The organism is Algibacter luteus, from assembly GCF_900141715.1.
GTDB classification, from domain to species: Bacteria; Bacteroidota; Bacteroidia; order Flavobacteriales; family Flavobacteriaceae; genus Arenitalea; species Arenitalea lutea.
Genome location: NZ_FQYK01000001.1, coordinates 288,358 through 346,028, shown reverse-complemented (window position 1 = coordinate 346,028; position 57,671 = coordinate 288,358). Strand labels below are relative to the sequence as shown.

General features: G+C 33.5%; 34 protein-coding genes (1 of these 34 running past the window's edge). 33 read left to right on the top strand and 1 reads right to left on the bottom strand.

The genetic code is table 11. The features are described 5' to 3' along the window. Positions 1 to 10: 10 nt before the first annotated feature. Positions 11 to 1,012 carry a GntR family transcriptional regulator gene (locus BUA46_RS01260; protein ID WP_019388479.1) on the top strand — a complete coding sequence of 334 codons (1,002 nt, stop codon included), beginning with the start codon at positions 11 to 13 and terminating at the stop codon, positions 1,010 to 1,012. A 61-nt stretch (positions 1,013 to 1,073) separates the two neighbouring features. On the opposite strand, the gene BUA46_RS01255 is transcribed toward BUA46_RS01260, so the two are convergent. After that, positions 1,074 to 2,150, bottom strand: coding sequence for a substrate-binding domain-containing protein (locus BUA46_RS01255; RefSeq protein ID WP_019388480.1), 1,077 nt, complete (start codon positions 2,148 to 2,150; stop codon positions 1,074 to 1,076). A gap of 190 nt (positions 2,151 to 2,340) precedes the next feature. On the opposite strand from BUA46_RS01255, the gene BUA46_RS01250 reads away from it, so the two are divergent. From BUA46_RS01250 to BUA46_RS01100, 32 genes are all read left to right on the top strand, one after another. After that, positions 2,341 to 3,168, top strand: a complete 828-nt coding sequence (locus BUA46_RS01250) for an SDR family oxidoreductase (protein WP_019388481.1) — start codon at positions 2,341 to 2,343, stop codon at positions 3,166 to 3,168. An 18-nt stretch (positions 3,169 to 3,186) separates the two neighbouring features. After that, on the top strand, positions 3,187 to 4,161 hold the full coding sequence (locus tag BUA46_RS01245; RefSeq protein ID WP_019388482.1) for a Gfo/Idh/MocA family protein: 975 nt from the start codon (positions 3,187 to 3,189) through the stop codon (positions 4,159 to 4,161). Position 4,162: 1 nt separating this feature from the next. Beyond that, complete coding sequence (gene uxuA, locus BUA46_RS01240) at positions 4,163 to 5,338, top strand: mannonate dehydratase (RefSeq protein WP_019388483.1); 1,176 nt, start codon at positions 4,163 to 4,165, stop codon at positions 5,336 to 5,338. A gap of 19 nt (positions 5,339 to 5,357) precedes the next feature. Next, positions 5,358 to 6,200, top strand: a complete 843-nt coding sequence (kduI, locus tag BUA46_RS01235) for a 5-dehydro-4-deoxy-D-glucuronate isomerase (RefSeq protein WP_019388484.1) — start codon at positions 5,358 to 5,360, stop codon at positions 6,198 to 6,200. A gap of 3 nt (positions 6,201 to 6,203) precedes the next feature. Beyond that, positions 6,204 to 6,998 (top strand): gluconate 5-dehydrogenase, encoded by a 795-nt coding sequence (locus tag BUA46_RS01230; RefSeq protein ID WP_026010128.1) that lies wholly within the window; start codon positions 6,204 to 6,206, stop codon positions 6,996 to 6,998. A gap of 1 nt (position 6,999) precedes the next feature. Further along, on the top strand, positions 7,000 to 8,175 hold the full coding sequence (locus tag BUA46_RS01225; RefSeq protein ID WP_019388486.1) for a BT3233 family polysaccharide utilization protein: 1,176 nt from the start codon (positions 7,000 to 7,002) through the stop codon (positions 8,173 to 8,175). A 7-nt stretch (positions 8,176 to 8,182) separates the two neighbouring features. Beyond that, entirely contained in the window at positions 8,183 to 9,595 is a 1,413-nt protein-coding gene (gene uxaC, locus BUA46_RS14990) for a glucuronate isomerase (protein WP_035106549.1), read from the top strand. Between the two features lie 12 nt (positions 9,596 to 9,607). Then, a complete protein-coding gene (locus BUA46_RS14985; RefSeq protein ID WP_035106544.1) occupies positions 9,608 to 10,579 on the top strand; it encodes a TRAP transporter substrate-binding protein in 972 nt (323 codons plus the stop codon). Between the two features lie 2 nt (positions 10,580 to 10,581). Further along, entirely contained in the window at positions 10,582 to 11,073 is a 492-nt protein-coding gene (locus tag BUA46_RS01215) for a TRAP transporter small permease (RefSeq protein WP_019388489.1), read from the top strand. Positions 11,074 to 11,075: 2 nt separating this feature from the next. Next, complete coding sequence (locus tag BUA46_RS01210; protein WP_178313103.1) at positions 11,076 to 12,380, top strand: TRAP transporter large permease; 1,305 nt, start codon at positions 11,076 to 11,078, stop codon at positions 12,378 to 12,380. Positions 12,381 to 12,446: 66 nt separating this feature from the next. Continuing rightward, entirely contained in the window at positions 12,447 to 13,448 is a 1,002-nt protein-coding gene (locus tag BUA46_RS01205; protein ID WP_081496198.1) for a hypothetical protein, read from the top strand. Between the two features lie 121 nt (positions 13,449 to 13,569). Beyond that, positions 13,570 to 17,571 carry a hybrid sensor histidine kinase/response regulator transcription factor gene (locus BUA46_RS01200; protein ID WP_237714675.1) on the top strand — a complete coding sequence of 1,334 codons (4,002 nt, stop codon included), beginning with the start codon at positions 13,570 to 13,572 and terminating at the stop codon, positions 17,569 to 17,571. 339 nt (positions 17,572 to 17,910) lie between these two features. Next, complete coding sequence (locus tag BUA46_RS01195) at positions 17,911 to 20,940, top strand: SusC/RagA family TonB-linked outer membrane protein (protein ID WP_019388493.1); 3,030 nt, start codon at positions 17,911 to 17,913, stop codon at positions 20,938 to 20,940. Positions 20,941 to 20,964: 24 nt separating this feature from the next. Next, entirely contained in the window at positions 20,965 to 22,482 is a 1,518-nt protein-coding gene (locus BUA46_RS01190) for a RagB/SusD family nutrient uptake outer membrane protein (protein WP_019388494.1), read from the top strand. A gap of 213 nt (positions 22,483 to 22,695) precedes the next feature. Beyond that, entirely contained in the window at positions 22,696 to 23,868 is a 1,173-nt protein-coding gene (locus tag BUA46_RS01185; RefSeq protein WP_019388495.1) for a glycoside hydrolase family 88 protein, read from the top strand. 49 nt (positions 23,869 to 23,917) lie between these two features. After that, on the top strand, positions 23,918 to 26,338 hold the full coding sequence (locus BUA46_RS01180) for a glycoside hydrolase family 2 protein (RefSeq protein ID WP_019388496.1): 2,421 nt from the start codon (positions 23,918 to 23,920) through the stop codon (positions 26,336 to 26,338). A gap of 1 nt (position 26,339) precedes the next feature. Continuing rightward, on the top strand, positions 26,340 to 27,515 hold the full coding sequence (locus BUA46_RS01175; RefSeq protein WP_019388497.1) for an alginate lyase family protein: 1,176 nt from the start codon (positions 26,340 to 26,342) through the stop codon (positions 27,513 to 27,515). Positions 27,516 to 27,836: 321 nt separating this feature from the next. Then, the gene (locus BUA46_RS01170; protein ID WP_019388498.1) at positions 27,837 to 30,968 is read left to right on the top strand and encodes a SusC/RagA family TonB-linked outer membrane protein; all 3,132 of its coding nucleotides are present in this window, start codon (positions 27,837 to 27,839) and stop codon (positions 30,966 to 30,968) included. Positions 30,969 to 30,980: 12 nt separating this feature from the next. Continuing rightward, positions 30,981 to 32,891, top strand: a complete 1,911-nt coding sequence (locus BUA46_RS01165; RefSeq protein WP_019388499.1) for a RagB/SusD family nutrient uptake outer membrane protein — start codon at positions 30,981 to 30,983, stop codon at positions 32,889 to 32,891. A gap of 38 nt (positions 32,892 to 32,929) precedes the next feature. Next, positions 32,930 to 35,953 carry a SusC/RagA family TonB-linked outer membrane protein gene (locus tag BUA46_RS01160; RefSeq protein WP_162129541.1) on the top strand — a complete coding sequence of 1,008 codons (3,024 nt, stop codon included), beginning with the start codon at positions 32,930 to 32,932 and terminating at the stop codon, positions 35,951 to 35,953. Positions 35,954 to 35,980: 27 nt separating this feature from the next. After that, positions 35,981 to 37,708 (top strand): RagB/SusD family nutrient uptake outer membrane protein, encoded by a 1,728-nt coding sequence (locus BUA46_RS01155; protein ID WP_019388501.1) that lies wholly within the window; start codon positions 35,981 to 35,983, stop codon positions 37,706 to 37,708. A gap of 41 nt (positions 37,709 to 37,749) precedes the next feature. After that, positions 37,750 to 38,916 carry a DUF5627 domain-containing protein gene (locus BUA46_RS01150; protein ID WP_019388502.1) on the top strand — a complete coding sequence of 389 codons (1,167 nt, stop codon included), beginning with the start codon at positions 37,750 to 37,752 and terminating at the stop codon, positions 38,914 to 38,916. A gap of 260 nt (positions 38,917 to 39,176) precedes the next feature. Further along, the gene (locus BUA46_RS01145; RefSeq protein ID WP_019388503.1) at positions 39,177 to 40,565 is read left to right on the top strand and encodes a 3-keto-disaccharide hydrolase; all 1,389 of its coding nucleotides are present in this window, start codon (positions 39,177 to 39,179) and stop codon (positions 40,563 to 40,565) included. Next, positions 40,558 to 41,910 carry a Gfo/Idh/MocA family protein gene (locus tag BUA46_RS01140; RefSeq protein WP_019388504.1) on the top strand — a complete coding sequence of 451 codons (1,353 nt, stop codon included), beginning with the start codon at positions 40,558 to 40,560 and terminating at the stop codon, positions 41,908 to 41,910. The genes BUA46_RS01145 and BUA46_RS01140 overlap by 8 nt, the downstream gene beginning before the upstream one ends. A gap of 3 nt (positions 41,911 to 41,913) precedes the next feature. Further along, complete coding sequence (locus tag BUA46_RS01135; RefSeq protein WP_019388505.1) at positions 41,914 to 43,107, top strand: Gfo/Idh/MocA family protein; 1,194 nt, start codon at positions 41,914 to 41,916, stop codon at positions 43,105 to 43,107. 190 nt (positions 43,108 to 43,297) lie between these two features. After that, positions 43,298 to 46,825, top strand: a complete 3,528-nt coding sequence (locus BUA46_RS01130; RefSeq protein WP_026010131.1) for a sulfatase-like hydrolase/transferase — start codon at positions 43,298 to 43,300, stop codon at positions 46,823 to 46,825. Positions 46,826 to 46,910: 85 nt separating this feature from the next. After that, a complete protein-coding gene (locus tag BUA46_RS01125) occupies positions 46,911 to 49,019 on the top strand; it encodes a BNR-4 repeat-containing protein (protein ID WP_019388507.1) in 2,109 nt (702 codons plus the stop codon). 11 nt (positions 49,020 to 49,030) lie between these two features. Continuing rightward, on the top strand, positions 49,031 to 50,884 hold the full coding sequence (locus tag BUA46_RS01120; protein WP_019388508.1) for a DUF5060 domain-containing protein: 1,854 nt from the start codon (positions 49,031 to 49,033) through the stop codon (positions 50,882 to 50,884). Between the two features lie 226 nt (positions 50,885 to 51,110). Next, complete coding sequence (locus BUA46_RS01115; protein ID WP_019388509.1) at positions 51,111 to 52,454, top strand: family 43 glycosylhydrolase; 1,344 nt, start codon at positions 51,111 to 51,113, stop codon at positions 52,452 to 52,454. Beyond that, the gene (locus BUA46_RS01110) at positions 52,454 to 54,718 is read left to right on the top strand and encodes a glycoside hydrolase family 3 N-terminal domain-containing protein (RefSeq protein ID WP_019388510.1); all 2,265 of its coding nucleotides are present in this window, start codon (positions 52,454 to 52,456) and stop codon (positions 54,716 to 54,718) included. The genes BUA46_RS01115 and BUA46_RS01110 overlap by 1 nt, the downstream gene beginning before the upstream one ends. A 6-nt stretch (positions 54,719 to 54,724) precedes the next feature. Continuing rightward, complete coding sequence (locus BUA46_RS01105; RefSeq protein ID WP_019388511.1) at positions 54,725 to 55,858, top strand: glycoside hydrolase family 88/105 protein; 1,134 nt, start codon at positions 54,725 to 54,727, stop codon at positions 55,856 to 55,858. 65 nt (positions 55,859 to 55,923) lie between these two features. Next, positions 55,924 to 57,671: the 5' portion of a sulfatase family protein gene (locus BUA46_RS01100; protein ID WP_019388512.1), read on the top strand. Its footprint extends 13 nt past the window's final position; 1,748 of the gene's 1,761 nt are visible here — the first part of the coding sequence; its start codon is at positions 55,924 to 55,926; the stop codon falls past the right edge of the window.

Below are 57,671 nucleotides of genomic sequence, written 5' to 3'. Positions count from 1 at the left end.
TTCAACAAGCATGGTTCAAGAAATAATTAAATTAAAAAATATTGGTAGCAACGATATACCTAAATATAAAAAAGTATTTAATGCGTTTAAAGAATCGATAGAGACTAATGTTTTTAAACCTGGTGATAGTATTCCTTCTATAAATGAATTTAGTAAAGACTATAAAATATCTCGAGATACCGTATTCAAAGCTTATAAGCTTCTTAAAGATGAGGGGTTTATTAAATCTACTCCCAACAAGGGTTACTACATCACAGATAATAAAATTAAGGTACTTTTATTAATAAGCACGTTTAAGGCTTATAAAGAAGTGTTGTATCATTCATTTATGCAAAACTTACCGAGCAATGTAATAGTAGATTTGCAGTTTCATCATTTTAGTGTAAAGAATTTTAAGTCGATGCTAGATGCCCAGAATGGTAAATATTATAAATACATTGTGATGGGTTTTGATCATCCTGAAGTTAAGAAAGCCATTAATAAAATTGATGAAAATCAGTTGTTATTAATAGATTGGGATTTGCATTCTAAAAAAACAAGTAATTTTATTTTACAAGATTTTGGACAAGGATTTTACAACTGTTTAGAAGAGGCATTACCTTTATTTAAAAAATATAAGTCGGTTAAATTTATCTATCCAGAATTCACATATCATCCATGGGAAAGTGTCGTTTTTTTTAAAAAATTCTGCAAAACAAATAACCTTGAATTTGATGTCATTAAAAATTCGAAGTTGTTCACAGTTAATGAAAATACTGCCTATATAAGTGTAAACGATAGAATGCTCTATAAATTATTAGACCAATGTTTGGATGCTAATTTTGAGTTAGGAAAAGATGTAGGAGTACTTTCGTATAACGAAACACCTATAAAAAGATTTACATATAAGGGTATTTCTGTGGTCTCAGTAGATTTTCAAGAATTTGGCGCCAAAGCTGCAGAGTTTATTACAAGTGATGCACCAATGCAAACCTATTTGCCCACAAAACTCATATTAAGGGAGTCATTATAATTTGGGCGTGATAAAAAAAACATATCAGTAATATCGTGGCTAATATTAATTTATATGTATTCTAGTTTACATTTTCAAAAACGAATTTGTTTCTTTCATTATAATCTACATTTTCTTTAGTCAAAATATCGATAGGAAGATATATTTTGTTATTTAATAAACTTTTTTTGTTTTTTAAATAGTCAGTTAATAAACGAACCGATTCATAACCTTGTTCAAATGGTTTTTGAGAAATCAAGAACGACACAGAATCGTTTTTTAAACATTCAATATTTTGAGGCGTATTATCAAATCCAATCAATTTAAGATTTTTTAGATAATTTGTGCTTATACAATCCACCACAATATAAATTCTACTCGATGGTACAAAGATACCTTCAATTTCGGGGTGTTGTTTTAAGTATAGGTTTATTTTTTCTCTGGTCTCCAAAGAGTTATTTAAATTCTCTATTTTTAGTGTTTGGGTTTTAGAATGTATGTCATTTTTCAAGAAAAAATCATTAAAACCTTTTATTCTATTAGATACTGCATTGTTTTTAGTGATATTATGCCTTGCCTGAATAATTAAAAAAGTAGAATGTTTAGGTATGCTTAAATGCATGAGCTTGCCTGCAATATACCCAGCCATATAAGAGTCTTGACCAACAAATGCTTCGTTATTAAAGCCATCAATATCAATATTTAAAAATAAATAGGGAATGTTAAGAGATTCTAATTTACTAACAATTAGTTTTGTCTCTTTTGAAAAATTGGGAACCATGATAACAGCAGTTGGCTTTGTTTTTAACAATTCATGGAATGTGTTTAAATACGAATTGGGATCATATTGATTAAAAGTAAAATTTTTGACCTTTACTCCAAAGCTTTTAACGTCATCTGCACCTTTTAAAATGCCTAAATATGGAGATTTCCAAAATAAATCGGAATCATTATGTTCAGGTATTAATGCGGCAATGAAATGTTTATTCTTCATAGCAAGAGCACTGGCGACTGGATTCACACTAAAATTGTGATACTCAAGAATTTTTTCAATTCTAGCCTGTGTTTTTTTTGAAACCCCCCCGCGGTTGTGTATAACTCTGTCTACCGTTCCTTCAGAGACTTTAGCTTCTTTTGCGATATCCTTAATTGTAATCATATAATTCTATTCATCTATTTATGTCCTTTTGGAATTGAAAACATAATTTGTAATAAAGCTATTTTTAGGCAATTTAATAAAAATATATTCATTTTGTGTGCGCACACAATTATTTTTTTATATATTTGTGTGTGCGTACACGAAAAGTTATGCCTAATAATTAGTATTGATAAAAATAAGATAATTAAAAATGAATAAAACAATCGTTTTAACAGGGGCAGGAGGCGTGCTTTGTGGAACATTAGCCAAAGCATTGGCTAAAGAAGGGAACAATATAGCGGTATTAGATTTAAGAAAAGAAGCAGCGGATGCTATTGCAGATGAAATAAATGCAGCAGGAGGAAAAGCAATTGGAGTTGCTGCTAATGTACTCGAAAAGGAATCTTTACAACAGGCTAAAAAAGAAGTGAATGGTGCTTTTGGATTATGCGATATTTTAATAAATGGAGCCGGAGGAAACCATCCATTAGGTACAACAAGTAATCCATTTTTACAGGCAGAAGATTTAGTTAATAAAACGGAAGGTTTTAAAACGTTTTTTGATTTGGATCCATCAGGGATACAATTCGTATTTAATTTAAATTTCATTGGAACCCTTTTGCCTACACAAATTTTTGCTGAAGATATGGTAGGTAGGGAAGGATGCAGCATTCTAAATATATCCTCTATGAATGCTTTTACGCCATTAACAAAAATACCTGCATATAGTGGTGCAAAAGCAGCAGTTTCAAATTTCACACAGTGGCTTGCAGTTCATTTTTCAAAAGTAGGCATTCGTGTAAATGCGTTAGCTCCAGGTTTTTTCTTAACCGATCAGAATAGAGCATTATTAACAAATAGCGATGGGAGTTTGACGCCAAGAGGTAATCAAATTATAGAGCAAACACCAATGGGAAAATTTGGTGAGCCCGAGCATTTAGTGGGTACAACCTTGTGGTTATGTAGTGAAGGTGCTTCATTTATTACAGGCGTCGTGATACCTATTGATGGAGGTTTTAGTGCTTACAGTGGTGTTTAATTAAATAGAGTCAAAAACGTGGGAAGTAATTCTGTAGTTTGGGGAATAATTGGTTGCGGAGATGTAGCTGAGGTTAAAAGTGGCCCTGCATTTCAGAAATGCGAGCAATCAGAATTATTTGCAGTAATGCGCAGAAACGGAGATTTAGCAAAAGACTTTGCGAATAGGCATAATGTGCCACATTGGTTTGATGATGCAGATAAATTATTAGAACAACCAGATGTTAATGCTGTATATATTGCCACACCACCATCCACACATTTAAATTATGCATTAAAAGCGTTAAAAGTAGGTAAAGATGTGTATTTAGAAAAACCAATGGTTTTATCTAAAGAAGAAGCGTTACAACTAAAAACAGCTGTAAATAATAGTAATCAAAAACTAGTAGTAGCACATTACCGTAGGTTTTTACCAATGTATATTAAGGTTAAAGAATTACTCGATGCTAACACCATTGGCGAGGTTAAATTTGTAGATTTAAGATTTCTACAACCTTTCGATTTTAATTCAAGAGCAACTTGGAGGTTAGATGAGGAAGTCTCAGGAGGTGGTTATTTTCATGATATAGCACCTCACCAATTAGATTTAATGTATCATTTTTTTGGAAACTACACGCAAGCCAAAGGCATTGCGGTAAATCAATCGGGTATTAATAAGGTTGATGATACAGTAAATGGATTAATAAATTTTAAAAGTGGTGTGCAGTTTAGAGGTATGTGGTCGTTCGCAATCCCAAAATATTTAGAGGAAGATTGTTGCACAATTTATGGCGAAGAAGGTACCATAGAGTTGTCGTTTTATAAGGAGCAACTCAAGCTTAAATCAAAGAATACAAATAGAGAATTTAATTTTAAAAACCCTGTAAATATTCAACAACCAATGATCCAAGAAACGGTTAATTATTTCTTAGGAAAACGAAGTAATCCATGTCCTGTTGAAGACGGTGTATTGGTAATAGATATAATGGAAGCATTTACAAAAGATAATTTATAAAATGGAACAAACATGGAGATGGTACGGGCCAAATGATCCTGTAACTTTATCAGATATTAAACAAGCTGGCGCAACAGGAGTTGTTTCTGCTTTACACCATATTCCTAACGGAGAAGTGTGGACTATAGATGAAATTCAAAAGCGAAAATCAATTATTGAAAAAGCTGGATTAACCTGGAGTGTCGTAGAGAGTATTCCTGTTCATGAGAATATAAAAACGCGTTCAGGACAATTTGAAACCTATATCGAAAGGTATAAACAAAGTATAGAAAATTTAGCAAAATGCGGTGTTAACATAGTTTGCTATAATTTTATGCCTGTTTTAGATTGGACTAGAACCGACTTGGGTTTTGAGGTTGAAGATGGCTCAAAAGCATTGCGTTTTGATGTCATTGCTTTCGCTGCTTTCGAATTATTTTTATTAAAAAGACCAGGAGCGGAAAGCAGTTATACCGAAGCACAACAAAAAGCCGCAAAAATTTATTTAGAACAACTTTCTGAGGAAGCTAAAATACAATTAGTGAACAATATAATTGCTGGTTTGCCAGGAGCAGAAGAAGGCTACACTTTAGAGCAATTTCAGACTATTTTAGATACTTATAAAGATATTGACGCTCAAACACTAAGAGATAATTTAGTGGCATTTTTAAAAGAAATTATACCCATAGCTTCTAAAAACAATGTTTTGATGTGTATTCATCCAGACGATCCACCGTATCCAATTCTCGGGTTGCCAAGGGTTGTTAGTACAGAAGCCGATTACGCGTATTTATTTGATAATGTTCCAGACAGAGCTAATGGTATTACTTTTTGTACAGGTTCGTTAGGAGTTAGAGCAGATAATGATTTAGTCAACATATTTAATCGTTTTGCAGATCGCGTACATTTCTTGCATTTAAGAAGTACAAAAAGAGATGCCGATGGTAATTTTTACGAGGCAAACCACTTAGAAGGCGATGTAGATATGTATAGTGTTGTAAAAGCAGTGTTAGTTGAAGAAAAAAGACGTAAAGCAGAAGCTTATTCAGATTTTGCAATTCCAGTAAGACCAGATCATGGACACCAAATGCTAGACGATTTGCATAAAAAAACAAACCCTGGATATTCGGGTATTGGAAGACTACGTGGTTTAGCAGAATTAAGAGGCTTAGAATTTGGATTAAAACAAACGATATAATAATAAAAGCATAAAAACAATGAAAACCTATTACGAAACAAGATATGCATCAAGTCCACAAGGCGTAAAAAGCTATGATACTGAGCAATTAAGAGAGGAGTTTTTAATTGATAATTTAATGCAGGAAGACAAAATTGTATTAGTGTATTCCCATTATGATAGATTTATCTCTGGCAGTGCAGTACCAACTAAAACTGCATTAAAATTAGAAGCTATAGACCCTTTAAAAGCTGAGTATTTTTTAGAAAGAAGGGAATTAGGAATTATTAATATAGGAGCCGCTGGTGCCGTTAATGTTGATGGTGTTGAATATGTTTTAGAACATAGAGAGGCTTTATATATAGGACAAGGGAATAAAGAAGTCACTTTTTCTAGCAAGTCTGCCTCAAATCCTGCATTATTTTATATTAATTCTACACCTGCAAACAAAGCATATCCTAATAAAAAAATTGGAATAAACGATGTTGAGGTTATTGAATTAGGCGCTGCTGAAACGGCAAATGCCCGTACTTTAAGAAAGTATATCGTAAACAGTGTTGTTGATGTTTGCCAATTACAAATGGGAATGACAACTTTAAAATCAGGAAGCTCTTGGAATACCATGCCAGCTCATGTCCATGACAGACGCATGGAAGTTTATTTTTATTTTGAAGTTCCGGAGGATCAAGCTGTATGTCATTTTATGGGACAGCCACAGGAAACACGTCATATCTGGATGGGTAATAATCAAGCAGTAATTTCACCACCATGGTCAATTCACTCAGGTTCAGGAACAAGTAGTTATTCGTTTATATGGGGAATGGCAGGTGAAAATTTAGATTATGGCGATATGGATGTTGCTAAAATAACCGAATTAAGATAAGTTATGAGTATGTCATTATTTGATGTAAAAGGCAAGAATGCCTTAGTCACAGGAAGTACACACGGTTTAGGAATGGCAATGGCCAGAGGACTGGGATTAGCTGGAGCTACAATTATTGTAAACGGCAATTCTTCACAAGAAAAAATCGATAAAGCTGTAGCTGAATATAAAAGTGAAGGCATTAACGCCGTTGGCTACAAATTTAATGTTGCTGATGAAGAACAAGTTATTTCTGCTATCTTAAAAATAGAAGCTGAAATAGGACAAATAGATATTTTAATTAACAACGCTGGTATAATTAAAAGAACGCCGCTTATTGAAATGGAAGTTGCCGATTTTAAACAGGTAATCGATATTGATTTAGTAAGTCCTTTTATAGTTTCAAAACATGTTGTAAAAGGTATGATTGCTAGAAAAGCGGGTAAAGTAATTAATATCTGTTCTATGATGAGTGAATTGGGTAGAAATAGCGTAGGTGCTTATGCTGCAGCCAAAGGCGGATTAAAAATGCTAACCCAGAATATGGCCACAGAATGGGCAAAACACAATATTCAAGTTAATGGTATTGGCCCAGGATATTTTGCCACATCTCAAACCGCACCAATTCGTGTTGACGGACACCCTTTTAATGATTTTATTATTAATAGAACACCTGCAGCAAAGTGGGGAGACCCAAACGATTTAGCTGGTGCAGCCATATTTTTGTCATCGAAAGCTAGCGATTTTGTAAATGGTCATATCCTTTATGTAGATGGTGGAATATTAGCAACCATAGGTAATCCTTCAAACGAAGATTAATATGAAAAGTCCATTATTTGCTATTTTATTCTTGTTTTGTCTTATTGTAAGTTGTAGTCCAAAAACGGGTCTAATTATAACAATAAAAAACAATTTAGATATAGATCGTAATTTTGAAACTGTAGAAATTAATAAGGGAGACATTAAACTTAAGGAAGGTGAAACTTTTGAAAGTTTAAGTATTAAGGATATAAAAACAAATGAAGTTTTAGTATCTCAATTTGTAGATAATGACCAAGATGGAAAAGCTGATGTTTTATTATTTCAGCCGGAAGTAAATGCCAATTCAGAGAGGCAGTTTGAGCTCTTAGTGGCTGATGCATCTGCAAAACCAGAAGTTATTGAATATTGTTACTCTAGGTTTGTGCCAGAACGTACAGATGATTACGCTTGGGAAAATAATAAAGTTGGTTTTAGAACTTTTGGTCCTACAGCACAAAAAATGATTGAAGATAATGTAAAAGGAGGTACACTTTCTAGTGGTATTGATGCTTGGTTAAAAAGAGTGGAATACCCAATAATTAATAGCTGGTACAAAAAAGCAGAAAATGAAAAAGGTGCTTACCATAAAGACAGTGGAGAAGGACTTGATAATTTTCACGTCGGTGTGAGTCGCGGTGTAGGCGGAATTGCCGTAAAAATTGATACGACGTATTACATTTCTAAAAACTTCACAAACTGGAAAACAATTACAACTGGCCCAATAAGAACCAGCTTTGTATTAGAGTATGCTGATTGGGATGCCAACGGACAAACCATTACCGAAACGAAACACATCTCATTAGATTATGGAAGTAACTTAACAAGATTCGAAATTGAAATTACTGGTACTGATGCGATTTATACGGGTTTAACACTGCACGAGAAAGATGGAATGCCAACACAGAATGAAGCTTCTGGTTGGATTTCGTATTGGCAACCTCATGATGATTCCGAGCTTGGAACAGCCATTGTAGTTCCAAATAAAAACATGCTTTCAAGTGAATTATTTGATACTCCAGTGAAAGATTGGAGCAATTTATATGCACAAGTAAAAGTAAATAATGGAAGCGCTTTGTATTATGCTGGCTTTGGTTGGAAGAAAGCAGATGAATTTACTACCAAAGAAGCATGGGAAAATTATTTAGAAACTTTTGCACTAAAAATCAATAACCCATTAGTTGTTACAATCAACTAGATTTATTATGAAAACATCAAACTTCATAACTGATAATTTTATTTTACAATCCGAAATTGCTAAAACTTTGTATCATGACTATGCCAAAGATTTACCAATTATAGATTACCATAATCATTTATCACCACAATTAATTGCAGAGGATAAACCTATTAGAAATATTACTGATGCTTGGTTAAATGGCGACCATTACAAGTGGAGGGCTATGCGTGCTAATGGTATTGACGAAATTTACATTACAGGTTCTGCAACTTCAAAGAAAGAAAAATTTTTAAAATGGGCAGAAACGGTTCCTTATACCTTAAGAAACCCATTGTTTCATTGGACGCACTTAGAGTTAAAGCGATATTTCAACATAGATGATATATTACAACCTAGTTCTGCAGAATCTATATATGAAAGTGCGAATTTAATTTTAGAAAATAAAACACCAGCACAATTACTAGAAGACTTGAAAGTAGAAGTAGTGTGCACTACCGACGACCCAGTGGACGATTTGTTATATCATCAACAGATTGCTAATGGCGATTTTTATACCAAAGTTTTACCAACGTTTAGAGCAGATGCGTTGTTTTTTATAAACAAAGAAACATTTTCAAATTATCTGATTAAACTTTCTAAGGCAAGTGCTATAAAAATAAATAGCTTCGATGCATTTTTGGATGCTATTGATAAACGTATAGTATTTTTTAATGAACAAGGTTGTAGATTATCTGATTTTGGCGTTGGAGAGGAATTAAGAATTGTAGATGCTTTAAAGGATGATGTTGATGAGATTTTTTCTAAGAAGTTATCTGGTGAAGTACTAGTTCAACATGAAGTAGATCAATTTAGATCTTTTCTTTTTGTTTATTTAGGAAAGAAATATCATGAATTTGATTGGGTACAACAATATCATTTAGGACCAATTCGTAATAACAATAGTAGGTTGTTAAACCAAATTGGACTTGATGCAGGGGTAGATTCTATTGGCGATTTTCCAATGGCTGAGTTTATGTCAAATCTTTTTAATAAACTAGAGTCTACGAATCAACTTGCTAAAACCATTACCTATAATTTAAACCCTTCTCAGAATGAAGTTTTTGCTACTATGATGGGGAATTTTCAAAATTCTGATTATCCAGGAAAAATGCAATGGGGTTCTGGTTGGTGGTTTTTAGACCAGAAAGATGGCATGGAAAAGCAATTAAATTGCTTATCTAACATGGGGCTATTAAGTCGTTTTGTTGGTATGCTCACAGATAGCCGCAGTTTTTTGTCGTTTCCAAGACATGAATATTTCAGACGAATTCTATGCAATCTATTAGCCGAAGATGTAAAACAAGGCCTTATACCTAATGATATAGAATTCCTTGGTAAAATGGTTCAAGATATTTGTTACTACAATGCCAAAAATTATTTTGGATTTAAATTGAATTGAAAAAAATATAAGATGAAAAAAATACTTCTAGTGTGTATCCTTCTTACAGCCTTTATGTCCTGTAAAAAAGATGGAAAAACCCAAACACTTTATTTGGCACATACCTTACCTCAAACACATCCAGTTCATAAAGGGATTGTAGAATTCAAAAAAGCACTTAACAAAAAGTCTGGTGGTACTATGGATGTTAAGATTTTTCCAGACGGACAGTTAGGTTCAGAACGAGAAGTACTCGAGCTTTTGCAAATTGGTAGCGTTGCTATTACTAAAGTTAGTGCAGCAACATTATCAAACTTTGTACCCGAATATCATGTGTTAGGGATACCATACTTATTTAGAGATAAAGACCATCAATTTGAAGTTTTAGAAGGCGAAGTAGGGAAATCTATTTTAGAGAAAGGAAGTAAGTTTTGGTTAAGAGGATTAGGGTATTACGATGCAGGTAGCCGTAGTTTTTATACGTCAACAAAGCCTATTAGAACACCAGACGATCTTAAAGGCTTAAAGATTCGAGTAATGAATAACCAAATGGCAATTAATATGGTGAATGCGTTAGGAGGCTCTGCTACACCAATGGCATATGGCGAGTTATATACGGCTATACAACAAGGTGTTGTAGATGGAGCTGAAAACAATCCGCCTTCATTTGTATCCTCAAATCACTACGAAGTAAGTAAGTATTATACTTTAGATCAGCATTCTTCTGTGCCTGATGTTTTGTTGATAGGAACAAAATATTGGGATAAACTATCCGAAGAAGAAAAGCAATGGGTTCAAGAAGCTGCAGATGAGTCATCGCAAGCTCAGAAAAAATTTTGGAATGATTCTGTAGAGGAATCTATGGCAATTGCGAAAAAAGCAGGAGTAGAGATTATTATTCCAGAGAAATCACTTTTTCAAGAAAAATCTAAATCGGTTTTAGAGGCGTTTTTGAAAGAACACCCTGAAATGACTGATTTAATTAATAAGATAAAAAACCAATAATTATGAAGCTAGCAGATTTAATTTTCGATAAAGCGTGCAGAACCATGGAGATTTTTCTGATATCTATATTTGGGCTATTAGTTATAGATGTATTGGGCCAGGTGTTTTCAAGGTATATTTTAAACACCTCTTTTGCTTTTACAGAAGAGTTAGCAAGATTTTCTCTAATATGGCTTTCTATTTTAGGAGCAGCATATTTAAGTGCGAAGCGACAACACTTATCCATGGATTTTTTATATCAAAAATTTTCAGATAAAAATAAAAAAAGGGCCTTAGTTTTTATAGAGATATGTATTTTTCTATTTGCGCTAATAGTTATGGTTATAGGTGGTTTTAATTTGGTTTATACCACCCTGCATTTAGAGCAATTATCGGGTACTTTAAGAATACCTTTGGGTTACATCTATGCCATTCTACCAATAAGTGGACTATTAATGATGTGGTTCTCCATTTACCATTTAGCAAAAATCAATACTAATAAAATAACTGAATAAAGATGAGTATAGAAGTAATAAGTATCATCGTTTTGTTTGCAAGCTTTTTTGTTTTATTAATGCTAAAAGTTCCTGTAGCTTATAGTATTGGTATTTCAACAACTATAAGTTTATTGCTAAATATTGATAAATTACCAGGATTAACAACCATTGCGCAACGTATGACGACAGGTATTGATAGTTTTGCGTTACTGGCTATTCCATTTTTTGTTTTAGCAGGCGAGATTATGAAACGAGGCGGAATTGCAAATCGGTTAATAAACTTTGCAAAATCTCTGGTTGCGAGTCTTCCAGGAGGTTTAGCCTATGTAAATGTTTTGGCTTCAATGTTATTTGGTGCCATTTCAGGTTCTGCTATTGCAGCTACCTCAGCCATTGGAAGTATTATGACAGATAGAATGGAAGAAGAAGGCTATCCCAGAGAATTTAGTGCATCAGTAAATATAACGTCATCAACTACAGGTCTGTTAATTCCCCCAAGTAACATCTTAATAGTATATGCCTTGGCTAGTGGCGGTACAGCATCTGTGGCGGCTTTATTTATAGCGGGTTATTTACCAGGCATATTATTAGGGGTGGCTATTATGAGCTATATTGCTTTTGTGGCAATTACGCGAAAATTTTCAAAAGGTAGTCGTACGCCTCTAGGTTTAATTTGGACCTATTTTAGAAAAGCATTTTTTAGTCTATTACTATTAGTTATTGTTGTTGGAGGTATCGTAGCAGGTATTTTTACAGCTACGGAAGCGTCTGCTATTGCTGTTTTATATGCCGCTGTATTAGCTTTAATTTATGGTGATGTAAAAACTAAAGATTTTCCAGAAATTTTATTAACCAGTGCAAAAACTACTGCGGTGGTTATGTTTTTAATTTGTACATCCATGGCTATGTCATGGTTGTTCTCTTTTGAAGGCATCCCAGAGTTAATAAGTGGGTTTTTACTAGAACAATTCAGTAATAAAATCGTGATATTTTTAGTTATTAATTTGGTGCTATTAATAATTGGAACATTTATGGATATGACGCCAGCGGTATTAATTTTCACACCTATATTCTTACCAGTAGTTGTGGCATTAGGAATGCATCCTGTACATTTTGGAATTGTTTTGGTCCTTAATTTATGTATAGGTTTGTGTACACCACCAGTTGGAACCATCCTTTTTGTAGGTAGTGGCATTGCCAATGTCTCGGTTTCACAAGTAGTCAAGCCATTATTGCCCTTTTTATTAATTATGGTTATTGTTTTGCTTTTGATCACATATATTCCAGAAATTTCTATGTTTTTACCAAGATTATTTGATTTGTAAGAGCGTTTTGTGATATATCCATAGCATCAATATGATAAATATGCATTAGCCTTTAGAAAGATGTTTATGAATTTTACATTTAGAGTATTCAGAGTTCTTTTTTTGGTATTTGGGATAAGCACATTAACATATGGGCAAAGTGGTCCAGAAATTCTCTTAAATGAGAAGATTGCTGAGAAAAACTACTTTCCAGATTTTAGCTTTGCAGGCTACCATAATGGAGAAGCAGATATTCCAAAGGCAGTTGGTAAAATTGTTTACGCCATTGATTACGGTGTGATTCCTAAAGATGGATTGGACGATTCCAAAGCTTTACTAAAAGCTATTTATAAAGCTTCTGAAATTGAAGGAAGTGTCACTTTGCAGCTACCAGGAGGACGTTTAATTTTAAGTGATATTTTATATTTAGAACGTAGCCTTTTTGTTTTCCGCGTTGCAGGAACTGGAGCGAATGGTACAGAAATATATTGCCCAAGGTCTTTAATGTATGCTGAAAATCCTGCAGTATTAAAAGAGCTCCGAGAATATTTGTTAGAATTTGATAAAAAACAAATAGAAAAGGAAAATATTATTGATTTACCTTTCACTCAATATGCCTGGGCTGGAGGTTTTATTTGGACTAAAGTACAAGGTGTAAGCGTAAAATCCTATCTCCAAAAATATGAGGAACCTTACAATGTGGTAGCAAAAGTTTCAAAAGGAAAAAGAGGAACATTTAGTTTTAAAGCTTCAGAAGCTAAAGAATTAAAAGTTGGCGACGTTCTGGAATTACAGCTTTTTAATAAAGATGGTGAAGAAGGTGATATTATTGATGATTTATACATAAATAGAGATGTTAAAATTGGTTCTCATCATTGGAAACCCTCACATGGAGCTTATAGTACTTTTTGGAACACTAATTTAAAAGTACTAGGAAGTCTTAATAAAAGTGATTCAGTTTTATTAAATGGTATGAATGATGGACCTTATGCTAGAGTAATTGGTGTGAGCGGAAATATTAATTTTAGAGCTATCTATGCACCTGACGCATATATAGAATATGTAAATAAGTCTTTAAATTCTATTTGAATCTTTATTACTTTTACTTTAATTACAAATGCCTGTAAATTAAATGTATAGACTATTTGTTTTATATTTTGTTTTTTGCTTTACTTCTGTTTGCTTTTCCCAAGCAAATACGTATCAATTTGTGCATTTGTCAAATACCAATGGTTTATCACAAAGCTCAGTAATTGCAATTCATCAAGATAATTTAGGTCAAATTTGGATTGGTACCAGAGATGGGTTAAACAAATATGATGGTACTAAATTCACTATTTACAGAAATGAAGTTTATAACCCAAACTCTATAAGCAACAATGATATACTTTCCATAAAGCAGGATTCTGAGGGTTTTATTTGGATAGGAACACATAATGGGCTCAATAAATTTAATCCAAGAACTAATGCGTTTACTCGTTATTTTCACAATCAAAACGATTCCTCTATAAGTAATAATACTGTTTGGACTATCGAAGAATTATCAAATGGTGAAATTTGGTTAGGAACCTCTAACGGATTAAGTATTTATAATAAAAAAACAAATACGTTTAAAAGTTTTCTGCAGAGTAAGAATGGCAATGAAGATAATGCTGTTTTATCTATTTATGAAATGCCTAATAAAAATGTTTTTGTAGGTACAACCAAAGGTTTAAGTGAATTAATTAATAGAGATATTTATAATTTAAAGTTTAAAACAATTCCTAATACGGAACAATTAAATATTCAAGATTTAGTTGAAAGCCCCAATAAAACATTATTAATTGCTACAAAAACTAAAAGTGTTTTAGAATTTAATCTTAAAACGAAAAGTATTTCTAATTATTTAAATGATAATGAATTCGAAGATGGTGATGAAAATGTTAGACAGTTGTTATTTGAAAATAATCAAAAATTGTGGGTAGGCACCTATAATGGTCTTAAAATAGTTGATGAAAACAAGAATATTACGTTGTTAAGAGCCGATATAAATAATCCAAAAAGTTTAAGTAAAAGTTCGATTAAAACTTTATATAAAGATAAAAAAGGATCAATTTGGATTGGTACCTATTATGGTGGTGTAAATATTTGGGATGATTCGAATATTAATTTTTTGAATATTACCCAAAGTCAGATTGGTAAGGGTTTGAGTTATGATGTAGTAAGTTCTATAGAAACGTCTAATGAGTTACTTTTCTTTGGAACGGAAGGAGGAGGGATAACAATTTTCAATAAAAAAACAAAAACCTATACATACATCAACAAAGAAAGCACTAAATTTTTATTTGATAATAATATAAAATCTTTATTTCTTTCAAAAAATAAGCTTTGGATTGGAACTTTTTATAAGGGAGTTCAAGTTTATAACCTTAGTACGAAAAACTTTGATTCTGTAATCCTATCGTCAAAATTAAAAGATTACTTAAATGATGTTGGTGTTTATTCCATTAAGCAAGACAATAATCAGAATATGTGGTTTGGTACGTTTGGTAAAGGACTAGTTAAATATAATCTTATAACAAAAGAATTTGTCGTCTTTAGTTTTTCTAATAATTCTCACAATTCACTATCAAATAATTTAATCAGAACAGTAACTATAGATTCTAACAACAATATTTGGGTTGGTAGTGAAAAAGGATTGAATAAAATAGATGTTAATGGCCATATTAAAACATACTTTTATGATATGAACCTTCAATATGGGGATGATATATTATCAATTTTTGAGAGTTCAAGTAAAGATATTTGGTTAGGCACAAAAGCAAAGGGATTATTTAAACTTCAGGATTCGAATTTTATACCTATTGACTTATCAGATAATCACAACAGGGTTTCATCTGTACATAGTATTTTAGAAGATAATAACCGTTTATTATGGATAAGTACTAATCAAGGAGTAGTAAGGTTTAATACACAGAAGAATGACATTAAAATTTATAATCAAAAGGATGGACTTATAAGTAATGAGTTTAATGATAATGCCGGCCTCAAAATAGGTGGGTCTCAATTTTATTTTGGAGGACCCTCAGGAATAACCTATTTTAATTCTAATAGTTTAACAACAAATAAATATACTCCTCGAGTAATATTAACCGATTTTACCATAAAGAACAAAATTATTCAGGTTGATGATGAAAATTTAATTCTAAAAAAGACATTGCCTTTTACGGAAGCAGTCGAATTATCGTATAATCAAGGTAATTTCAGTATTTATTTTTCAATACCAAATTTTATAAATTCAAATAACAATACTTATAAATACCGATTAAAAGGTTTAGAAGAAGAGTGGAATTTAACCTCAAATAATATAGCATCTTATACTATTCAAAACTCAGGTTATTATGTGTTTCAAGTTACTGGTGCAAACAGTGATGGTATTTGGAATGAGACTATTACTGAATTAAAGATAGAGGTGGCGCCTGCTCCGTGGCGAAGTTGGTGGGCAATCTTAATATATGGGATGCTTATTTCCGGAATTTTATATTTTTTAATACATATATCTAAATCTAAATCTAAATTAAAGCACGAGCTTGAATTAGAGCTTATTGAAACAGATAGAGCTAAAGAAGTTAATAAAACTAAATTAGAATTCTTCACTAATATTTCACACGAATTTAGAACACCATTAGCGTTAATTTTAGGCCCACTTAATCAAATTATTCATGATTATAAAGGTAGCAATAAGATGTATAAGAAATTATTGGTTGTGCAAAGTAGTGCAAATCACCTATTACATCTAATAAACCGTTTAATGGATTTTAGAAAATTCGAAAAAAATCTTTATAAGCTTGAAGCAGCCGAAGGAAATATAATTAAATTTCTAAAAGAGATTTATTTCTCGTTTACTGAATATGCAAAGTCAGGTAACTACGAATTTAATTTTAATACAGAGGAAGATGAGATACTTTTGTTTTACGATCGCTACAAACTTGAACGTGTGTTTTATAATTTAATATCAAATGCGTTTAGATATACCCCTAAAAATGGAAAAATCGCTATCAGCGTTACAAAAGATATTGAAAGTATAATTATCCAAGTTGAAGATACTGGTGTTGGTATAGCTGAAGAATATCGAGATAAAATTTTTGAACGTTTTTTTGAAGTATCGCTTAATAATAAACCAGATAATAATTATGATAAAGGAACAGGCATTGGCTTGTCAATAGCTAAGAGTATAGTTGATTTACATAAAGGAGAACTCTACGTTAAAAATAATGATAATAATCAAGGGTCAATTTTTGTTGTAAAACTCCTTTTGGGACGTAAACATTTAACTGATGAGGAGATTATTAAAGATTTTAAGTTTAGTGATGATATTTGTCAATATGTAAAACAAATCGATGAGTCTATAGCTAATCTTGAAGATGAAATTCCGAGAACACCAGATAAAGAAAAGTTAACCATACTTGTAGTAGAAGATAATAAACCTCTTAGAAGGTTTATGCTGAGTTTATTAAACGAGAATTATAATATTCTCGAGGCTGCCAATGGAAGAGCAGCATTTAAAATAGCTAAGAAAGAAATACCAGATTTAATAATCAGTGATGTTGTTATGCCAATAATGGCTGGAACAGAATTGTGCTCGGCAATTAAAGGTGAACTAAAAACAAGCCATATTCCAATAATCTTACTAACTTCAAGAACATCATTAATTTATAAATTAGAAGGTTTAGAGAGTGGAGCCGATGATTATATCAGTAAACCTTTTGATATTAAAGAGTTTAAAACGCGTGTAAAAAATTTATTGGAAAATACAGTAAGGTTGAAAAAGAAATTTTCATCTACTGATATATTTGATTCGAATGAAGTTGTAATTACCTCTGTAGACGAAAAACTCTATAGAAGTGCAATTAAGATAGTTGAAAATAATATTGGAAATGAAGATTTTGATATACCTTATTTTTGTTCAGAACTAGGAGTGAGTAGAACCATGTTATTCACAAAAGTAAAAGCATGGTCAAACTTCACTCCGAATGAATTTATTCAGCATTTTAGAATGAAGCGTGCTGCTCTATTATTAGAGCAAGGTAAAATCAATATCGCTGAAGTAAGTTATATGGTTGGGTTTAAAAATCCTAAGTATTTTAGCACTTGTTTTAATAAGAAATTTGGCCAGACTCCAACTGAATATGCTAATAAGTTTTCAGAAAATATTAATATTTCAAATGAATAATTAATTTGTTTTTAACTTTAGCTATTTAATAACAATTTTAAACATCCCATTCTAAAAGTTCAAATCGGATTATTTGTCTAGCGAATAATTTCTCGAAAATTAATTATTTGATTTTAAATCTTTTTATGTATATTTGGTCAACCAATTTGGAAAACCAGTTTTATTTTTCAAATATTCATGGTTCATGAAATTAGTATTTGTACAATTTTATACCAATTTTGAATTTTTAAAACTTACTATTAATCTAACTTTATAACTTATAAAAAATCAAAGAATACATGGAAATTAAAAATGGAAACTATTAAAACTAAAATTTAAAATTAACTCAAAATTAAACTAATGAAAAAAACTAAAAGCTTAAAAAACACAATCCTATTAATAATAGGTTTTTGTTTTGCATTTAATGTTAATGCACAGCAAAAAACTATAACGGGTACTGTAACTGCAGAGGCAGATGGAATGACTTTACCGGGCGTAAATGTTATTGTTAAAGGAACTAGTAATGGTACATCTACAGATTTTGATGGTAACTATACAATTAATGTAAATGATAATGATGCTGCATTAGTATTTAGTTACATAGGTTACAAAACTAAAGAAGTTGCTATTGGTAATTCTAATGCTCTAAATGTCGTATTAGTTGAAGATTTAGCTGCATTAGACGAAGTGGTAGTTGTAGGTTATGGTGCTCGTAAAAAGAGTGATATAACTGGTTCTGTATCTTCTGTGAAATCTGAAGAATTAAATGCATTTCCTGTTCTAGATGCTGCACAGGCGTTGCAAGGACGAGCAGCAGGTGTTGTTGTTCAATCTAATAATGGAGGTGAACCAGGAGCACCAATCAATATTAAAATCAGAGGTAATACATCTATTAATGCTAGTAGTGCACCACTAATTGTTGTAGATGGATTTGTGGGTGCGTCAATGCCACAGCCAAACGACATAGAATCTATGGAAGTATTAAAAGATGCATCAGCAACAGCAATATATGGTTCTAGAGGTTCAAATGGAGTTGTTTTAGTAACGACCAAGAAGGGTAGAAAAGGCAAATTATCGGTTGAATTTAATTCTAATTATTCTGTTCAAAACACAGCAAACGAACTTGATTTGTTAAACGCTGATGAATTTGCGAGCTACCAGACTGCAATAAACCCTGGGTATGTTCAAGGTCCTGCAAATACAGACTGGCAAGACTTATTATATAGAACGGGTAGTACACAGAATCATCAATTTTCTTTTTCAGGAGGAAGTGATAATGTAAATTTTTATACTTCAGCTACTTATTTTAAGCAAGAAGGTGTTGTTATAAATTCTGAATTTGAAAGAATATCTTTTTTATCAAATGTTGATGCACAAGTAACAGAAAAATTGAAATTAGGTATGAATCTATTTGGTAGTAGAGGAACTAAAGCTGGTGTTCCTACACAATCAACTGGTGAAACTGCAAATGGAGGTGGAGATGATGTCATTTCATTAATGTTTAGATTTGCACCAGATCAACCAATACAAGATGCTAACGGCGTAAATACAATAAATTCTGTAGGTGATAATGTTGATAACCCTTATGCTATTGCTACTGAAGGGGTAAACGAAACGAAAACAGATAATTATAGAGCAAATTTATATGCCAATTATGATATCTTTGAAGATCTTGCTTTTAAAACGACTTTTGGTTTTAGTACAGCTAATGGAAACGCGGGTGTGTTTAGACCATCTACTTTAGTAGTTACAGCTGGATCTGGCGTAGGAGGAAGAGCTACAATTGAAAATTTCAAAAGAACAACTGTATTAAGCGAGAATTACTTAACTTATAATAAAGAAATAGGCAAAGGAAATTTAACATTATTAGGAGGTTATTCTTATCAAAAAACATCTACGGATAGATTTTCAGCAGGTGCTCAAGGGTTTACTTCTGATTCTTTTTCTTTTTATAATTTACAGTCTGGTTCAACTCAATTAATACCTACATCATCTTACTCTGAAACAGAAATACAATCTCAATTTGGTAGACTGAATTTTGACTATGATGACAAATATTTACTTACAGCTACAGTAAGACGAGATGGAGCTTCTAACTTTGCTGAAAATGAAAAGTATGCTATTTTTCCATCAGGAGCGATAGGTTGGAAAATATCAAATGAAGAGTTTTTAAAAGATCATGATAAAATTTCGAATTTGAAATTAAGAGCTAGTTACGGTGTAACTGGTAATCAAGCTATTGCGGCTTACCAATCTTTAGCAAGCTTCGGTTCAGTTTTTACACCTATTAATGGTACAACGGTAATTAACGTAACACCAAATCAAGTTGCTAATCCAGATTTAAAATGGGAATCTTCATACCAAACAAATATTGGTTTAGATTTAGGATTATTCAATAATAAAATCTCACTTTCATTGGATTATTATAATATAGATACCAAAGATTTAATAATCGAAGATTCTAGTCAGCCACAATATTTAGGTTTTTTAACTGCAGCTAGTTTAAGAAATGTAGGTGAAGTAAATAACAAAGGATTTGAAATATCTTTAAATACAAGAAATATAAGTAACGAAAATTTTAGTTGGACAACAGATTTTAACTGGTCTACAAACAAAAATGAGTTTGTTACCTTATTAAATGGTCAAGATATATTCCAAGATGCTTCACCAGGGTATTTTAATATACCACGTACACATATTTTAAGAGAAGGTGAAGCAGTGGGCGTTTTTTGGGGATTTGAATACCAAGGTGTTTACCAAGGCGGTGCGTTACCAGCAGGAACAGCTACCTTATCAGGAGCTGTAGCAGGTGATCAATTATTTACTGACATAGATGGTGATGGTAGTATCACACCAGGAGATGATCAAAAAATAATAGGAGATCCTAATCCAGATTGGACATTTGGTTTTACCAACAACTTTTCTTATAAAAACTTTGATTTAAATATCTTTTTTCAAGGTTCTCAAGGAGGAGATGTTATGAATCTAACAAATGTACAGTTGTTTAATGGAGATTCGAATGCTACCAGAGATATATTAAACTCATGGACTCCTACGAACACAGATACTAATATTCCACGAGCTGCACTCAGAGGAAAACAGATTAGTTCTCGTTTTGTAGAAGATGGAAGTTATATTAGATTAAAAAATATAGCTTTAGGTTATAATTTGCCTTCAAATATCACTGACAAGCTAGGGATGGATAATGTTCGATTATCTATAAGTGCACAGAATTTATTAACTTTTACCGATTATTCTGGTTTAGATCCAGAAGTGAGTTACGGCGTTGTTGGTCAGGGAAGTTCTGCAAGTAATACAACTAATGGTTTTGATTTTGGAAATTACCCAACTGTCAAATCTGTGAACTTCAGTGTTAATCTAAAATTTTAATCAATAAATACAAAAACATATATAATGAAAACATATAAATATTTATTCTTATTGGTAGGGTTATCAATATTAGGATGTTCGGATTTGGAAGAAGAGCCTATAGGTTTGTTAGCTCCAGATGGGTTTTTTAAGACCACAAATGATATACAAACGGCGGCAAATGCAGCTTTCGGGCATATGACTCATGAAGATTTTTGGGGTAGAAAAATGTCTTTAACTCTTATGTTACGTGGTGATATGGTTGCCATTGGTGATCCAACTACGTCGTCAAGAAGAATTGATCATGATGTCTTTACCGTTCAAGCAGATAATGGAATGATTGACGGTTATTGGCTTAGAGTTTATCAAATGATAGCTGCTGCTAATCAAGCTATTGCAGGGGCGGAAGATGTGGGAGCAGCTGATGAAATAAAAAACCCAGTTACGGCTCAAGCTTATTTTGCAAGAGCTTTTGCTTATTTCCATTTAGTAAGACAATTTGGAGATATACCCTATATAACTGAACCAGTAAAAGATTTGGCTGCAGCAAGTGCTATAAGCAAAACGCCAGCTGCTGAGGTTTATGCAAATATTATTGCCGATTTACAGTTTGCAAAAACATGGTTGCCAAATACACAGGTAGCTCGATCAATACCTGCTAAATCAGCAGCACATTCTTATTTAGCTTTGGTGTATCTAACCATGGGAGATTTCCCAAACGCCTATGCAGAAGCTAAAGGAGTTATTGATAATGAGGGAACGTATAATTTAGGCTTAGAACCAGATTTTCAGGATTTATTTGATTCGTCGAAATCAAATAGTTCTAAAGAACCTATATTTTTATTAGATTTTATTGGGGCCAGTAATGGTGATGATGGAAGAGATTATCAAGCAGCATTAACAGGTCTTAGAGATGACGAGCAGTACGGTCTTGGAGGTGGTTGGTCTGTTGGTGTTCCTTCTCTTGAAGTTTATAATAGATGGGATGGTAGAGATTATAGAAAAGCAGTTAGTTTAGATACAACAGGAGTTTTTAACGGGGTAACTCAACCTTATACTGTATTTAAAGAAAGTGGTGCTGGTAGAGGTGTGAATAGACCGCATATTGCAAAATATACACGCGCTATTGGAACAACAGCTACAGGAAATGGCAGAGGTTCTGAAACAAATTATATGATGATGCGTTATGCAGAGGTGCTGTTAATAGCGGCAGAAGCGTTGAACGAAACTTCACCAGGTTCATCTGAAGCTGAAGGTTATGTAAATAGAGTAAGAGCTAGAGCTAGAAGTGGTAATGGATCTATGTTTCCAGCAGATGTTTCCGGATTGTCACAAGATGATTTTAGAACAATGGTTTTAGAAGAACGTAAGTGGGAACTTGCCTTTGAGTTTAAAAGATGGTATGATATTGCTAGAAGAAGAATGGGTGCACAAGTGTTTAGTGATTCAGGATTAGAAGGAGCAAAGCCAAATTTTGATGCTACCCGAGATTATTTATTCCCGTTACTTTCTGATGAGTTAGCAAGAAATCCTAACTTATTGCCTCAAAATCCAGGGTATTAGAAAATAGTTAATTGATAAATTTATCGATTATTACAATTATAAAATTGGGTTTACAACTTTTAAGTCGTAAACCCAATTTTATTTAATAGCGGTAAATTAAGTGCTTTGTTAATTATAATGGCACAATGATGTACAATTTTGCACCCTTTTTTGTATTTCTGTTTTTGAAAATTGAAATACATTTGAGAGTGCTAACATAATTTGAATTTTATTATGAAAATAAACTCCTTTAAACTATTCTTTATATCATTAAGTTTTTTAGTTTCTTGTAATACCGAAAAAAAAGAAGAATTTCATGCACATGCTGAATTAGAAAAAAGATACCAAAAACTATTAGATTACCCATTGGATTCCTTAGCGTTTCCAAGAAGTTATTCGCATGAATCCAAACAAATAAAAAAAGTACCTTCAAAAGATTGGACTAGTGGATTTTTCGCGGGAAATCTTTGGCAAATTTATGAGTTAACTGGAAATGAAGCCTATAAAGAACGAGCACAACTATGGACAGTATTTATAGAAAAAGAAAAGTTTAATGATCGAACGCACGATATGGGATTTAAAGTCTTTAATAGTTTTGGTCAAGGTTTAAAATTTGAAGATAATCAAGCTTACAAAGATGTTATTGTTAAAAGTGCACAAATATTAAGTTCTCGTTTTAATGAAAAGATAGGAAGTATTCGTTCTTGGGATTTTAATAGAGATAAATGGCAATTTCCTGTAATCATAGATAATATGATGAACTTAGAACTACTTTTTGAAGCCACTATAATTTCAGGCGATAGTACGTATCATAAAATAGCAGTAACCCATGCCAATACAACTTTGAAGAATCATTTCAGACCTAATGGTAGCACCTGGCATGTTTTAGATTACGATACCATTGCTCATCAACCAAGATTAAAAGTAACACATCAAGGTGTTGCTGATAATTCTTCTTGGGCACGTGGTCAAGGTTGGGCTATTTATGGTTATACAATGGCTTACAGATATACAAAAGATGAAAAATATCTTAACAGAGCAAAGGCAACTGCTGCTTTCTTTTTAAATCATAAAAATTTACCTGAAGACGGCATTCCGTATTGGGATTTTGATGCGCCAAACATTCCAAATGAATCAAGAGATGTTTCAGCAGGTGCTATTGTAGCATCAGCATTAATAGAATTATATCGTTACACTAATGATGAAACATATATTAATTACAGTAAAAAATTCTTAAAAAATGTTCAAACCGCAGATTACATTTTATCTTCAGATATTGATATTCCCTTTATTCTAGATCATAGTTTTGGAGATTGGTCTAAAAGATCGGAAATGAACGAACCTATAGTTTACGGAGATTACTATTTTTTAGAAGCATTATTAAGATTGAATGCACTTGAAAATTAGGAATAGACAAACTGCAAAATATAATTAGCCACTAACTTTTCAAAAAAACATGAAATTCAAAATATTTAAAATAGCAATCGCTTTTATACTTTGCTTATTTATTTCGTCTTGTCAAAATAATGTTGATAACAGTGAAAATTCAGAACGAATTGAAACAAACATTAATGAGAATTGGTTGTATTCAGAAAACAATACAAAAAATGTCTCTGATGCACTAAAAGCTGAAAATTGGCAAAAAACAAACTTACCACATTCTTGGAATAGCCTAGATGCAACAGATGTAATTCCGGGATATCGCAGAAGTGGAAGTTGGTATAAAAAAACGATAAATATTGCTCAAATAAATTCAAATAAAATTTACCAATTGTATTTTGAAGGCATAAATATAACTTCAGAAATTTTTGTAAACGGAAACAAAGTTGGATCGCATATTGGCGGTTATATTGGTTTTACTGTTGATATTTCTGGAGCAATCAAAAACGGAGATAACGAAATTCTTGTAAGAGCAGATAATAGTTACGATCCAGAAATTATACCATCACAAAAAAGTGATTTCTTCATTTTTGGAGGCATTACAAGAGATGTTTGGCTGCAAACAAAACCAAAAACACATTTATCAAACTTAAAATATACAACTCCAAAAGTATCCATTGAAAGTGCATCCTTAGAGGGTACAGTAGATGTTATTAACGGAAACGAATCCTCAATAATAAAAGTAACATTAAAAGATAATCAGGGAAAAGCTATTGCTGAGGATGAATTTACTGTTGTAAATAATTCAGCTAAAATAACCTTTGATGCTATTCAAAATCCAAAATTATGGGATACTGATAACCCTAATTTATATACTATTGAAGTCGCTTTACTTGATAATAACAAAACAATTTTAGATCAAATTTCAGATAAAGTAGGCTTTAGATGGTTTGAATTTAAAGATTACGGTGCGTTTTATCTTAACGGTAAAAGACTCTTATTGCGAGGTACGCATCGTCATGAAGAACATGCTGGTGTTGGTGCAGCGATGAGTAACGAACAACATAGGGCAGACATGGAACTTATTAAAGACATGGGAGCTAATTTTGTACGTTTAGCACATTATCCTCAAGACCCAGAAGTTTACAAGGCTTGTGATGAACTAGGTCTTTTAGTTTGGGACGAATTACCTTGGTGTAGAGGAGGCCTTGGAAATGATGCTTGGAAAACCAATACTAAAACCATGCTGAAGGAAATCATAAATCAAAATTATAATCACCCCAGTATTATTTTATGGTCCTTAGGTAATGAAATTTATTGGCTACCAGATTTTGAAAATGGCGATAATCGAGAAAAAATAAATGAATTTTTAGAGGAGCTCAATACCTATGCTCATGAGTTAGATCCAACTAGAAAAACGGCTATCAGAAAATATTATGAAGGCGCACATATTGTGGATGTTTTTTCACCTTCAATTTGGTCTGGTTGGTATTCAGGTAGCTATAAAAGTTATCAAAAAGCAATAAATCAATACAAAGCCGAATATCCACACTTTTTACATGCCGAGTATGGTGGTTCAAGTCATGTAGGGAGACATACCGAAAACCCAATTACAGGAGAAGGTCAAATTCAATCTGATGGTTGGGAAGAAGCCATCGTACAAACCGATGTGGCAAATATTGCTCAAATAGGCGATTGGAGCGAGAATTATATTGTGGATTTATTCGATTGGCACTTACGAATCTCTGAAAACGATTCTACTTTTGTAGGTAATGTACAATGGGCTTTTAAAGATTTTGGCACCCCATTACGACCAGAAAATGCCATTCCTTATATGAATCAAAAAGGTCTAGTGGATAGAAGCGGAAAACCAAAGGATGCCTTTTATGTTTTTAAAAGCTATTGGAGTGATGACCCGTTTACATATATAGAGTCTCATACATGGACAGAGCGTCAAGGTCCAAAAGGAAAATCAAGAGATATTAGTATATATAGTAATTGCCCAGAGGTTGAATTGTTTTTAAATGGGAAAAGTTTAGGCGTGAAACAAAGAGATACCAAAGCATTTCCAGCGGCAGGATTAAATTGGACAATTAATTTTAACGAAGGTATAAACAAACTCGTTTCCATCGGAAAAACTAAAAATGGTAAAGAAGTAAAAGATAAGTTAGATATTAATTACAGATTTACAAAAAACGAAAAGGCTACAGCTTTAAAACTTGATTATAAGTTATTGGAAAATAATAGATATTTAGTTACCGCAACAGCTCTAGATAAAAATGGTTTAAGATGTTTAGATTATGAAGAGCGTGTTTATTTTCAATGTTTAAATGGGGGAAAAGCCATAATAAGTCAAGGCACACCAACAGGAAGCGAAGTGATTGAAATGGCAAATGGCGAAGCATCCATAGAAGTTGAAAGATTTTCAGATGAAGAACAATTACAAGTTATGGTTCTCAATCAAAGTTTTAAGGGGACCTATTTAAATATAAATTAGTATGAGTTTGAAATTTAACCTTATCTTTTCGATCTTTTTATTACTGATTCTTACATCATGTAATAAACAGCAATCAGATTTTGAAGTCGTTGAAAATTTGGTTGAGAAAGAGGTTTTAGTAAAAGCTCAGGAATATCTAACATTCCAACCTATAACTATAACCAATTTTGTTTCTGAAAGGAGTGCAGGTACAAAGCACGACTTTTATTCTGAAGGTGATTATTGGTGGCCAAATCCAAAACATCCAGATAGCGCATATATTAGGAAAGATGGTTTGAGCAATCCAGATAATTTTGTTGCGCATAGAAAATCAATGATAAGGTTAAGTCAAATTTCAGGAGCCTTGGCCTCTGCTTACCTTATTACAAAAGATGAGACTTATCTTAAAAGTTTAATGCCGCATTTTCAAGCTTGGTTTGTAAATGAGACCACTAAAATGAATCCACATTTGTTATATGCACAGGCCATAAAAGGTAGAGTTACAGGTCGTGGTATTGGAATTATTGATACCATTCATTTAATTGAAGTAGCCCTAGCTGTTGGAGTTCTTGAAGAAGCTAATCTTTATTCAGAAGCTGAAATCGAAAAAATAAAAAATTGGTTTTCGCAATATTTAACATGGCTAACAACCCATAAGTTTGGTATAGACGAACGTGATAATGGTAATAATCATAGTACATGTTGGGCGATGCAGGTAGCGGCATTTGCAAAACTTACCAACAGAGAAATAGAATTAGATTTTTGTAGAAACTTTTTTAAAAATGATTTGCTACCAAATCAAATGGCGCAAGATGGGAGCTTTCCAAAAGAATTGGCAAGAACCAAGCCTTACGGATATTCTTTATTTAATTTGGATGCCATGTCTAGCTTGGCACAATTGATATCTACAAAACAAGCTAACTTTTTTGAGTATGAAGCAAAAGATGAAAAAAGCTTGAAACTTGCATTACAGTTTTTGTATCCTTATATAAAGGACAAAGCAAAATGGCCTTATCAAAAAGATGTGATGTATTGGGACGATTGGCCAACAAAGCAACCATCTTTCCTTTTTGGAGGACTTAGTTTAAATAACGAAGCTTATATAAAAACATGGTCTAAACTTCCAGAAATTCCAAATAAAGCGGAAATACTTCGTAATATGCCAGTTCGATATCCATTGTTATGGATAATGGAATAACTTCTTATTCTATTTAATGTTTAAGATTATAACTCAGCTTGAATTTTGATCTGTCATAAAATCTTTGGCACGAATTAAATACATTACTTATTAAAGAATAAGTTTATAAAGAATTCTCTAAAATTTTATTTATTAAATATGATGAATATCATATTTCAATGGATATTAAGTTAAAATTCACACCATACAGTATAGTGCAGGATAGTTAAAATAGTATTATGTTGTAAAATTGTTAACATATTATTATGACTTTATTTTATCCTTTATTCTTTTAAGTCATTCTAACTAAATAAAACTATAATATTTTAAACTTAAACTTAAATGAAACAAAAATTAAAAAGACATTTTCCTGTTTCTGGGTTTGTATTAATGCTTGCTCTGGTCTTATCCGGTTTTACAGGTTTTAATCTAGAGGCTCAAAATCGGGTTTCTGGTGTTGTTAAAGATGTAGGGGGAATACCTATACCCGGTGTAAGTGTAATTCAGAAAGGAACGACACGAGGTGCCTCTACAGATTTTGATGGAAACTATTCCCTTGAATTTGCTTTAGGAGATAAAATTTTACAGTTTTCTTACATAGGTTACAAAACTGTAGAAATTAATGCTACCGGTAAAACAACTATTAATGTTACTTTAGAAGAGGATATAGCAACCTTAGATGAAGTAGTGATTATAGGATATGGTACTCAGAAAAAAGAGAGCGTTGTAGCTGCTATTACTCAGGTGAAAGGTGAGGATTTAATGGAAAGAACAGCTGGTATAGCCAATGTTGAAGAAGCATTACAAGGAAATTTACCAGGTGTTACTGCCATACAGGGTAGTGGTGTTCCTGGTCAAGATAACACAAGGATTTTTATTCGTGGTCGAAGTTCATGGAATGGTAATGGCGATCCGCTTGTGCTTGTAGATGGTGTTAAGAGGTCGATGAGCGATATAGATATGAATGATATTGAAAACCTATCGGTACTTAAAGATGCTTCTGCTACGGCAGTTTTTGGTGTAGAAGGTGCTAACGGGGTAATATTAATTACCACTAAACGAGGTCAAGTAGGAAAAGCACAACTGTCGCTAAGCGTGAATACAACCATTAAAACGGTTTCTCAATTACCAGAAAAATTAGATTCTTATGATGGTTTAAGAGAAGCAAATAGTGCTATTTTAAGGGGCATAGCTCAAGCTCCTAATACATGGAGGAATTATACGCCATTGGCTATTGTAGATAGATACCGTAATCCTTCCAGTTTGGAAGAAAGTTATATTTATCCTAATGTTGATTGGCAAGATGAATTGTTAAAAGATTATGCACAAGATTATAGAGTTAACTTCTCTGTACGTGGTGGTGATAAAACGGCTAAATATTTTGGTAGTTTGGCTTATCAAACTGTAAGTGATATTTTTGATGGAGGTAAATACGATAATGGAAGAGGCTATTTAGGTGAGTATCGATATGATAGATTTAACTTTAGATCTAATATCGATTTTAATATTACAAATACTACAGAGTTATCTGTTAATCTTGCTGGTTTTTTAGGTATTAGAGAGAATCCTGGTTCAATAGGTAATGTAACTAATGGACTTTACTTAATAGCGCCAAGTCTTTATCCGCCAGTATATCCAGATGGGTTGTATGGAAACCCCTTTAGTTATTTTAATGTATATGTGAACCCTGTTCAGACTTTACAAGCTCAGGGTTATGACACTTTTAGAGAATTTCAAGTGAATACAGATTTTTTACTAAAACAAAAATTAGACTTTATAACTGAAGGCTTGTCTTTTCAAGGACGTTTTTCTTTAGATAACTCTCAAAGAAGTAGGCAAGATTTAAATGATGGAGGTGTAATTTTTAGAGTTTACAATGGTGATGAAGAGAGTCTTCTTATTCCAGATACGAATACCAGATTTGGTTATGTTCAACCACCTTGGACGTTAGGTACTTCTGAAGTAGAGAATGACCAACGAGAACGTCAATTGGTGTACGATTTTTCATTAAATTACAACAGGACTTTTGCTGAAAAGCATAACCTGACCGCTTTATTCTTAGTTAGAAGGCAGGAGCGTGCAAAAGGTAGTGTTTTTCCAATATACCGTGAAGATTGGGTAGGAAGGGTGACTTATAATTACGATTCAAGATACTTTTTAGATATTAACGGTGCTTACAATGGCTCTGAAAAATTTGGCCCAGGATTTCGTTTCGACTTATTCCCATCTGTTGCAGCAGGTTGGACAGTATCTAACGAAGCCTTTATGGAAAAAGCAGATTGGTTAAATTTGCTAAAATTTAGAGGGTCTTACGGTATTGTTGGTGATGATAATTTTGGTGGTAGATTTCAATATCTTTCCAGATGGGAGTCTGGTGCATCTGCATTTTTAGTGCCAAGTTCATATCAAGGTGGTACAGGAAGATCGCCTTATACGTTTTACAGAGAAGCTGTAGTAGGTAACCCAAACCTTCAGTGGGAGTCAGCTACTAAGTATAATATAGGTGCTGAGTTCAACTTATTTGACGGTTTATTAACTGGAGAGATAGATTATTTTGCCGAAGATCGTGATAATATAGGAATTACGGGTGCTGGAATTCAGACTTTACCAAATTTCTTTGGAGCAACACCTCCTGATATTAATAAAGGTATCGTTGAGGTAAGGGGTTATGAAATTGTGTTAGGTTCCAGTTATACTTTTGGTAACGGTTTAAATATATTTGGTGATTTTAATTTTACACAAGCCATAGATAAAGTAATTAAAAGAGATGATCCATTTTTTCAACCCGATCACCTAAAAGATGCTGGTTATACAATTGGGCAAAGAAGAACAGCCATTCCAGCTGGGATTTTGACAAGTTGGGACGATGTTTACATGTCAACACCACAAAATGAAAATCAAAATTTAACACGTGTCGGATATTATGATGTTGTAGATTTTGATGGAGACGGTGTTTACAATAATAATTTTGATAATGCGCCTTTTGGTTATCCAGAACAACCGCAAAGAACTTGGAGTGCTACTCTAGGTGCCCGATACAAAGGTTTTAGTGTTTCTGCGCAGTTATATGGAACTCAAAATGCATCTAGATTGTTCAGTAACAATACCTTTAGTAATTCTACTCCTTTAATATTTACACAAGATTTAGATTATTGGACTGTAAATACGCCAAATAATACTGATACCCAACCATCATTTGGAGTCCTAGGTGCAACTAATCCTAGAGATAACTGGTTGGATGGGTCATTAACAAGGCTTAGATCAGTTTCTTTATCTTATGATATACCAAAAAAGACATGTGAAAAACTAGGGCTGAAGAAACTTCAAGTTTTTGCAAATGGAAATAACCTGTTCTTATGGTCTGATATGCCTGATGATAGAGAGTTTAACACAGGTGGAGCAAATCAAGGACAGCAAAGAGGGGATTATCCTACCTTAAAGAGATTTAACTTTGGTTTTAATATGAATTTTTAAAAAAAAGAAATAATGAAAAACTATAAATTAAAAATATTAATAATCTTAGGACTCGTATTCTCTTTTTCATGCGAGGACTATTTAGATGTGGCACCAGAGTCAGTCATAGAGGAAGAAGATGTTTTTTCTACCTTTAAAAATGCGCAAGGTTTCGTTGAAGAAATGTATTCATTAGTCGTGTCTTATGAACAGCAAACGCATACCTTTCAAGATTTTCTTTTAGGTGATGATGGATTTGTTGATAGACCTACCAAAGCAAGTGGTGATATTGATGCAGGAAGATTCAATGATGTGATAAGAGATAACTTTTGTTACTTAAATAACCACTATAATTCTAATTATGGATCAACAGGGAATAATTCTGCTAATGTTGAAAATACAAATGCTTTTAATAGACAGAGACCTGGGTTATATGATGGTAGCTTACGCGGTATTCGAAAAGCGAATATTGTAATTCAGAATGTTGAGAATAGAGATTTAATGGTAAATGCAACTCAAGCCGAAAAAAATGTTATTCTTGGGCAAGCTTATTTTTTTAGAGCATTTTTCCATAATGAGATTATGAAATTTTGGGGACGTTATCCATATATTGATAAAGTATTAATAGATGAATTTGAAATACCTCGTCCTGCGACTTACAAAGAAGTTGCTTTACTAGCTAACGAAGATTACAAAAAAGCCGTTGAACTATTACCTGTAGATTGGGATAATGAGAGTTATGGACAACTCACACGAGGTGAAAATAAGGGTAGGCTTACTAAAGGTACAGCATATGCTTTTCAAGGTAAAAATCTACTTCTTGCAGCTAGCCCCTTAATGAAAGGTAACAATCAAAGTATAAATACATATGACTATGATACAGAGTTGTGTGATATGGCAGTTGATGCTTTTGCTGGAATACTTAAATTAGCCGATCAAGGGCGTTATGCATTAGCCTCATGGGAAAATTACGATGAAGTATTTTGGAAATCTCCTGCACCTGGTTCATGGCCAGGAGGTACAGAATTTATATTTGCTGCTACTGGTGGTAGTACTGTTCAGGCCACAAGATTTATGGCATCAGGAGTAAATAGAGACATTCATACCAGTTCTGCTGGATATGAGGTTATTAGTCCTACACACAACTTTATTCATAATAATTTTGGTATGGCTAATGGACTATCTATTGAAGAAGATCAAAAACTTCCTGCAGGCCAAAGGTTATTTGATGAGACTAAACCTTTTGAAAATCGTGATCCACGTTTTTATAGATGGCATATTATTGATGGAGATATTATAGATCCAGGAGCCGGAGATCCAAATCATGTAGCTGCCCAACTTTGGTTTGAATCTCCAACTGTAAAAGGTTTTCATCGTAGTACTGGTGCTGAAAACATCAAAATAGTAAATAATACAGGGTATATGTGGACCAAATTTTATCCTAAAGTTGATGATAAGTATCATAGTAAATGGAATCCTATTATAGATCAATACGTCGGAGTGCGAATGCATATGAGACTTACAGATGTTTATTTAATGTATGCAGAAGCATTACATGCATCTAAGGGAGCAACTGTAGCACCAGGGTCTTACAGCTTAACTGCTGAGGGGGCTATTAATTTGTTCCGTAATAGAGCGGGTGTTCCTAATGTGGCTCCTAATATAGTTGCTGATAAAAACAAGTTTATGGATGAACTACGAAGAGAAAGAGCTGTTGAGTTAAGTTATGAAGCACATAGATGGGTAGATATTAGACGATGGGGACTAGCCCATTTGGATAAATATAGAAGAAAATTAGCCTTAGATTTTCCGCAAGACAGAAGTAGTTTTACAGAAACGCTTCTTGTAGATAGAATTTGTGAGTTTCCTCAGCATTATTGGTTACCATTTCCAGTTGAGCAAACACAAATTTACGAGGGATTCCCTCAAAATCCTGGATGGTAGTTTTGTGTAAATTCGTTTTAATAAATATAAAGAAAGAAATGAAGATAAATAAATTATATAGGTTGTTTACTCTAGCTAGCTTAATGTTGTTTTGCTTTTGTAATGTCGCAATTGCTCAAACAGAAGGTGTAGAAGTAACAGCAACTGTGGTTGATGAACAAGGTAACCCTATAAGCGGCGTTGATGTTTATAGCCCAAATGGAGGTAAGGCCTCTTCGGATGTTAATGGACAGTTTAAAATTAAATTAAATGACGATCAGTCAGTTGTAATTCAAAAAAAGGGCTATGAATCAGTGATTGTTGCAATGTCTGATTTATTGGGTAATATTACCATGGAGAAATCTCTTTTCCTCGCATCGGAAGATGACGAAATAAAGATGGGAGTTGCCACTAAAGATAGGCGCAATATTATTGGTGCAGTATCGTCAATTAACACCCAAGACCGATTAACTTATGACAATACACAATTTGTTAGAAATTATATAAACGGACTCATGTTAGGTGTAAGAGGCTCTGATAATGTAAGAGGTATAGGTGATGCTGTTTTTGTAATTGATGGCGTTATTGGTCGTGATCCTAATATCCTGAATATGGAAGAGGTTGAGCAGATAACGGTACTAAAAGATGCAAATTCTATTGCGCTGTATGGTAGTCAAGGAAGAAATGGTGTTATTGTTATTAATACAAAACGTGGAAAAGCTAATAAAAAAGAAATTAATGTTAATATCCGCTCGGGTATTAGCACACCTATTTCTTTACCTAATTATTTAGGTTCGGTACCATACATGCAACTTTTTAATGAAGCTAGAATTAATGATGGTTTAGATGCTTTTTATGATTCTGCGCTTATTCAAGAGTTTAGAACAAGTTCTAATAGTTATAAATACCCAGATTTGGATTTATATTCGACGGAATACGTGCAACCTTTTGTGAGTTCTACAAATGTTTTAACAGAGTTTTCTGGTGGAAATGATAAAAATCAGTATTATGTTAATGTGGGTTGGACTCGTAATGAGGATTGGGTAAATATTAATGATGATATAAATGCAGGAACTAATCGTTTTAATGTAAGAGGTAACTTAGATTTTAAAATAAATGATTGGATTTCAAGTAGTCTCGATGGTATTGCGATTATAAGTACTGATAAGTCGTCTAGAGCTAATTTATTAAGCGCTGCGACTACTTTAAGACCTAATACTTATTCGCCATTTTTGCCTTTAGATTTAATAGACACTAGCGACCCCACTGTTGCTGGACAATTACAAGCCGCTAATACGTTCAATGGGATGCTTTTAGGTTCAACTCAACAGTTTGGTGCAGATGCTCCTATAGCTTTAGCTATTGCTGGTGGTTATCGAAATACAGTGTTTCGTTCTACACAGTTTAACAACACAATCAATTTTGATTTAGATAGAATAACAAAAGGTTTGTCGGCCAAAACTTATGTGAGTTTTGATTTTTATGATTCTTATAATTTATCTATAAATAATCAATTTAAAACCTATGAGCCAACTTGGGAAGGCGATAGAATAACAAGTCTTGGAGTTTTTGGTGAAGATATAAAAGATCAAACTGAAAATGTTAGTACTAATGGTTTTATATCGCGATTTGGTCTTTACGGACTTATAAATTACGAGACCACTTTTGCTAAGAATCATTCTTTGAATACCACGTTGTTAGGTTTTTATAATTCACAAAGACAAAATGATGTTATTCAAACAGATGTTGATGCGCACTTAGGATTTCAAATGACTTATGACTACAAAAAGAAATTATTTTTTGATTTTACTGGGACCTATACTAATTCTATAAAATTACCTGAAGGAAATAGAGGTGGTTTATCACCAACTTCCGGTATAGCTTACATTATAAGTGAAGAACCATTTTTGAAGAACAGTAAATTTATTGACTACCTTAAGTTAAAGGCTTCAGGAGGTATTATAAAGTCTGATCAAGGAATTGATGGTTACTATTTATATGATGTAAACTATTCTAGTGGAAACAATATTAATTGGGCTGATGGAAATTCTAATCGCAGACAAAACATTACACAAGGAGAGAATCTTGATTTAACATTTGAAGAGCGTATAGATTTAAACATTGGTTTAGAAACGTATGTAATGAATTCTTTGTGGTTAGAGTTTAATTATTTTAAATCAGAACTTGATAAACAAGTAGGGTTTTTGAATGACCAATATCCATCTTTTTACGATAACTTCAGACCATATAATAATTTCGATAAGAACTTATATACTGGTTTTGAAATAGGTATGAATTTCAATAAAACTTATGAAGATTTTTCAATTAGTTTAGGTGCAAACGTGCTATATAGTCAAACCGAAAGGGCTAAAAGATCTGAGGTCTTTGCTGAAGACTATCTACAAACACAAGGAAGAGAGATTTCTACAATTTTTGGATTGGTTGATCAAGGATTTTATGCTGAAGCAGATTTTGATACAGATGGTAATTTAAATGCTGGTTTACCTGAACCTCAATTTGGTAACGTTCAACCGGGAGATATTAAATATCAGGATCAAAATGGGGATGATATGATCGATAATGATGACAGAATTGCTATAGGGCAAGCTAGTAGCCCTTGGACTTATGGAGTAAACCTTAACTTAAAGTATAAAAGGTTCAACTTTTTTGTTTTAGCTACAGGTCAAACAGGAGCTGAGGGTAATAAGTTAAATAATAGTTTTAACGAATATTATTCAGTTGACGGAAATGATAAATACTCAGAAGTTGTTTTGGGACGATGGACACCAGCAACAGCAAGTACCGCAACTTACCCAAGGTTGTCATCTCAAACAAATCAAAATAATTTTAGAACATCTACTTTTTGGTTGTACGACAATAGCTATCTTAATATTAACCGTGCTCAGTTAACATACGAATTTCAGGAGGCTTTTTGTAATCAACTTGGTATTGAGGATTTTAGCATTAATCTTTCTGGAACTAATTTGTTTGAAATTGGTGAAAATAAAGATATTCGTCAATTAAGAATAGGTACAACACCTCTGTCTAGAGTTTATACTCTAGGTTTGAGAATGTCATTTTAATTCAATTAGAAAAATTAGAAAAATAAGATGAAAAATTTAATAAAATATATATTAGTTATGTTGGTATTCACTGGCATAATTGCCTGTGATACCCTCGAACCAATTGATGAAAATAGGTTAGGCTTTGATTTTGTTACTACAAATCCAAATGCAGCAGAAGGTGTATTATTAAATGGATATACGGGCTTAATTGATCAATATTCATTTTCTGAAGCAGCTACTGATGATGCTGTTAATAATATTTTGGATAACAATTATAAGCGAATGGCGCTTGGCGAGTTGAATGCACAATTTAACCCTACAGCCCGTTGGGGTAATTTTGAACGTGTATTCTGGGTAAACCGATTCCTAGAAATTATTGACGCAGGAGAAACGCAATGGAGCAGAGATGCGTTAACAAATGAAATGTTTGAGATGCGTATGAAGGGAGAAGCGTTAGCGTTAAGAGGATTGCATCATTTTTATGTGCTTCAAGCACATGCTGGTATAGGAACATCTGGAGAATTGCTAGGTATTCCGTACTATACTGAGTTTATTGAAGCTAATGGTAACTTTAATGTTCCCCGTTTATCATTTGAAGCTTCTGTTCAGGCTATTATGGCAGATTTTGATGAGGCACTTAATTTGCTACCAACAGATTATGGGTTAAGCGCAGGACAAGTAGACCCATGGTACGCAAATTTAGAAAATTTTGATTATGATAAATATGGAATAGTAAATGATAACTTTTTTGAATTACGTATTTCAGGTAGAATAGTGAAAGCACTAAAAGCACGTTTGGCACTTTTTGCGGCGAGTCCTTCATTTTTAAACAGTCAGAGTTATTATAATATGGCAGCAACAAATGCAGCTCAAATATTAAATACTATTGGAGGTGTTGCTGGTTTAGATCCAAACGGTAATGAGTTTTATGCATCAGATGATAATATATTTAGTAGTGAATCGCTATGGCGAGGTTCTATAGGTGGTAACAGTTCAACTTTAGAAAAAAGAATATTTCCGCCTTCAGTAAATGGAAATGGGGAGATTAATCCAACACATAACTTTGTAATGGCATTTCCAATGCAAGACGGATATCCTGCAACTGTGGCTAATGGTTTTGATCCTCAAAACCCTTATACTAACAGAGACCCTAGGCTAGAAAAATATGTTGTTGTTAATGGCGCTGAATTTGGAGGAGGCACAATTAATACTGGTCTTGGTGGAGGAAATGATAGGTTAGATTCTATACCTGGGCAGTCTACAACTACAGGGTATTACCTTAAAAAATTATTGCAACCCGAAGTTAGAATTAATAATGATGGAACTGCTCAAGGTAAGAGACATGCCGATGTGTATTTTAGATATACTGAATTGTTTTTAATATTAGCAGAATCAGCAAATGAAATTGGTGGTCCAGACTATCAGGTTGATGGTATTACCGCTCGTGATGTGATTGCAGCAATACGTAATAGAGCAGGAATTACACAACCAGATAATTACTTAGCATCTATTTCAACTAAAGAGGATATGCGAGAGCTTATCAGAAATGAACGTCGTATAGAGTTAAGTTTTGAAGGACACAGGTTCTGGGATCTTAGAAGATGGGGATTATCTCTAAATGAACCAGCTAAAGGTTACTTTTTTAACGGAAGCAATTATGTTGAGTTACCGTCTGTTGAGGTAAGGAACTTTCAACCTTTTGCTACTTATATGCCAATTCCAAATTCTGAAACCCTGAAATTTTCTGAATTGGAGCAAAATAATGGATGGTAAAGTAATTTTGTAATTTAGAAGAACTAAAAAAATATTTAGACATGAAAATAAAATATTTAATAATATGTGCAATTGCCTTAAGTTTTATGGCTTGCGAAAATCAGGAAAATGAATTTGACGACTTTGGCTCAACTTCAGTATATTTTCCATTTCAAACCCCTGTAAGAACATTAATTCAGGGGAAGTATGATTTGGGTTATAACGAAAATGATAATAATGGTAGGTTTGAAATCGGTGTTATTATGTCAGGAGTTTATAATAATAATAAAAATCGAAGAGTACATTTTGAGTTAGCTCCTGATTTGATAGATGCTACTGCTTTAGGCTTAGATACTGTAAATGTTAAGGTTTTACCAGCTTCTTACTACACTATTGAACAGGAAAGCCCAGTAACAATTCCTTCTGGTTCTACAAAGGGGCGTATCCCAGTGCAGCTTTCAGATGCCTTTTTTGATGACCCACAATCATTTGCCGATTTTGGTGATGTACATTATGTAATTCCATTAAGAATTACAGATTATGAAGAATTGGATTCGCTTTTAGTAGGTGTACCAGCTGAAGGGGTTACAAATCCTATTAAAATTAAAGCAGATGATTGGCAAACACTACCTAAGGACTATACACTTTTTGGTATCAAGTTTATGAATAAATATCAAGGTATCTATTTAAGACGCGGTGAGGATGAAGCTGTAGGATCTAACGAATCGGTTACGGTTTATGAAAACGGAAATCCCACAGAAACGGAAACAGAGAACATTGAAGGCTCTTCAGTTTATAGATCTGAGTTTGTTGTGGGTGATGAGTTACTTCCATTATCAACTGCAGGAAGGAATGAAGCAATTACTACTATTAATGTTAGAAGACCAGGTATTGCTACTAATAATACATTGTCTTTACTATTGACATTTAACGATAATGAAGATATTACTGTTGCTAATGCTGACCCAACTAGCACTGTTGTTGTAACGGGCTCAGGAAAGTTTGTTGAAAATGGAGATGAATGGGGTGGAGAAAGTCGAGACGTAATTTACTTAGATTATGAATACCGAGAACTTGAAGTTGAAGTCACTGAGAACCGCTTTTTTGGTACATTAATATCAACAAAAACATCAACATTTGATTTAGTGCATACAGTTAAAGATACTTTAGTTATAAGAGATAGAGATGTGAAATTTGAAGAGTTTACACTTGACTTTGAAATGCCTTAATTTTAAGTCATCATAAAAATATTGTTTAAGTTAAAAATAGCGAGAATTTAATCCCGCTATTTTTGTTATAATCAAATAACGTTGAAAATAGATTAAATTACTTATTAGGCGTAATATTAAAATAGTCCAAAACCTTTCATTAAAATATTTTTAATGAAAGGTTTTTTTTGAAGAATTTAAAAAATCAGCATAGAGCAGGACAGTAAATTTAATTGAACTAGTTATATTTAGTTTTTCTTAATCAATTAAAATAACATCACGTGAAAATAATTAAATTCAATGTATTGTTGCTCATAGTCTTAGCTGCAACAGGTTTTAGTGCTTGTAAAGAAACTAAACAAGAAATCCCTTGGGTAGATTTAATAAAAAATAATTCTTTGGAAGGATGGAATATCAAAGGTGGTGAGGCCACTTATAAAAATGAAAACGGAGTTATAATAGGCACAACAGCTTCTAATACACCGAATACATTTTTATCATCTAATGAAATGTATGGTGATTTTATTTTAGAAATTGAATTTAAGGTAGATTCAACTATGAATTCAGGAATTCAAATTAGAAGTAATAGCTATCCATACTATCAAAATGGACGAGTGCATGGATATCAGGTAGAAATTGATCCATCAAAACGTTCTTGGAGTGGCGGAATCTATGATGAAGGAAGACGCAAATGGTTAAACACTTTAGAAAATAATCCAGAGGCCCAAAAGGCATTTAAACAAAATAGTTGGAATCATTACCGTGTTGAAGCAATAGCTGATACCATAAAAACATGGATAAATGGTGTTCCGGCGTCGCATTTAATTGATGATAAAACAGCAAGCGGATTTATAGCTTTACAAGTGCACTCTATAGGCAATAGCAAAGAAAAACTTGGTAAACAGGTCATGTGGAAGAATGCTAAGATTTTAACAGAGAATTTATCTAAATATGCCACTAATTCACCGTTAGAGCCGATTATAACAAAAAACAGCCTGACAGTTAATGAACAAAAATCTGGATGGCAAATGCTCTGGGATGGTAAAACAACCAACGGATGGCGAGGTGCTAAGTTAGATACATTTCCAAACGATGGCTGGGTAATTGAAAACGGAGAACTTATTGTTTTACCTTCTGGAGGCGCTGAATCTGCTGCAGGAGGAGATATTGTAACTACAAATGAGTATAGTAATTTTGAGTTACAAGTAGATTTTAAGTTAACTCCAGGAGCCAATAGTGGTATTAAATATTATGTAGATACCGAATTGAATAAAGGCCCAGGGTCGTCAATAGGGTTGGAATATCAAATTTTAGACGATGCACTTCATCCCGATGCTAAATTAGGCTCTCATGAAGGTAGTAGAACAGTTTGTTCGTTGTATGATTTAATTCAAGCCGATCCAAGTAAGCCAATTAAACCAATTGGAGAATGGAATACTGCCTATATAAAATCTATAGATAATCATGTCGAACATTGGTTAAACGATGTAAAAGTTCTAGAATATGAAAGAGGCAGTAAAGAATTTTTAAAATTGGTTTCAGAAAGTAAATATGCCAAGTGGCCAAATTTTGGTATGCTAGAAAAAGGGCAAATTTTATTACAAGATCACGGAGACAAGGTGTCTTTCAGAAATATTAAAATCAAAGTTCCAAAATCAAAGAATGAGTAAAATGGGAAATAATCGTAGAGATTTTATAAAAAAAACAACAACAGCAGCATTAGGTGTCACTTTAGTTGGCGGCGTAAATGCTATGTCTGCAAAAAGCTATAATGGTATAATTGGCGCAAACAATCGAATAAATGTAGCTATTGCCGGTTTAGGAAGACGCTTAAATGCATTTAAATCTCCAATAGCGTTAAAGGAAAGTAATGCCAAATTACTTTACTTGTGCGACGTTATGGAAAGTCAACGTTTAAAGGGATTAAAAGCTTTTAGAGAACATATTGATTATAATCCAACTTTGGAGAATGATATTAGAAAAGTATTAGACGATAAAAATGTAGACGTGTTGATTAACGCTACGCCAGACCATTGGCATACTCCAGGTTCTATTATGGCTATGAAAGCAGGTAAGCATGTGTATGTTGAAAAACCATGTAGTCATAACATGTATGAAAATGAGCAATTGGTAAAAGCGTCAAAACATTACAATAAAATAGTCCAAATGGGAAACCAGCAACGTTCGTCTGGCCATACCATTGAAATTATTAATGAAATTCATAATGGAGTAATAGGAAAACCATATAAGGCTGTTGCTTTTTACAACAATGGAAGAGGTCAGGTGCCATTGCAAAAAAGTGCATCTATCCCTGAAGGGTTAGATTGGGATTTATGGCAAGGTCCAGCCCCAAGACGTGCATATACTTCTGAAACATGGGATTACAATTGGCATTGGTACGGTTGGGAATATGGAACAGCAGAAGCTGGTAATAACGGAACCCACGAGTTAGATGTGGCACGTTGGGCATTACAAGTAGATTTTCCACAGCACGTTTATGTTGAAGCAGAAAAACGTCACTTTCTAGATGATGGTTGGGAGATGTATGATGACATGGAGGCTACTTTTAAGTTTGCTGACAATAAAGTCATTAAATGGGATGGTAAATCTAGAAATAGCTATAGTACTTATGGTACAGGGCGAGGTACCGTTATTTATGGTACAGAAGGAACTGTATTTGTCGATAGAGGTAAATATATGTTATACGATCGTAGAGGAAAATTAGTTAAAGAGTATAATTCAGCATCTAAAGAAGCTGGAACCGCCTTAGGAGGTGGCGGAGACACTTCAACAAAACATGTTCAAAATCTATTTGATACCATTAGGGGCAAAACTAAATTAACGGCACCGATTGATGATGCTAGTAAAAGTATGGCTATGGTGCATTATGCTAATATTGCGTATAGAATTAATGACGGTTTTGATATAAACGATAAAACCGGCATGATGTACAACCGAGAGGCTATGAAATTATGGTCTAGAACTTATGAACCAGGTTGGGAACCAAAATTATAAAACTTGAAAAGACGATTATTTATAAAAAAAACAGCCGTTGCTACGGCAGGTATAGCTAGTTCTTCATATTTGTATGGCAATGTAATGTCAAATATAAATGCTAATAGTACCATAAATATTGGTGTAATTGGCACTGGAGATCGTGGTGGCGGACTTACTAATATTATTAATTCTATAGAAAATGTAAATGTTGTCGCATCTTGTGATGTATTACCTTTTAGATTAAAAGAAGGTTTGGCAAAAGCAAATTCAAACCCCGTTGGGTATTTAGATTACAGAAAACTATTAGATAATAAAGATGTTGATGCGGTTATAGTCGCTACGCCATTTAATACACATTCAAAAATTGCCATTGATGCGCTTGATGCAGGCAAACATGTGTATTGTGAAAAAACTTTAGCTAAAGGGTATACCGGTATTCAGGAATTAGTTCAAAAAACGGAACATTCTAAATTAATATTTCAAACAGGACATCAATACCATAGTTCAAGGCTTTACACAGCTGTGGTTGATTTATTAAAACAAGGAAAAGTTGGTAAAATTGTTGCCTTTGAGTGCCAATGGAATCGTCGTGGTGATTGGCGAAGAGTTGTTCCTGAACCTAAATTTGAAAAAGCACTAAATTGGAGAATGTATAGAGAGTTTTCAGGCGGATTAACGGCTGAACTCTGTTCGCATCAAATCGATTTTGTAAACTGGGTACTTAATGAAACTCCAAATCAAGTTATGGGTGTCGGGGGGATTGATTATTGGAAAGATGGTAGAGAAACTTATGATAATGTTCATTTAGTTTATACTTATCCAAGTGGCGTTAAAGCAAAATTCACGAGTTTAACTTGTAACGCTAGAGATGGATATCAAATTAAAGTTTTGGGAGATAAAGGCACGATTATTATCGATACTAAAAAGGCTTGGTTTTATCCCGAAGGGCAAAAAAATAAAATAATAGGTGATGTTGATGGCGTTAGTGGAGCCACATCGGGTTGGGATGCAGAAAAAGGTTATCCCTTAAACGTAGAACATCTAGACCCGAGTAAGCAGGCTCTTTTAGATTTTAAGGAATCTATTTTAAATAATAAAAATCCAGAATCCAATATAGTTACGGGAGCCAAAGCAGCCATATGCGTTCAAATGGGATTGGATGCCATGTATAATAATAAAATAATTGATTGGAATTCCGAGTGGAATTTTGGATAATTATTTATTTCAGAAATTTTTATAAAGTATAAATCTTCAACCATTAATCATTATTGTTGAAGATTTTTTAATTTAAGGAGTTTTTAATTCTATTTCAGGATAGAGCAGGATGGAACTCCTAGGGCTAAACCCTAGTTTTATACTTTACAAACAATTTTTTTAAAATTCTCTTTAAATAAAAAGAAATCAAATGCGAAAAGTCAGTTTTTTATTCATGTTAATTTCAACAATATGTGGTTTTAACGCGTCAAATGCTCAACAGAAAAGCACTGAAGATAAACCAAATATTATATTCATTCTTACAGATGATCAACGTTTTGATGCTATTGGGTATGCGGGTAACAAATATGTAGAAACCCCGCAAATGGATGATTTGGCAAAATCAGGAACCTATTTCAATACTGCTATTGTTACTACACCAATTTGTGCTGCGAGTAGAGCGAGTTTATTTACAGGCTTACATGAAAGAGCACATAATTTTAATTTTCAAACAGGAAATGTGCGTGAAGAATATATGGCAAATTCGTATCCAACCGTGTTAAAAAACAATGGTTATTATACGGGCTTTTATGGAAAATATGGCGTTCGTTATAATGATTTGGATAAACAATTTGATGAGTATGAAGATTATGACAGAAATCACAGTTTTAAAGATAGAAGAGGATATTATTATAAAACCATTGATAATGACACAGTACATTTAACCCGTTACACAGGGCAACAAGCTATCGATTTTATAGATAAAAATGCAACAAATGAAAAACCATTTTGCCTTTCATTGAGCTTTAGTGCACCTCATGCGCATGATAGTGCACCAGATCAATATTTTTGGCAAGCTGAAACAGATAAATTACTTACGGACATAACCATTCCAGAACCTGAGCTAGGTGATGATAAATATTTTAACGCACAACCTAAAATAGTAAGAGACGGATTTAACTGGTTACGCTGGACTTGGCGTTATGATACTCCAGAAAAATACCAACACAGCTTAAAAGGATATTACCGAATGATTTCTGGAATAGACCTAGAAATTGCAAAAATTCGAAAAAAATTAGAAGAGAAAGGCTTAGAAAAAAATACAGTTATCATTGTAATGGGTGATAATGGATATTTTTTAGGTGAACGTAAATTAGCAGGAAAATGGCTGATGTACGACAACTCAATTCGAGTACCTTTAATTGTATTTGATCCACGTGTGAACTCACATCAAGATATTGATGACATGGTACTAAATATTGATGTAACACAAACAATTGCAGATTTAGCAGGTGTAAAAGCGCCAGACACGTGGCAAGGTAAAAGCTTACTACCAATTGTAAAAAAAGAAACCAATACAATTGCTAGAGATACCATTTTAATAGAACACATATGGGATTTTAGTGAAATTCCTCCAAGTGAAGGTGTTCGAACTGAAGAATGGAAATATTTTAGATATGTAAATGATAAGTCAATCGAAGAGCTTTATAACCTTAAAAAAGATCCTAAAGAGATTAACAATTTAATAGGAAAGAAGAAGTATAAAGCAGTTGCCGATAATCTTCGAGCAAAACTTGATGAGTTAATTAAGAAGAACAGTAATGAGTTTAGAGCGGCACCAACAGATTTAACGGTTGAGTTAATTAGAGAACCTAGTACGGATGTTAAAATATTCGATTTAAAACCAGAATTTGGCTGGACGGTACCTCTAGGTGCTAAATATCAAGGGGCTTACCAAATATTAGTCGCTTCCAACCAGAAAAGCATCAACAATAATAACGGCGATGTTTGGGATAGCGGTCAAGTTCGATCTTTAGAGTCAACAAATGTTGAGTATAATGGAAATCCACTTGAAATAGGGAAAACTTACTACTGGAAAGTGAGGATTTGGGATGAAGAAAATCGTTTAGTTGATTATTCAGAGCCTCAAAAGTTTACCACAGGTAAAAGTGATAGTTATATTATTTCAACTGAAAACAAATTTGTAGTTACGAAAGTAGCACCGGTAAAACTTGAAAAACGAGACGACTTTGTTTTTATTGATTTCGGAAAAGCAGCTTTTGCTACTATGGATTTTACCTATAATGCCAAATCGCCACATACCTTAACCGTTAGGGTTGGGGAAATGTTAGACGAAAAAGGTAATGTTAACAGAACTCCACCTGCAAAAAGCAATATTCGTTATCAAGAAATAAAAGTGGATGTTAAACCTGGGCAAACAAAGTATCAAATAAAAGTTCAGGAAGATGAGAGAAATACAAGAGCTAATAAAGCCATTCCTTTACCAGATGGATTTCCACCTTTGGTGCCATTTCGATATGCCGAAATAGAAGGGGCGCAAGAATCAATTTCAGCAGAAGACATTGAACAACTAGCGTTTCATACCTATTGGGATGATAATGCCAGTAGTTTTAAAAGTAATAACGATGTTTTAAATCAGGTTTGGGATTTATGTAAATATTCCATAAAAGCTACAACATTTAATGGGTTATATGTTGATGGAGATAGGGAACGTATTCCTTACGAAGCAGATGCATACTTGAATCAATTAAGTCATTATACTACGGATAGAGAATTTGCCATGGCGAGAAGAACTATCGAGTATTTTATGAAAAATCCAACATGGCCTACCGAATGGCAACAACATGTGGCTTTATTGATATATGCCGATTATATGTATACAGGAAATACGGAACTTATTGAAAGGTATTATGAGCCATTAAAACATAAAACACTTTTTGAACTCTCTAATGACGAAGGATTAATTACTTCTACAAAAGTAGATGACGAATTCATGAAAAAGTTAGGCTTCCCTGAAGGTTATAAAAAGCCATTAACTGATATTGTGGATTGGCCATCTGCCAATTTTAACGGCAGCAAAACAAAAGGAGAACGCGACGGATTTGTGTTCCAACCTTACAGCACTGTAATTAATTCGTTTTTCTACGAAAACATGAAAATTATGGCTGAGTTTGCTCAAATTTTAGGCAAAACACAAGAGGTATTAGACTTTGAATTAAGAGCAGCAAAAGTTAAAAAGGCGGTTAACGAACAAATGTTCGATGCAGCCCGTGGTATTTATATAGATGGTATAGGAACAGATCATGCGTCTCTGCATGCTAATATGATGCCGTTGGCATTTGGGTTAGTTCCAGAAGAGCATTATCAATCTGTTGTAGACTTCGTAAAATCCAGAGGAATGGCTTGCAGTGTTTATGGAGCTCAATTTTTAATGGATGGGTTGTACAATGCTGGTGAAGCAGTTTATGCTTTAGAACTACTTGCTAGCAAAGCTGAAAGAAGTTGGTATAATATGATTCGTTCAGGTTCAACCATAACTTTAGAAGCTTGGGATTTAAAATACAAGAACAATTTAGATTGGAATCACGCTTGGGGTGCTGTACCGGCAAATGTAATTCCAAGAGGATTATGGGGTATAAAGCCTAAAACGCCTGGTTTTGGTGTGGCAACTATTCAACCTCAAATGGGTAAATTGAAATCTAGTGAAATAAAAGTTCCAACGGTAAGAGGTCCAATTATTGGAAAATATACGTACAATGGCGCTAGACTTCAAACTTACGAGATAGAAATTCCAGGAAATATGGTAGCAGAGTTTTCTTTAAAAGATATAGACGGAAAAGACTTAATCCATAATGGAAATAAAATTCCACCTGCATTCGATTCGGTTAGATTATCTCCAGGAAAACATATAATTAAGTTAAAAATAAATTCGTTTTAAAATTAGTTACTAAAAAAAGCCAGTACAAACCTTGTTTCTACTGGCTTTTTTAATAGTAATGAAAGCTATCGAAATATAAAAAAACATGAAAAAAAATCAGTTCGTATTGTTTGTTTTGATAGTCTTTGTGTCAATCACGATAACAGCCCAAAAGGAGCTGAATGCCGTATTAGATAACTCAACAAAAGTGACACCTGATGGAGAAGGAGGGTTGTACTTTGCAGGAACAAAAGATGTAAATTATAGATTTAGTCAAAGGATTTCTCCGCATGGAGATTGTGTGGATGTAGTAAATGGATACGCATTTGTAACTTGGTACAAAGGTGGTATGGACACACGAAATCTAATGCTTTCAAGAAAGAATTTAAACGTACTAAACTCAAGTTGGGTAACTATAGAATTTCCACATAAACATGTCGGTCAAGGCGGTGAACTTCTTAATGGTACAGGTATACGTGGCGATTCTCATAATACAGCGGCTATTGGCGTTAGTACGATAGATAATACCATTCATATTTTATATGATATGCATGCCTATAGGTCCTCTTCTTTACCTAACGATTTCTTTAATTATTCAGTCTCAAAAACGAATATGGCTTTTGTGCCTGATAATGAATTTACTTTGGATATTTTTAATCCTAAGCGAAACTATTTAAAATCTGGTGAGGACTATGAGCGTATGACTTACCCAATGATACACAGAGCAGATGATGGAAGTTTGATTGCCAGATATAGACAAGGCGGTTCTGGTAATGGCGATATACTTTTAGCACATTATAATGGTAACGTTTGGAGTAATAACTGGTTATTTCATGAAGGTACGCTTGCATTACCAAATAGAAACAATATGTATGGTGGTGAGCGCTTTTTAAACGGTAAGTTTTATTCTGGTTTTTCAATAAGATACTCTACTAACAATGATGCCAATACCAGTAATGGTTATATGTTAAATAGTGGATTATATTATGCGTATACTAACGGAATTCCCGCAAATGCATCCACACCATGGTTTGATGTTAATGATACTTCTATTTCTTTACCAATCCAAAATAATATTAACCCAAACTTAGACCCAGTTCAGATTGCACAACCAGGAGATGATTATGGGACAGCCACATTTCCTAAATCGTCTTCCGATCCAGCATGGACAGTTACTGAAAATGGTGCGATTCATTTTGTGCAACGTGTTGATAATAGAAATGTACATTATTATAAGTTGGCTACTGATGCAAATTTCTCTAGTGATGTAGATGGTGTTATCCCAAATCCTCAAACCCGTGGGGAACTTTACAGTTATAAAAACCATGTCTTTATGGTTGAAATTATAGGAGGGAATATAATTATTAAAACCACATTAGAAGGTCAAAATAATTGGAAAATAGTTCATATAGGAACGGAAACTATAAATTTTAATCACTTTGATGCTTTTGTTACAGGTGATAAGTTATATGTTTATTTGATGCAAGACACAGGAAATAACACACCAGGTGTTGGCGATAAGCGCCCCTTATACTTTCAAGAATTTACATTGTCTGAGGTTGATACTTCTGAAGAAACTGATAATATATCATTAGAAGCAGAAGATTATACAACGGCGTCCATTGATATTAATATTGGTACTAGTACTTCAGCTTCTGGAGGTGAATATATAGATTCGTTTGCATCAAATCAGTTTATTGAACATAAATTTCAGGTAACTACTGCAGGTACTTATGATTTTATTCTTTTTGCGGCAAACAGAAATAGAGATGATTCCATTATGGATATTGAAATTAATGGAACGCTGTATGACGATGTTTTAATCACACGAACCTTTGATTGGAATATATATTTAGAAACAAGAATACCAGATGTTACATTAATTCAAGGTGAAAATACAGTAAGATTAACACAACAAAGATCATTGTCAAGTGAACCCGATAAAATTGAATTTGAATTGACATCGGCTCTGAGTATTAATGACTTCAATGCTCGAGATTTATCAGTTTACCCTAATCCTAGTGATGGTGTTTTCAATATAAAATCAAATAACCAAAACCTAAAGTATAATTTAATGAATATACAAGGTCAAGTTTTAGAAAAGGGAAGCGTTTCCCAAAATAAAGTAGATTTTTCTAATCACGCTCGAGGGATTTATTTTGTAGAACTATCTAATGAGACAAATAGGTTTGTTAAAAAAATAGTTATTAAATAAAAGAAGATATAATGCTCAAATACATCTCCTGTTCTCTATTGTTTTTTTTACTCCTAAGTTCATGTCAACAACAAAAACCGGTAAAGGTTGAAGGTGAGTTAAAAAAATGGCATAGAATTACTTTAAATTTTGAAGGTCCAGATACAAATGAAATGGATGAAATTAATCCGTTTTTAAACTACAGATTGGATGTTACTTTCAAAAATGGAGAAAAAGAATTTATAATTCCAGGTTTTTATGCGGCCGATGGCAATACAGCCGAATCAAGTGGTGATTCAGGAAATGTTTGGCAAGTGCGATTTACCCCGGATGAAGTTGGAGAATGGACATATTCAGTTTCATTTAAAAAAGGAGATAATATCACAGTAGCTGAAAATGCAAGTAACGCTTCAAGCGCAGATTTTATGGACGGACAAGCAGGAACATTTATTATTTCAGAATCTGATAAAACAGGAATAGATAATCGTGCTAAAGGAAGACTGCAATACGTTGGCGAATCCTATTTAAAATATGCCGGATGTCAAGATTATTTCATAAAACTAGGTGTTGACGCGCCAGAAAATTTATTAGCATATACAGATTTTGATGTATCTACAAATGCTCTAGGTTTTCAAAAAACTTGGGTGCCTCACGCCAAAGATTTTGATAATAGTGCATTACCCTATGTGTGGCAAGAGTATAAAGGCAAAAATCTTTTGGGAGCTATAAATTATTTAGCTAGCGAAGAACTCAATGTTTTCTCATTTTTAACTTTTAATGTAGATGGAGATGACAGAAATATATTTCCTCATTTATTAAAAGTTCCAATTGAAGAATATGAAGCTTATGCAAGTGTTAAAAAGAATAAAGAAGCTTGGGAAACCATGTTTCATAAAACACGATTTGATGTTTCAAAATTAGACCAATGGGAACGCATTTTTGAATATGCTGAAACAAAAGGTATGTTTCTCCATTTTAAAACCCATGAAACCGAGACAGATCATTTAATGGATAAAGGTGTTTTTGGAACCGAGGGTAAATTATATTATCGAGAACTCATTGCAAGATTTGGGCATCATCTTTCCATGAATTGGAATCTAGGTGAAGAAAACAACCAACCTATTTCAGAAGTAATAAAGGCAGCGAACTATGTTTCTAGTTTAGATGCCTATAACAGTCATTTGGTTATTCATACGTTTCCAAACAAAGATGATAGATATGCCGAATTGATAGGTGATCAATCACCATTAACAGGAGCCTCATTACAGTTAAGTCATCCTGAGTTTAATGATGTGCACCCCAGAGTTTTAAAATGGCGAGATAAATCGAATGCTACTGGAAGAAAATGGGCATTAGCAGTTGATGAACCTGGTAAAGCAAATATTGCTTTATTACCTGATGATGAAGATCCTGAACATAATTTTGCTAGAAGCAGAGCCATGTGGGGAACACTTATGGCAGGAGGTTACGGTGTAGAATGGTATTTCGGATATGCTAGCCCTAATTCAGATTTAACTTGTCAAGATTTTAGAAGCCGCGATTTATTTTGGGATCAAAACAGGCACACACTTCACTTTTTTAATAATCATATTCCGTTTTGGGAAATGGAACCTAATGACGATTTAACAACTGATGACATATCATATTGCTTAGCAAAAGAAGACGAAATTTATGTCGTTTATACTGAAACCAACGCAGATAAAATTAAGCTGAATTTAGGTGATTCTGGAGCCAATTTTCAAATAAAATGGTACAATCCAAGACACGGTGGTGAATTACAAAATGGTTCAATTACTTCGATTAAAGCAGAAGGAATTGTTGGTTTAGGAGCTCCGCCTTCCGAAACAGATAAAGACTGGGTAATTCATATAAAAGTTGATAAATAATTTGGTTAAGGTTTAACTTCTTTATAATCAATCTGGAGTATAATTTTATTAAAAGCTAATTCAATTGTGTTAAACTTGAATCTTATTGTACTGCTAATAAAACGCCAATAGAATCGGATGAAATTATAATTGAAGACAGGATAGAACAGGACGCTTACTTAGATTGCAAATTATATATTTATTCAATGATAAACACACAAAATATTTAGCAATAAATCAACAGTTTATGTATTTAAAAATTTCATTTTTTACTTTATTATTTCTGTGTGTTTTATCTCTTCATGCTCAAAACCCAATTGTAGAAAACCAAGGACTAAACGATCCACATATTCACATATTCAATGACACGGCATACGTGTATGCATCTCATGATAAATCTATAGAAAACAAAGAATTCATCATGGAAGATTGGTGGGTATGGTCGTCTCCTGATTTAGTGAATTGGACAAAACGCAGTGTGCTAAATCCAAAGGATACATACATAGGTAAAGATTTTTCACGTTGTTGGGCTACCGATGCTGCATATAGAGATGGTAAATACTATTTTTATTTTTCAGAAGGTAACGAACAAACAGGTGTTGTTGTAGGAGATTCTCCAGTTGGCCCTTGGGAAGATGTTTTGGGTGGACCACTGTTGTCTTCAGAATTAACCCCAACTCATGAATATGATATGGCCGTTTTTGAAGATAATGGAGAACATTATATAATTTTTGGTGTTTGGGATTACTACATAGCCAGGTTGAATAATGACATGGTAAGTTTAGCTGAAAAACCTAAAAAAATTATTATTAATAATCCGCGCGGACCTTATAATCCTGATGGTAATAATAAAAAAATGCCAACAGATGATAAACCATTCATGCATAAATACAATGGAAAATATTACTTGTCTTGGGGCTGTTTTTATGCCATGTCAGATAATCTATATGGACCTTATGATTATAAAGATTCTGTTATAAAAGAAGAAAGTTTTGATGAAGGCTATGATGCACCAACATGGCCAAATGGATTTTTACAAGGGCGTCACGGTTCATTTTTTGAGTGGCATAACCAATGGTATTATATTTATTGTGATATTAGTCAAACAGGAAATAGATATTTTAGAGATAGCTTCATAAGTTATATTCACTACAAAGAAAATGGTGAAATGGCCACTATTAGAGTTGATGGTATTGGCGTAGGGAACTATGATGCCAACGTGATTATTGAAGCTGAAGATTATTTTAAATCCGATAACATCGTAAAAGTTGAAAATACTAAAGGCGGATTTTCAATAGAACCGACCGAAGACATAAGTTCTGTTGTATATCCTAATATCAAGAATTTAAAGCATTCATCTACTTTAGAATTAGAAGTTATTGCTAATCAAGCAGTTCAACTAGAGGTTAGAGAAAATGATGCTCAAGGTATGTTGCTATTTATTTGCGATGTACCTAAAAATGAAATCTACACATTTCAAAAAAGAAGTTTTGCAACCAAAAACCTTAAAGAAAATCAGTCACTATGTTTTGTTTTTAAAGACGTAAAGCCTGAGTCTTTCAAATTAAATCGATTTAAATTTAAAAACTAATGAAGAAAATATTTTTTTTAGCAGTACTAATAATTATCGCGTCATGTAAAAACAATGATTCAAGTTCAATGGATTATAAGGATGCATCTTTATCAATTGATGAACGTGTAGAGGCCTTATTGCCTAAATTATCTCTTGAAGAAAAAGTGGCACAAATGCGTATTTTTCATGCCAACATCGGTACAAAGCCTGATGAAAATGGTAACTTAACATTGTCAGAGAGAGTTATAGAAAAATTAAAGTTAGGAATTGCAGGAATAAAAAATCCAGGAGAACATATTGATGCCGTAGCAGCAGCAAAAATGAATAACGAGCTTCAAAAGTATATTATTGAAAATAACCGTTGGGGCATTCCAGCGTTATTTGTAACAGAATCATACAATGGCGTAGATGCAGAAGGCTGTACGCGATTTGGACGCCCAATGACATCAGCAGCATCGTTTAATCCAGAATTGGTACAACGCCAATGGGATGTTGTAGGTAGAGAAGCCCGTTTGCGAGGGATGCACATGTGCCATTCACCTGAAGCAGATGTGGTGCGCGACCCACGTTTTGGACGAATGAGTGAAGCTTTTGGAGAAGACACGTATTTAACAACGCAGATGGTTAAAAATGCCATAATAGGGGTCCAAGGTGACTATGAAGGTTTAGGAAATGGAACGCATATTGGCGCCGTAGCGAAACACTTTGCGGGTTACGGACAAGTATTAGGAGGTTCTAACTTCGCTGCCATTGAGATTTCTGAAAGAACCTTGATTGATGAAATTTATCCACCATTCGAAGCGGCCGTGAAAGAAGCTAAAACATTAGGTATAATGGCATCTCATGGCGATTTAAACGGTGTGGCAAGTCATGGTAATCCAGAACTATTAACTGGTGTACTTCGTGATCAATGGGGATTTGAAGGTTATGTGGTTTCAGATTCAAATGACATCGCGCGATTATTCTATTTCATGAAAGTTGCTGAGTCTCCCGAGGCTGCAGCTCAAATGGGCTTAGAAGCAGGAATAGATATCGATTTATATGCTGAAGACTCGTATGCTTACCTGCCAGAAATGGTGAAGAAAAACCCAGAGTTAGAAAAGCTAATCGACCGTTCTGTAAGACGTGTGTTGAGAACAAAATTTATTTTAGGATTGTTTGATAACCCGTATATCGATATTGAAGAAGTTAAAAAAGGTGTGCGTGCTCAGTCTTCGTTAGATTTGGCCAAAGAATCAGATTTAGAGTCTATAATTTTATTAAAAAATGAAAAAAGCACGTTGCCTTTGTCTAAAGATAAATCTTTAAAAGTAGCCTTGTTAGGTCCTCTATTAAAAGAAAACACAAAAGAGATGTTTGAGTCTGTTGCGGGTTCAAATGTAAAATTCATTGCCGAAAAAGGATTTCAATTAACGAATCAGAAAGGCGGTGCACCAGAACTTTTAGACAGAGATCCAAAAGCCATAGCTAGTTTAGTAAGTAAAGCAAGGTCTGCAGATGTTTCAATACTATTTTTGGGAGGTGATGAGTACACTGCAAAAGAAGCTTATTTTAGTAATAGTACGTTAGGTGATAGAGCAACTATTGACCCTGTTGGCCCTCAAGACGAACTCGTTGAAAAAATTAAAGCTTTAGGTAAACCAGTAATTGTGGTTTTAAAGCACAGAAGAACCTTATCTATTAATGTTATAGCAGAACAAGCCGATGCTATTTTAGATACTTGGGATTTAAGTGAATTTGGTGATGAATCTACGGCCAGAATCGTTTTTGGTGAAGTATCGCCATCAGGTAAATCGCCAGTTACAATTCCAAGGTCTATTGGGCAAATTCCGTTTCACTATAGTATGAAAGAAATCAACTATAAAAAGGAATATTTGTTCTTAGGTAAAGGACCGCTTTATCCTTTTGGTCATGGTTTAAGTTATGCCAATTTTGAATACTCAGATATTGCAATTTCAAATGCTGAAATAACACCAGACACAGAGTTAGAGGTTAGCGTAAAAGTCACTAATAATGGTAGTGTTAAGGCTAAAGAAGTAGTACAAATGTATATTAAAGACGAAATAGGTTCAGTTACAAGACCAGATAAAGAACTGAAAGGTTTTGAGAAAATAGAATTAGATGCGGGAGAAAGTAAAACCGTTTCATTTAAGATTACACCTAAAATGTTAGAGTTTACCGGTATTTCAATGGAAAAAGTTTTAGAAGCTGGAGACTATTCCGTTAAAATAGGAACCTCATCACAAGAATATTTAGAAACAACATTCAAACTAAAAAAATAAGACATCATGAATAAGACGATTTTAACACTTGTAGCGGTTGTATTATTATTCAATTGTTCAACAGCTCAAAAAGTAGCTGAATCTCAAAGCATAAATAAATCTAAAGTGAAATCATCTATGATAAAAGCTTTAGAGTGGCAAGAAGCACACCCTATTATAGCATTAGCACCAACCGATTGGACTAACGGTGCATACTATACAGGTGTTGCTAGGGCACATAAAACTACTAAGGATATGATGTATATGGCAGCCTTAAAAAATCAAGCGTATTGGAATGATTGGCAGACTTTTGATAGAATACATCACGCTGATGATATAGCCATTTCATATAGTTATTTATATATTGATATGAATGAAGGGAGAAAAAACTTTGTGGACTTGGAGCCTACTAAAAAGTTTTTAGATGCACACTTGTATGAAGATGATAACTGGAAAGCCGGAACCGATAAATCGGAATACGGTAGAACCATTTTATGGTGGTGGTGTGATGCCTTATTTATGGCGCCTCCTGTACTTAATTTATATGCTAAACACACCAATCAGCCTAAGTATTTAGACGACATGCATAAGTTTTATATGGAAACCTATAACCAATTATATGATGAAGAAGAACGATTATTTGCAAGAGATATGCGTTTTGTTTGGACCGGTTCAGAAAAAGATAGTAAAGAGCCAAATGGAAAAAAAGTGTTTTGGTCTAGAGGAAATGGTTGGGTTATAGCTGGTTTAGCTTTAATCTTGGATGATATGCCTGAAGATTATAAGCACCGTCCGTTTTATGAAAAACTATACAAAGAAATGGCAGCGAAAATATTAGAGATTCAGCCAGAAGATGGGCTTTGGAGAACAAGTTTACTATCTCCAGAATCTTATGATTATGGTGAAGTTAGCGGTAGTGGTTTCCATACTTTTGCTTTAGCTTGGGGAATAAACAATGGTTTAGTGGATAAAAAACATACTTCAGCTGTCCTTAAAGCGTGGAATGCTATAGCAGCATGTCAACATGACGATGGTCGTGTAGGTTGGGTTCAAAACATTGGGGCCTTCCCAGAACCTGCATCATATGATAGTTGGCAAAATTTTGGAACAGGCGCCTTTTTAATGGCAGGTAGTGAAGTTTTAAAGTTAAAACAGATCTAAAAACAACGCTGAAAGAAAGGATATTAATTTTATTATTATCCTTTTTTATTTTAAAAAATACTATTATGAAGCTTCTCCAATTTTTACTCATTGTATGCATCGGTTTTGTAGGATGTCAATCAAAAGATAAATCCAAAGTAAAAACCTCAAAAGAGGCTGTCTTAGAGTTACCCGAACGACCAAACATACTTTGGCTAGTAACCGAAGATATGGGGCCATATATTCCACCTTTTGGAGATACTACAGTTGCCACTCCTAATTTAAGTAGATTAGCAAATGAAGGTATAGTTTATCCAAACCTATACTCAACTTCAGGGGTTTGCGCTCCAAGTAGGGCAGCAATTGCCACGGGCATGTATCCTTCAAGTATTGGCGCCAATCATATGCGTGTTAATTCATATACAAAAGAAAGAGGACTTCCACCTTATGAAGCTGTTCCGCCTTCCGAAGTTAAAATGATAAGCGAATGGATGCGTCGCGCAGGGTATTATTGTACTAATAATTACAAAACCGATTACCAATTTAGAGAGCCTGTTACCGCTTGGGATGAGAATAGTCCGTATGCACATTGGAGAAATAGAGATAAGAATCAACCTTTCTTTTCAGTAATTAATTTTACCGAAACCCACGAATCTGGATTGTTTGAGCCTTATGGGTTCAGAGAAATTGAAACCAGACTTTATCATGCAGGAGATAAAAAATACAAATGGAATAACTTTGGCGAGCATCATGCTAATAACCGCATGAATGAAGAGGATACACCAATTCATCTTCCAAAAGATACAAAATTTAACATTCCACCATATTTGCCAGACACAGAAAAAACACGTCGCGATATGTGGAAATTATACAACAATATCGCTGAAATGGATAAGCAAGTAGGAGCGGTGTTAAAGCAACTTGAAGATGATGGCTTGTTGGAAAATACAATAATCTTTTTCTACGGAGATCATGGCGGGCCATTACCAAGAGAAAAAAGACTAATCTACGATTCCGGTCTAAATACACCAATGATTATTCGATTTCCTACTAAAATTCAAGCAGGCACAAAGGATAATCAACTAATAAGTTTTGTGGATTTTGCACCAACCTTATTGTCACTTATAAACGAAGAGCCAAAACCATACATGCAAGGGCAAGCTTTTTTAGGTCCATATAAAGCTAAAGAACGCGATTATATTCATGCAGCGGCTGATCGATTTGATGCAGAAACAGACGTGATAAGAGCTGTAAGAGATAAACAATTTAAATACATTAGAAATTACAGACCGGATCAAGGGTATTATCTACCTATTGAATATAGAGAGCGCATTCCAACCATGCAGGAATTGTTGAGATTGAAAAACGAAGGGCAACTTAACGAACATCAAATGCAATGGTTCAGGGAAAGGAAGCCTAAAGAAGAATTGTTTGATTGCTCGGTTGATCCTTTTGAATTGAACAATCTTGCAAATAATCCTGAATATCAAGATAAACTTAAAGAGTTGAGTGCCGAAATGGATAAATGGCTTGAAGCCATAGGGGATAATCCTGACTTGCCTGAAGGTGATCTTATTAAAAAACTGTGGAACGGTAGTGATACTCAGCCAAAAACATCTGCTCCAACCATTATTACTAAAAATGGAAAAGTTACTATAAATTGTGATACTGAAGGCGCTTCAATAGGATATAGAATAAGTTCTAATCAGGGAAAAACTTCAAAAGTGTGGCAAATTTATCAAGAACCTTTTGAATTACCTTTAAACGCAAAACTCGAAGTTCAGTGCCATAGAATTGGATTTAAGCCCAGTAAAATTTTAGAGTTGCTTCGTCG

Excerpts from the sequence above, each read along its gene's own strand:
- BUA46_RS01260 (WP_019388479.1), top strand. The coding sequence starts at position 11 with ATGGTTCAAGAAATAATTAAATTAAAAAATATTGGTAGCAACGATATA.
- BUA46_RS01255 (WP_019388480.1), bottom strand. The coding sequence starts at position 2,150 with ATGATTACAATTAAGGATATCGCAAAAGAAGCTAAAGTCTCTGAAGGA.
- BUA46_RS01250 (WP_019388481.1), top strand. The coding sequence starts at position 2,341 with ATGAATAAAACAATCGTTTTAACAGGGGCAGGAGGCGTGCTTTGTGGA.
- uxuA (WP_019388483.1), top strand. The coding sequence starts at position 4,163 with ATGGAACAAACATGGAGATGGTACGGGCCAAATGATCCTGTAACTTTA.
- kduI (WP_019388484.1), top strand. The coding sequence starts at position 5,358 with ATGAAAACCTATTACGAAACAAGATATGCATCAAGTCCACAAGGCGTA.
- BUA46_RS01230 (WP_026010128.1), top strand. The coding sequence starts at position 6,204 with ATGAGTATGTCATTATTTGATGTAAAAGGCAAGAATGCCTTAGTCACA.
- BUA46_RS01225 (WP_019388486.1), top strand. The coding sequence starts at position 7,000 with ATGAAAAGTCCATTATTTGCTATTTTATTCTTGTTTTGTCTTATTGTA.
- uxaC (WP_035106549.1), top strand. The coding sequence starts at position 8,183 with ATGAAAACATCAAACTTCATAACTGATAATTTTATTTTACAATCCGAA.
- BUA46_RS14985 (WP_035106544.1), top strand. The coding sequence starts at position 9,608 with ATGAAAAAAATACTTCTAGTGTGTATCCTTCTTACAGCCTTTATGTCC.
- BUA46_RS01215 (WP_019388489.1), top strand. The coding sequence starts at position 10,582 with ATGAAGCTAGCAGATTTAATTTTCGATAAAGCGTGCAGAACCATGGAG.
- BUA46_RS01210 (WP_178313103.1), top strand. The coding sequence starts at position 11,076 with ATGAGTATAGAAGTAATAAGTATCATCGTTTTGTTTGCAAGCTTTTTT.
- BUA46_RS01205 (WP_081496198.1), top strand. The coding sequence starts at position 12,447 with ATGAATTTTACATTTAGAGTATTCAGAGTTCTTTTTTTGGTATTTGGG.
- BUA46_RS01195 (WP_019388493.1), top strand. The coding sequence starts at position 17,911 with ATGAAAAAAACTAAAAGCTTAAAAAACACAATCCTATTAATAATAGGT.
- BUA46_RS01190 (WP_019388494.1), top strand. The coding sequence starts at position 20,965 with ATGAAAACATATAAATATTTATTCTTATTGGTAGGGTTATCAATATTA.
- BUA46_RS01185 (WP_019388495.1), top strand. The coding sequence starts at position 22,696 with ATGAAAATAAACTCCTTTAAACTATTCTTTATATCATTAAGTTTTTTA.
- BUA46_RS01180 (WP_019388496.1), top strand. The coding sequence starts at position 23,918 with ATGAAATTCAAAATATTTAAAATAGCAATCGCTTTTATACTTTGCTTA.
- BUA46_RS01175 (WP_019388497.1), top strand. The coding sequence starts at position 26,340 with ATGAGTTTGAAATTTAACCTTATCTTTTCGATCTTTTTATTACTGATT.
- BUA46_RS01170 (WP_019388498.1), top strand. The coding sequence starts at position 27,837 with ATGAAACAAAAATTAAAAAGACATTTTCCTGTTTCTGGGTTTGTATTA.
- BUA46_RS01165 (WP_019388499.1), top strand. The coding sequence starts at position 30,981 with ATGAAAAACTATAAATTAAAAATATTAATAATCTTAGGACTCGTATTC.
- BUA46_RS01160 (WP_162129541.1), top strand. The coding sequence starts at position 32,930 with ATGAAGATAAATAAATTATATAGGTTGTTTACTCTAGCTAGCTTAATG.
- BUA46_RS01155 (WP_019388501.1), top strand. The coding sequence starts at position 35,981 with ATGAAAAATTTAATAAAATATATATTAGTTATGTTGGTATTCACTGGC.
- BUA46_RS01150 (WP_019388502.1), top strand. The coding sequence starts at position 37,750 with ATGAAAATAAAATATTTAATAATATGTGCAATTGCCTTAAGTTTTATG.
- BUA46_RS01140 (WP_019388504.1), top strand. The coding sequence starts at position 40,558 with ATGAGTAAAATGGGAAATAATCGTAGAGATTTTATAAAAAAAACAACA.
- BUA46_RS01130 (WP_026010131.1), top strand. The coding sequence starts at position 43,298 with ATGCGAAAAGTCAGTTTTTTATTCATGTTAATTTCAACAATATGTGGT.
- BUA46_RS01125 (WP_019388507.1), top strand. The coding sequence starts at position 46,911 with ATGAAAAAAAATCAGTTCGTATTGTTTGTTTTGATAGTCTTTGTGTCA.
- BUA46_RS01120 (WP_019388508.1), top strand. The coding sequence starts at position 49,031 with ATGCTCAAATACATCTCCTGTTCTCTATTGTTTTTTTTACTCCTAAGT.
- BUA46_RS01115 (WP_019388509.1), top strand. The coding sequence starts at position 51,111 with ATGTATTTAAAAATTTCATTTTTTACTTTATTATTTCTGTGTGTTTTA.
- BUA46_RS01110 (WP_019388510.1), top strand. The coding sequence starts at position 52,454 with ATGAAGAAAATATTTTTTTTAGCAGTACTAATAATTATCGCGTCATGT.
- BUA46_RS01105 (WP_019388511.1), top strand. The coding sequence starts at position 54,725 with ATGAATAAGACGATTTTAACACTTGTAGCGGTTGTATTATTATTCAAT.